This window comes from Anaerolineae bacterium, from assembly GCA_016931895.1.
Classification (GTDB): Bacteria; Chloroflexota; Anaerolineae; order 4572-78; family J111; genus JAFGNV01.
In genome coordinates, this window is the sequence record JAFGDY010000083.1 from 1 (window position 1) to 42782 (window position 42782).

General features: G+C 48.9%; 35 protein-coding genes. All 35 read left to right on the forward strand.

The window, feature by feature from the left end; all coding sequences use genetic code 11:
- A partial coding sequence (locus tag JW953_06495; protein MBN1992335.1) for a nucleotidyltransferase domain-containing protein occupies positions 1–245 on the forward strand: 245 nt, incomplete at its 5' end.
- The gene (locus tag JW953_06500) at positions 220–420 is read left to right on the forward strand and encodes a hypothetical protein (protein ID MBN1992336.1); all 201 of its coding nucleotides are present in this window, start codon (positions 220–222) and stop codon (positions 418–420) included. The genes JW953_06495 and JW953_06500, both read left to right, overlap by 26 nt.
- A gap of 91 nt (positions 421–511) precedes the next feature.
- Positions 512–2410: an asparagine synthase (glutamine-hydrolyzing) gene (asnB, locus tag JW953_06505; GenBank protein MBN1992337.1), complete on the forward strand. Its 1899-nt coding sequence runs from the start codon at positions 512–514 to the stop codon at positions 2408–2410.
- Positions 2411–2541: 131 nt separating this feature from the next.
- Positions 2542–4116, forward strand: a complete 1575-nt coding sequence (locus tag JW953_06510) for a carbohydrate binding domain-containing protein (GenBank protein ID MBN1992338.1) — start codon at positions 2542–2544, stop codon at positions 4114–4116.
- A 17-nt stretch (positions 4117–4133) separates the two neighbouring features.
- Complete coding sequence (locus JW953_06515; GenBank protein MBN1992339.1) at positions 4134–5324, forward strand: glycosyltransferase family 4 protein; 1191 nt, start codon at positions 4134–4136, stop codon at positions 5322–5324.
- The gene (locus JW953_06520; GenBank protein MBN1992340.1) at positions 5296–6114 is read left to right on the forward strand and encodes a methyltransferase domain-containing protein; all 819 of its coding nucleotides are present in this window, start codon (positions 5296–5298) and stop codon (positions 6112–6114) included. Before JW953_06515 ends, JW953_06520 begins: the two co-directional genes overlap by 29 nt.
- 15 nt (positions 6115–6129) lie before the next feature.
- Positions 6130–8034 (forward strand): asparagine synthase (glutamine-hydrolyzing), encoded by a 1905-nt coding sequence (gene asnB, locus JW953_06525; GenBank protein ID MBN1992341.1) that lies wholly within the window; start codon positions 6130–6132, stop codon positions 8032–8034.
- The gene (locus tag JW953_06530; GenBank protein ID MBN1992342.1) at positions 8024–8824 is read left to right on the forward strand and encodes a class I SAM-dependent methyltransferase; all 801 of its coding nucleotides are present in this window, start codon (positions 8024–8026) and stop codon (positions 8822–8824) included. Before asnB (JW953_06525) ends, JW953_06530 begins: the two co-directional genes overlap by 11 nt.
- A gap of 58 nt (positions 8825–8882) precedes the next feature.
- Positions 8883–10004, forward strand: a complete 1122-nt coding sequence (locus tag JW953_06535; protein ID MBN1992343.1) for a glycosyltransferase — start codon at positions 8883–8885, stop codon at positions 10002–10004.
- Positions 10004–10693 (forward strand): WbqC family protein, encoded by a 690-nt coding sequence (locus JW953_06540; protein ID MBN1992344.1) that lies wholly within the window; start codon positions 10004–10006, stop codon positions 10691–10693. The genes JW953_06535 and JW953_06540 overlap by 1 nt, the downstream gene beginning before the upstream one ends.
- Positions 10690–11889 (forward strand): DegT/DnrJ/EryC1/StrS family aminotransferase, encoded by a 1200-nt coding sequence (locus JW953_06545; GenBank protein ID MBN1992345.1) that lies wholly within the window; start codon positions 10690–10692, stop codon positions 11887–11889. Before JW953_06540 ends, JW953_06545 begins: the two co-directional genes overlap by 4 nt.
- The gene (locus JW953_06550) at positions 11886–12923 is read left to right on the forward strand and encodes a radical SAM protein (protein ID MBN1992346.1); all 1038 of its coding nucleotides are present in this window, start codon (positions 11886–11888) and stop codon (positions 12921–12923) included. Before JW953_06545 ends, JW953_06550 begins: the two co-directional genes overlap by 4 nt.
- A 140-nt stretch (positions 12924–13063) precedes the next feature.
- Complete coding sequence (locus JW953_06555) at positions 13064–13882, forward strand: methyltransferase domain-containing protein (protein ID MBN1992347.1); 819 nt, start codon at positions 13064–13066, stop codon at positions 13880–13882.
- A gap of 201 nt (positions 13883–14083) precedes the next feature.
- A complete protein-coding gene (locus JW953_06560) occupies positions 14084–14926 on the forward strand; it encodes a sulfotransferase (protein MBN1992348.1) in 843 nt (280 codons plus the stop codon).
- Entirely contained in the window at positions 14923–17550 is a 2628-nt protein-coding gene (locus JW953_06565) for a hypothetical protein (GenBank protein MBN1992349.1), read from the forward strand. Before JW953_06560 ends, JW953_06565 begins: the two co-directional genes overlap by 4 nt.
- 58 nt (positions 17551–17608) lie before the next feature.
- Complete coding sequence (locus JW953_06570; protein ID MBN1992350.1) at positions 17609–18670, forward strand: flippase-like domain-containing protein; 1062 nt, start codon at positions 17609–17611, stop codon at positions 18668–18670.
- 84 nt (positions 18671–18754) lie between these two features.
- Positions 18755–21409, forward strand: coding sequence for a hypothetical protein (locus JW953_06575; protein ID MBN1992351.1), 2655 nt, complete (start codon positions 18755–18757; stop codon positions 21407–21409).
- A 138-nt stretch (positions 21410–21547) separates the two neighbouring features.
- Positions 21548–23341, forward strand: coding sequence for a tetratricopeptide repeat protein (locus JW953_06580; protein MBN1992352.1), 1794 nt, complete (start codon positions 21548–21550; stop codon positions 23339–23341).
- 25 nt (positions 23342–23366) lie between these two features.
- Positions 23367–24125, forward strand: coding sequence for a class I SAM-dependent methyltransferase (locus tag JW953_06585; protein MBN1992353.1), 759 nt, complete (start codon positions 23367–23369; stop codon positions 24123–24125).
- A 3-nt stretch (positions 24126–24128) separates the two neighbouring features.
- Positions 24129–25418, forward strand: a complete 1290-nt coding sequence (locus JW953_06590) for a hypothetical protein (protein MBN1992354.1) — start codon at positions 24129–24131, stop codon at positions 25416–25418.
- 24 nt (positions 25419–25442) lie between these two features.
- Positions 25443–26822, forward strand: a complete 1380-nt coding sequence (locus JW953_06595) for a hypothetical protein (GenBank protein ID MBN1992355.1) — start codon at positions 25443–25445, stop codon at positions 26820–26822.
- The gene (locus tag JW953_06600; GenBank protein ID MBN1992356.1) at positions 26776–27861 is read left to right on the forward strand and encodes a glycosyltransferase; all 1086 of its coding nucleotides are present in this window, start codon (positions 26776–26778) and stop codon (positions 27859–27861) included. Before JW953_06595 ends, JW953_06600 begins: the two co-directional genes overlap by 47 nt.
- Before the next feature lie 178 nt (positions 27862–28039).
- Positions 28040–29290 (forward strand): glycosyltransferase family 4 protein, encoded by a 1251-nt coding sequence (locus JW953_06605; GenBank protein ID MBN1992357.1) that lies wholly within the window; start codon positions 28040–28042, stop codon positions 29288–29290.
- A 234-nt stretch (positions 29291–29524) separates the two neighbouring features.
- A complete protein-coding gene (locus tag JW953_06610; GenBank protein ID MBN1992358.1) occupies positions 29525–30427 on the forward strand; it encodes a methyltransferase domain-containing protein in 903 nt (300 codons plus the stop codon).
- A 37-nt stretch (positions 30428–30464) separates the two neighbouring features.
- Positions 30465–31241: a class I SAM-dependent methyltransferase gene (locus JW953_06615; GenBank protein ID MBN1992359.1), complete on the forward strand. Its 777-nt coding sequence runs from the start codon at positions 30465–30467 to the stop codon at positions 31239–31241.
- Between the two features lie 125 nt (positions 31242–31366).
- Complete coding sequence (locus JW953_06620) at positions 31367–32491, forward strand: DegT/DnrJ/EryC1/StrS family aminotransferase (GenBank protein ID MBN1992360.1); 1125 nt, start codon at positions 31367–31369, stop codon at positions 32489–32491.
- Positions 32492–32494: 3 nt separating this feature from the next.
- Positions 32495–33547, forward strand: a complete 1053-nt coding sequence (locus JW953_06625) for a thiamine pyrophosphate-dependent dehydrogenase E1 component subunit alpha (protein ID MBN1992361.1) — start codon at positions 32495–32497, stop codon at positions 33545–33547.
- The gene (locus JW953_06630; GenBank protein MBN1992362.1) at positions 33544–34533 is read left to right on the forward strand and encodes an alpha-ketoacid dehydrogenase subunit beta; all 990 of its coding nucleotides are present in this window, start codon (positions 33544–33546) and stop codon (positions 34531–34533) included. The genes JW953_06625 and JW953_06630 overlap by 4 nt, the downstream gene beginning before the upstream one ends.
- Positions 34534–34542: 9 nt before the next feature.
- The gene (locus tag JW953_06635) at positions 34543–37215 is read left to right on the forward strand and encodes a polysaccharide biosynthesis protein (GenBank protein MBN1992363.1); all 2673 of its coding nucleotides are present in this window, start codon (positions 34543–34545) and stop codon (positions 37213–37215) included.
- Positions 37216–37763: 548 nt separating this feature from the next.
- The gene (locus JW953_06640; GenBank protein MBN1992364.1) at positions 37764–38423 is read left to right on the forward strand and encodes a Uma2 family endonuclease; all 660 of its coding nucleotides are present in this window, start codon (positions 37764–37766) and stop codon (positions 38421–38423) included.
- 35 nt (positions 38424–38458) lie between these two features.
- Positions 38459–38815 (forward strand): nucleotidyltransferase domain-containing protein, encoded by a 357-nt coding sequence (locus tag JW953_06645; protein MBN1992365.1) that lies wholly within the window; start codon positions 38459–38461, stop codon positions 38813–38815.
- The gene (locus JW953_06650) at positions 38793–39209 is read left to right on the forward strand and encodes a HEPN domain-containing protein (protein ID MBN1992366.1); all 417 of its coding nucleotides are present in this window, start codon (positions 38793–38795) and stop codon (positions 39207–39209) included. Before JW953_06645 ends, JW953_06650 begins: the two co-directional genes overlap by 23 nt.
- Complete coding sequence (locus JW953_06655; protein ID MBN1992367.1) at positions 39206–40540, forward strand: hypothetical protein; 1335 nt, start codon at positions 39206–39208, stop codon at positions 40538–40540. The genes JW953_06650 and JW953_06655 overlap by 4 nt, the downstream gene beginning before the upstream one ends.
- Complete coding sequence (locus JW953_06660; GenBank protein ID MBN1992368.1) at positions 40537–41256, forward strand: hypothetical protein; 720 nt, start codon at positions 40537–40539, stop codon at positions 41254–41256. The genes JW953_06655 and JW953_06660 overlap by 4 nt, the downstream gene beginning before the upstream one ends.
- Before the next feature lie 39 nt (positions 41257–41295).
- Positions 41296–42687 carry a glycosyltransferase gene (locus JW953_06665; GenBank protein MBN1992369.1) on the forward strand — a complete coding sequence of 464 codons (1392 nt, stop codon included), beginning with the start codon at positions 41296–41298 and terminating at the stop codon, positions 42685–42687.
- Positions 42688–42782 lie beyond the last annotated feature (95 nt).

Sequence of the window (42782 nt, forward strand, 5' to 3'; positions counted from 1 at the left end):
CCGTCCGGCGGGTCTACCTGTTTGGTTCAGTCACCCGGCCGGGAGCATTCAGGCCCGACTCAGATGTGGACATCGGCCTTGAGGGGGCCAATATGGCGCTTTGCTTTGACGTTTGGCGCGAGCTGGAACGAGCCGCACCGGCCTGGAGGCTGGACGTCCGTTCGCTTGAGCCAGAAGATCTATTTACCGAACGCGTGCGCCAGAAAGGGGAGGTGGTTTATGAGCAGCCGGCTTCAGATCCTTAAGTCGGATATGCAAAGTCGTTTCCGCCATCTTTTTCGACATCTCTACCGTTACCATCTGGAAACGGAAGGGGTGCGACAGGCTCTAAAACAAGCGCAACGCCTGCAAGCAGTCTATCGTGAAAACCTGGGCCAATTTATCGCCTTTTTGGATCAGTTGAATCAGGCGGAAGGTTGAAGGTTGGAAGGTGAATTGGGTTCATAGCCTTGGCTCAGAAAATCAGCCTACCGGGGTGTATCAATCGCCTTACTCACAGGAATCAGCCTAAATGTGTGGCATCTGTGGCTTAATTTACACCGAGCGAGCCAGACCTATTGAGGCGAGTCTGGTTGAGGCGATGTGTCGTACAATTACGCATCGTGGCCCGGACGATCAAGGAATATATGTCCAGGGCAATGTGGGCCTGGGGTCGCGCCGTCTCTCCATTATTGACTTAGCGGGAGGAAAACAGCCAATCCATAACGAGGATGAGACGGTTTGGATTGTTTTCAACGGCGAAATCTATAATTACCCTGATCTGACCCGAATGCTGGAACGGCGAGGACACCATTTTTATACCCGCAGCGATACCGAAGCCATTGTTCATGCCTACGAAGAGTTTGGCGACGAATTTCTGCAACATCTGAACGGGATGTTTGCCTTTGCTTTGTGGGACACCAAAAACCAACGGTTGCTGTTGGCTCGTGATCGCACCGGCATTAAACCCCTCTACTATGCCAAATACGACGATGCTCTGATTTTTGGTTCTGAGTTAAAGGCCGTTTTGGCCTATCCCGGCCTGCCGCGGACAATTGACCTGGTTGCGCTCAACGAATATCTCAGCTTTGAGTACGTTCCCACCCCCCGGACAATTTTCCAGGGCATTGCCAAACTGCCGCCGGGACACGCCCTGTCTTTTGCCGAGGGTCAAACCCATATCTGGCAATACTGGGACTTTAATTTGGCCCGCAGTGAGAACATCCAACCGAAGCGACCGGCTGAGTATGAGGCCGAACTTCTGGAGGTATTGCGAGAGGCCGTTTGTAAGGAGATGATCAGCGATGTGCCCATTGGGGTGCTGCTGAGTGGCGGCATTGACTCCAGCGCTGTGGCCGCGCTAATGGCCGAGGCTGCCCCGGGAAAGGTTAAAAGCTTCTCCATTGCCTTTGACGATCCCTCCTTTGACGAATCTCACTATGCCCGCCAGGTGGCCCACCACTTGGGCACCGAGCATCATGAATTGACCCTGACCCCCAACACCATGCTAGACCTGGTGCCCCGCATGGCCGAGTTTCTGGATGAGCCGTTGGGCGATTCCTCAATCATTCCGACCTTTTTGCTGGCTCACTTTACCCGCCAACACGTAAAGGTGGCCCTGGGGGGCGATGGGGGGGACGAGCTCTTTGCCGGTTATTCTACCTTACAGGCGCATCGAGCAGTAGAATACTACGAGCGGCTATTGCCTGGCCCCATCCGCTATCAGTTGGCGCCATGGGTGGTTGACCGGTTGCCTGTTTCTTTTGACAATATTAGTTTCGACTTTAAGGCCCGGCGTTTCATCGCTGGCCGGGGAGTGCCTCCCATTGTGCGCCATCATTTTTGGTTAGGCTCCTTCATTCCGGCCCAAAAACGCCAACTCTTGCAACCCTGGGCCCAGGTGCGGGAGAAGGACACGTATCATATCGCCTTTGAGCACTTGCATAGTTGCCAGGCCAAAGCGTCCCTGAATCAACTGCTGTATTGCGATATGAAGCTATATATGGAAGGCGACATTTTGCCCAAGGTAGACCGGGCCAGCATGGCCAACTCGCTGGAGGTGCGGGTGCCGCTGCTGAACCATACCCTGGTAGAATACACGGCCGGGCTGCCGCACCACCTGAAACTGCACCGCCTGACCACCAAGTATATCCTGCGGCGAGCGCTGCGAGACCAACTGCCAAAAACTATCCTGGAACGGGGGAAAAAGGGTTTTAACATGCCGGTGGCCAAGTGGCTAACCGGCCCGTTGCGCCCCCTGGCCGAAGAGATGTTTTCGACCGAACGTTTACAGCGGCAGGGTTTTTTTGAGCCAACTTACGTGCGCGGCCTGCTAAACGAACACCTGGCTGGGCAGCATGATCATCGTAAGCTGTTATGGACCCTGTTAGTTTTTCAATTGTGGTATGATAGATGGGGAAAAGAATCATGACTCCACTGAAAAAAGTCGGACTTTTAGAAACAGCCACTATATCTGGGCATATAATCGGCCTTCACCTACTATATGCAGTATGGTAATGCGCAAAAGTCCGACTTTTCACCTTTTTTTCAGGAGAGTCAATCATGAAAAAGTCACAAAATGAGGAGCAGATGTTGTTTGTGACTATATACCAGGCCGTTCAGAAAGCAGGAATTAAACTGACAATCACTGTGACATCAATCATATTAACCTTTGTGCTTGTGACCATACCTTTGGAATTGCTGCTTCGGAGCGATTATTCAAAACTCTATTTATTTGGCGTTTATGGCAGTTTGCCTCAAAACCTCGTCTCCTCTTTGCGTAATTCCTTGGGATACCGAGATGTCGAACATGACCTTGAGAAATTGGAAGGCATGACCAGGATCCTGATCCTGGGGGACTCTCTTACTTATGGGGCAGGGGTAGCAGATAACGAGATATATCCTTTTCTCTTGGCTGAGTTAGCTGGCCCGCACGTGGAAATTATCAATATGTCGGTTGGTGGATGGAACACACGTGATGAGCTCAACGCCTTGTACCGGGATGGACTGGCCCTTGCGCCAGATATTGTGGTGGTTGGAGTGGTTACCAATGACCCGGAAACACCTCTCCCCAGATCAATCAGGCGGGGTCCAAAGGAGTGGAGATTTTTTACCCATATTCCTTCGCAGATTCCTCTACTGAGACTAGACACTTTCCGCTTCCTTGATTATCAAATCAATCGTCTTGGTGATCGTTGGGGGCTTAAGTATGGCTATTCTGATTGGGAAGCCGATTTGTACGATCCTGAGGGGCCTTATTGGCCTCGCTGGCAACAGACAGTACGTGAGTTTCGGGAGTTATTGAGATCCCATAACATATTAGCATATGCTTTTATATTGCCCAGTCCAGTTGACTTCAAAACGGCAGAAACTAAAGAGAGTTTCCACACGCTGCTGGCCCAGGAGTTGACCGCCGCCGGGTTCCAGACCGTAGATCTACAGCCCATTTATACACGCGAGTTTGGGGCAATTTCTTATAAGAAGTTGTGGGCGTTGCCCAATGATGGTCATCCAGGCCCGGTTTTGCATGAGTTTTATGCTCGTGAGATTTGGAAGGTTTTGCAGCCGCAAATTGGTACGCCAACACCTGAATTATACCTGCAACTTATTAACTCTTACACCAACGTCGGTCGCCAAGATGCAGCCCTTGATGCCTACCATCGATTATTGGAGTTGAAGCCTGACCTGGCCCAAGGGAAAAACCTGCTGAACAACGGCGGGTTTGAAGAAGGCGTTTGGAATGTTTATCCTATTTCTAAGGCGGCGACTTTTGGCCTCGATCCGAATGTCGGTTACAATGGACGATATAGCGCTTTGATTGAAGGATTGGCCGAGGGACAACACGGCCTGTGGTTTCAGTCGGTGTTGCTTGAGCCGGGCGTTGCCTACCATTTCAGTGCCTGGATCAAAACCCAGAACATTGATATGTTGCAGGTTGATCTGCTACAGTGGGAAGATAGAAGTACTGGTATAAGGGGAGGCAGTGAAAAGTCTTTAGAAAATCGAACGCTGGATTGGACTTATGTGGAAACAATTATCGTCGCACCTTCATCATCAGAGATCTACCTGGCCCCGATAGTCGTTTACAATGAGGGGAAAGTCTGGGTTGATGATGTCAAGCTCGTCAGGCTATCGTAAAGATTGTCTCCATAACTATGCGTATTTTACTGGTAAATTATGAATACCCCCCACTGGGCGGAGGGGCCGGTAATGCAACCGCTAATCTAGCCCAGGAATTGGCCGGCCTGGGCGTTGAAGTACGAGTATTGACCTCAGCTTTCCGGGAATTGCCCCATTATGAGCAACGCGATGGTTTCACTATTCAGCGCATACCCGTGATCCGCCGTTGGGCCGACCGGTGTACGCCGCCAGAGATGTTGACTTTTCTCATTAGCGCTGGATTGGCCGCCTGGCGGTTAGTTGGTGATTGGCGGCCAGAGGTTGCCATTACCTTTTTTGGTGTTCCCTCCGGGCCGGTCGGTTTGGCTCTCAAACTGAGATATGATATCCCCTACATTGTTTCTTTGCGCGGCGGCGATGTGCCGGGTTTTCAACCCTACGACTTAGCCTTATACCACCGGCTGGTTGGCCCGGTTATTCGCCTTTTGTGGCGGCAAGCCGGGGCCGTGGTGGCTAACAGCCGCGGCTTGCAGGTATTGGCTCAACATTCGGCCCCGCAGATACCAGTGCATGTGATTCCTAACGGCGTGGATGCGGCCCATTTCCATCCCCTTCCTCATATCCTCCATCAAGAGTCAACAATCCGGGTGCTCTTTGTGGGACGCCTGGTTTATCAGAAGGGTTTGGACATACTTCTACAGGCCCTGGCCCTGATACCGCCCCACATCCCGCTGTCATTAGAAATTGTCGGCGATGGCGACGCCCGGCCGGAGTTAGAACAAACAGCCAACAAACTGGATTATCCTATTCATTTCAGCGGTTGGCGCGCGCGGAGTGAACTACCTGCTCGTTACCAAACTGCCGACATCTTTGTTTTGCCTTCACGGGATGAAGGGATGCCCAACGTTGTTTTAGAAGCTATGGCTTGCGGCCTGCCAGTGGTGGCGACACAAATTGCAGGCAATGAAGAATTAGTCCAAGAAGGAGAAACCGGTTTGCTGGTTCCGCCTGAAACCCCAGCGGCTTTAGCCCAGGCCTTAATAAAATTAATCACGAATGATCGGTTACGACAACGAATGGGGCTGGCAGGCCGCCAACGGGTTGAGGAGCAGTACACCTGGCAAAGCGTGGCTAAAGCATATCTAACCTTGGCCGAGTCTTTGATTGAGAGAAATGATGAACTGGAAATACATCAGCATGCGGGTTTTACGACGCCAAATTCCTGACCGTTTGTTTTTTGCCATGATGAAACTGCAAGCAGCCGGGCTGGGTGATAACGCTTCTGAAGAATGTCCTGACGCAATTTTTGGGCAGTGGCGTGAGCGTTTAGAGGCGCTCAACCTGAATTTTCAGGGTAAACATATTGTTGAGTTTGGCAGCGGCCGCTACGCTCGAGCGGCGCTTCGCTGGCTGGCCGCAGGAGCCAGTCAAGTGACCCTGCTTGATCTTTATGCCGTACCGTTAGATGCTGAAGAACATCGGCTGATGCTGGCCAACGATTGCTCCAGGTTAGGGCTTGAGCTTGATGACGTGCTTGAACGCATCAAGGTTATCAGGGGAGACCTGATGACCTGGCCAATTCCACCTGCCCCTCAAAAAGCAGACCTATTGACCAGCGGGGCTGTGCTGGAACATGTGCAAAATCCGGAACTAGCACTGGTTAAATGCCGTGAGTGGCTTAAGCCTGGCGGCGTTACTTATCATGCCATTGATTTGCGCGATCATTATTTTGATTACCCGTTTGAAATGTTGACCTTCTCTGTGGAGGTATGGGAACGCTGGCTTAATCCCAAAGGAGGATTCTACCTCAACCGATGGCGTGTTCCAGATTATGTGCAAGCAATGCGACAGGCCGGCTTTGTGAATATCAGTTATGACGTCTTTCTGCAAGATGAACCGGGGTTAAGAGAAATCAGACCCAGGCTCAACCGTCAGTTTCAAGAAATAAGTGAAAAGGAGCTTTCAGTTTTGGGTATCTACCTGTATGGTGAGGCTCCTGCTGAAAATTCAGGCTGATATGAAAGTGTGTTTATGTGTGGTATCTGCGGCCAGATAAATAGTGACCCCGCCTGCCCGATAGACCGGCTGGTGTTGGAGCGCATGAATGCCGTCATTCGTCACCGGGGGCCAGATAGCGAGGGCTTCTATCTCAAAGGCGGGGTGGGGCTGGGGATGCGCCGGCTGGCTATTATTGACCTGGTATCCGGTGACCAACCACTTTCTAACGAGGATGGGACGATTTGGATTGTTTTTAACGGTGAAATCTACAACTATCCGCAGCTCCGCGCCCTTTTGGAGGCAAAAGGCCACATTTTCCACTCTAACAGCGATACCGAAGCGATTGTTCATTTATACGAAGAGCAAGGTGTGGCCTGCGTGGACCAATTGCGGGGGATGTTTGCTTTTGCCATTTGGGATGAGAATCAACGGCGGCTACTGCTGGCCCGAGACCGAACGGGACAAAAGCCGCTCTATTATACCGAACACAACGGGACGCTGTTGTTTGGCTCGGAGTTAAAATCCCTCCTCCAGTATCCCCATCTCCCGCTTGCCGTAGATGTCGAAGCTATTCATCATTACCTCACCTTACACTATGTACCCGATCCCTGGACAGCTTTCAAAAATATCCGCAAGCTGCCGCCAGCCCACCGGTTGGTGTGGCAAAACGGACGGATACAGCTTGAGCGTTACTGGGACCTGAGCTACGAACCAAAATGGAATCTCCCAGAAGCAGCACTCAAAATCCAACTGCGCGAAACTGTTACTGAGGCGGTACGCATACGCCTGATGAGCGATGTGCCCCTGGGGGCGCACCTCAGCGGCGGCATCGACTCCAGCATCATTGTTGGTTTGATGGCCGGGATGATGGATAGACCGGTTAAAACCTTTTCCATAGGCTTTAAGGAAGGCGGCTTCAATGAACTGCCTTATGCGCGCCAGATAGCCCAGAAATTTGGCACAGAGCATTATGAATTTATGGTTGAGCCAAATGCGCTGGATATTTTACCCAACCTTATTCAGCACTTTGATGAACCCTTTGCCGATCCCGCCGCGATTCCAACCTGGCACCTGGCCCAACTGACCCGGCAACATGTGACGGTAGCCCTCAATGGCGATGGCGGGGACGAAGCTTTTGCCGGTTACCAGCGTTACTACGCCGATGTAATTGCCGACGCTTATCGGTTCGCACCGGATTTTCTGCGGCAAGGTGTGTTCGACCGGCTGTTGCAGCTTCTGCCGGTACGCACCGATTTACCCATGGAACACAATTATGTAATGGCGCTGCGCCAACTGAGCCGGGCCGCCACCATGACCCGGGCCACCAGTTTGTTACGTTGGGGAACCTATTTTACCGAGACCGAAAAATTGGCGCTCTATACCGACGATATGCGCCAGGCCGTCAGCAACACGGTTTCGGCCGATTTATTGGCTCAAACCTTTCGAGAGGCCCCGGCCACCCATCCCTTGGACCGCACCTTATACACGGATGTGCATTATATGCTCGCCGGCGCTTTGCTCCCCAAAGTAGACCGAACGACAATGGCTCACTCCCTGGAAGCCCGTTCCCCCTTTCTGGATCATCAAGTATTGGAATTGACCGCCCGTTTGCCGGCAGGCTGGAAAGTGAGGGGACGGCAAACCAAATGGATTCTGCGAGAAGTATTTGCCGACCTGCTGCCGGCCGCGGTGGGAAAGCGAGGCAAATTGGGCTTTGGCGTGCCGCTAGGTCTCTGGCTGCGGGGGCCATTCTATCAGCCAGCCCGCGACCTGTTGTTGGCCCCAGATACCAAGCTCAGCCCTTATCTACGCCGCGCGGCTATTGCGCCTCTGATTGAGGAAAATAAACAGGGTCGAGCGGATAACGGGCGGCGCATCTGGGCCTTATTGGCTCTTGAAATCTGGCTGCGCCAATACGAGGTAAAAAATGTCGCTTGAGTTTGATTTTGGCCGTAACTGGCAAGATTTTTCCGCAGCTAAATTAGATAACCAACGTTTACAGGCTGCCGTACAATCGTTACAAGACTTGATTGGGGCCAAGAACATCGTCGGCCGGAGTTTTTTGGATATTGGCTGTGGCTCTGGCTTGTTTGCTATTGCGGCCGCGCAAAGTGGGGCCGCGCGAGTAGTGGGGTTTGACCTCAACCCAACGGCGATTGAGGTATCCACCCGCAACGCTTTACGCCTGAAAAAACAGGGGGACGCCCTGGCTGCACCGCATCTTTGTGTGGGTAATGTATTGGACCAGGCATTTCTGGCTCAACTGGGCACATTTGACCTGGTATATGCCTGGGGTTCTTTGCATCACACCGGGGCGATGTGGCAGGCCATTCGCAATGCTGCCTCGCTGGTGGAACCGGAGCGGGGGAGCTTGGTGATGGCGATTTATAATTATCACTGGAGCTCCCCAATTTGGCAACAGATCAAGTGGCTGTACAATCTGTCGCCCGGCCCTGGACGTTGGTTGCTCAATTATCTTTTTGGTGCTATTATCTACGCCGCTAAAGCGTTGGTTACCGGCCGTAACCCCCTGGCCAAGGAACGGGGAATGGACTTTTGGTACGATGTGATTGATTGGTTGGGCGGATATCCTTACGAATATGCTTCACCAACAGACATTGTAAATTTCATAGAAGCCGAAGGATTCCAAATCGAGCGAATTGTGGCACCAACAGTACCCACCGGCTGTAATGAATTTGTTTTTAGACGCGCCGATAGCGCTCAATGACAAACTTAATGAACCAACTGCCGCAAGACTGGAGATTTGGACATTCTGAACACATCCCATGACCAAACCGTTAAAAGTATTACACCTCATTGACAGTCTGGACGCCGGCGGCGCCCAAGAGATTGTAGCCAGTATTATTAAATATGCCCATTCAAAGACGTTTGTCCATCACTGTGCTGCTTTGCACGGGCCTGGAATTGTTGGTGAGGAATTGAAAGCAACAGGTACTCCAGTAGCCTACCTTTCTAACCATCGGTACCGTGTAATCACAAGTTTGGTTCACTCTTTCAAGGTAAAACGACAAATTCAACCTGATATCATTAATCTCCACCTGGAATTCTCAACCCTATTGGGACTTTTCTTAAAAAATAAATCTATCAGATCCAAATATGTAGTATCGATGCATGCTCTGAAAGAACAATTACCTGTTTGGTTCTATCCCTTGCTCAAACCAGTCATCAAGCGGGCCAATGGGATAGTGGTTGAAGACCAGATTGCCAAAAAACAGATCACACAGTTGGGGTACCATCCATCTAACATCAGTCACATTCCTATTGGCACGGACTATGCCGAACGGCTCAAAGCTCAAAAGGGATGCCTCACTGGTATCCGTAGGGAATTTGGGATTTCAGCAGATTCACCCATTATCCTAAATATTGCCCGTCTACACCCCGCCAAGGGCCAAACACAGCTACTGAGAGCATTTAGACAAGTTCAAGATCATTTACCTCAATCCCGGCTCATTATTGTTGGTCGCGGTCAGGAGGAGCGAATATTGCGCAACTTGGTCAGTCAACTAAACCTGGATAACAGTGTGATTTTTGCCGGCCTGCGCCGTGATCTAGAGAATTTTTATACTGATGCAGACTTGTTCGTTATGACTGCCCTTGATGAAAATATGGGAGTAGTCATCTATCAGGCAATGGCGATGGGTTTACCAGTTGTGGCTTATGACGCAGGTTCTATTGCAGAGATTGTTGAACATAATCAAACTGGCTTTTTGACACCATGCGGTGATGTGGATGCCCTGGCTGGTCAGTTGATAACTATCTCAAAAGACCTTGCATCATATCGGCAGATAATAGGTGCTGTAGCGCGAAAGCGAATTGAAACTGAGTTTTCAGCCGAAACGATGGTTCGCCGATACGAAAACTTTTATCTAGAACTTGTAAGACATTAATGATATCACTGGCTGACATTCAACCAACTTTCTTACCCTGGCGGGGTTACTTTGATATTATTCATAAAGTTGACATTTTTGTATTCTATGATGATGCTCAATACGACCGTAGATCTTGGCGCAATCGCAATCGTATCAAAACACCAAATGGTAGCCAATGGATTACAGTACCGGTTCTCACTAAAGGAAAATATTTTGCTCCTATCAATGAGATATTGATTGACAACCGACAGAACTGGCAACATAACCACCTTAAAACTATTCACCACTGCTACAGTAAAGCACCATACTTTGAACAATTTTTTCCTTTGCTGGTCCAAGTCTATGAACAGCCATGGGAACGGATATCTGATCTCGATATCTATCTGACTAAGATGTTAGCCGATATTCTAGGGATAAGGGTGCAGTGGGTCGTTTCTTCTGATCTTAAGTTGACATCTCGTAGCACAGACCGTCTGGTGGACATTTGTCTGGCCTTGGGAGCTGATCGCTACTTGTCTGGTCCCTCTGCGCAAGCCTACATTGAGCCAGAGAAATTTAAACAAGCAGGGATTACTTTGGAGTATCAAATTTACAACTATCCACCTTACCCTCAAATAAACGGAATTTTTGATCCACATATATCAGTAATTGATCTGCTCTTTAACTGCGGTCCAGATGCACCAAATTACATTTGGGGGACTAAATGAAACAAAAATTAGCTATTGAGGGGGGAACTCCCGTTCGAGATACGTTTTTGGTTTTCGGGGCACCTTGCCTGGGCGAGGAAGAGATTCAAGAGGTAGTAGTCACCCTTCGCTCCGGCTGGATTGGCACCGGGCCAAAGACGCAGCAGTTTGAACAAGCCTTTGCCGAATATGTGGGCGCGCCTTATGCGCTGGCCGTCAGCTCTTGCACGGCCGCTCTGCATCTATCTTTATTAGCAAAAGGTGTAGGGCCGGGAGATGAAGTCATTACCACCCCGCTAACCTTTGCGGCAACGGCGAACGTGATTGTTCATTGTGGGGCCAGACCCGTCTTTGTTGACATCCAACCGGATACTTTGAACATAAATCCCGAACTCATCCCGGCGGCTGTGTCGCCCCGCACCAAGGCTATTATTCCGGTCCATTTTGGCGGCCTGCCGGTTGAACTGAATGCAGTGCGCGCTGCGGTGGGTGACATCCCCATCATCGAAGATGCCGCCCATGCCATTGGCAGCCGTTACCAGGGCCAACGCATTGGCGCTCATGGGAACCTGACCTGCTTCAGCTTTTATGCAAACAAAAACTTGACCACAGCCGAAGGCGGAATAATTACCTTTAGCGAGGGTAATCTCTACAATCGTCTGATGGTTTTGCGGCTACACGGGCTTGATGTTGACGCCTGGAAACGCTATCAAAAAAAGGGGATCGCGCATAGTGAGTTACTGGAAGCAGGCTATAAATATAATCTAACCGACCTGCAGGCCTCGTTGGGACTGCACCAACTGGCCAAGGTAGAGGCTTTCTTGGCCCGCCGGGAAACCATCGCCCGATTTTATGACAGGTCGTTTGCCGATTTACCCGGTGTGACACGTCAATGGCGCCCTGATAACATTCAGAAACACCGGCATGGACTGCACTTGTATGTTTTAATCTTTGACCCCGTACAGTTTGCCGCCTCGCGCGATGAAATCGTCACTGCCCTGCGGGCAGAGAATATTGGGGCCGGTGTGCATTATACTGCTTTACACCAGGAGACTTTCTACAGGCATTTACTGCAACTGTCCGACGGCGCATATCCAATGGCCGAACATATTGGGGCCAATGTCCTTTCGCTTCCCTTAACCCCAGGCATGACGGACCAAGACGCGCAAGATGTGGTAGACGCTACTTATAAAGTTTTGGAGGCATATAGACGATGAATAGCACCAGCCCAACTCTGGGCAGCCGTTTATACGGAGCCTTTTACAATTTTATACGCAAAACCCCGGCGCTCAACCATCTGGCTCACAAGATGATGCAAAGTGAGGCCATTTACCACATGCCCCCTTACCGCAAAATTTACCAGGAACTGGTCGAGCGTAAAGCACGGCAATATATGCGGGTTCCGCCTTTTATTGAGATGACTATCACCGATGCCTGTAACGCCCGCTGCATTATGTGCCCACCCGAAGTTCACTTGGGCAAAACAATTATGGCCCAAGAGCTGTTTGAGCGCATTTGCCTGGAAGCCGAGGCGCTGGGCATCCGCAAGATGATTATTACCGGCGGTGAACCGCTTCTGGACAGAAATATCTTTGACAAGATCCGTTTTGCCAAAGCCCACGGTTTTACTTATGTCCACATGTTCACCAATGGCTCATTGATGAACGAGAAAATAGCCCGAAAGATTATTGCCACCGGCCTGGACAGCCTGACCTGGAGCATTGATTCGGCCCGTAAAGAAGAGTATGAGCAAATTAGGATCAATCTCAAGTTCGATCAGGTAATTGCAAATATCCGGCGCTTTATGGAAATTCGGCAAGAGATGGGCTGGCAAACGCCTCTGACCCGGGTCAATATGGTAACTTTATCAGAAAATCAAGATAGCCGACGGGAATTTCGAAAGTTTTTTGGCAAATTCGTAGATATCGTCGAAATCATCGATTCACACAACTTCGCTGGGAGTCAAACCAATCTAACCACTGATGCTGCTCATGAATACCATCAGACTACACGATACCCTTGCCATCTCCTGTTCAGTAAGGCAGTAGTATTTTCAAACGGCTTCCTAAAGAAGTGTAGCATTGATTATGCAACGCATGCCATTATTGGTGACCTCAAGAAACAATCTCTTCAAGAAATCTTACAATCAAAACGTATGCTCTCTTTAAAAGAGGCTCATCTAAAACAAGAATTCAATGAGCCAGGTTGTGATATTTGCACGTATAAAGAGTCATGGTGGGTGAATTACTAATGACTGATCCAATTACAAAAACAGCTGATATACTTTCGGAAAGAGTTGACATTGACACTTGCCCTGTGTGCGGCAATGGCCAATTCAAGTCGTGGCGCATACTCAGAGGTTGGAATCTTGACCAATGTCAAGTCTGTCAGATGATTTTCGCTAATCCCTGCCCGTCTGAGGCCGCCTTACAAGCCGCTTATGCCCTGCCCAAGGAAATATATGATCAATTCTTTCAAACTGCTTACCTGAACACAGAGTCGATTTTGAGTGGAAACGCAATCTGGCAACGCAATACAAGCCAGCAATATCTTGACCTGATTGAACAACAACTTGGCCACACCGGGCGCATCCTGGATTTGGGCTGTGGTCCGGGGGTCTTCCTGGAAATGGCTCAAAGCCGTGGTTGGGAGACAGCCGGGGTTGATCCTGGAGATTGGCGCCAGGGTTATGACAAAGACGAGCTGCTGAACATTCACCGCTGTTCCCTGTTTGAGGCCGGGTTAACAGAAGCCTCGTTTGATGCGGTATTTATGGGCAGCGTTCTTGAACATTTACACAACCCCCGTCGCTACCTGGACGTGCTGTACCGGCTGCTAAAGCCAGGTGGCGTTATTTACGTGGTTGGGTTGCCGAATATAAAGTCATGGACCATCCAACTCGGGCTTGACCGCTGGATTGGCAACCATCCTCCCCTGCATCTGCTGTACTTCTCGCGCCAGACTGCTCGCCTATTGTTCACCAATATGGGATACAGGCAAATATCCATAAAATGTTATGGCATGTCTGAAACAATGCTTGAAGCCGTTTTCAACCGGTGCGGCCAGGCTTATACTGGTGATTATGCCGGTTATGTAACCGAGTCGACATGGCGGGGGCAGTTATTGAGATCTATCCGCCGGCTCGTGTATGAATTTTTCAATTTCTCGGGGATAGGATCAGTGCTTGAAATTCTGGCTCGCAAACCATAAATAATGAACAAAACGATAACACGAAACCGGTATACACCTACCGGTTTCGTTTCACGGGCAAAAGGTTATATCCAACGTTTCTACCGGATAAACGGATTATTGTCTCCATTGGAGCCGCGCCTCTCGGAAAATCAAACCTCAGGAGTACCCCTAATCCGCCAACCGGTTATTATTATTGGGTGTGGGCGATCTGGCTCGACGATGTTATTTAATCTTCTCAGCGAACATCGTCGCCTGATACCAACGCGGGGCTTTCCCGACGGGGAAGATACCGAGATGTGGGTCAAAATTGGTGGGGCTTTTATAGCCGGTTTTGGCGGGGCCAGATTGCGCACGCCAATCGGCCACTGTTTTTGTCTACCGATGGACGATGCCGATATTGATCCGGCGCGGATCAACTTTATGCATAGTTATCTGGCCCAAAAATATCCCGCTCTGAAAAGGGATGGCTTTTATTTGCTAAACAAGAACGGACATCTCAGCAACAAACTCAAATACATCCACAAGATTTTTCCTGACGTTAAGTTGATTCATATCATCAGGCATCCTTATGCGATGATTGCCAGTTGGAAAATCATCCTCGCTCAGTTTGGCCATCTGCTGGTGGAGATTCCAAAAGAACCAACAACGTGCATGAACCTCTACCCCAACCAAGGCTGGCGCCGTCACTCCCACGTAATCAGCCGGTACAATACAAACATCTACGACCCGACCAGACCAGACTCGGTACGATTACTGGCCAGACATTGGGTCAACATTAACACCTACATTATGCAACAATTGAAGGAGAGGCCGGATATTAACTGCCATTTGGTCAAGTATGAAGACATGTGTCTGGATCAGGATAGGACCTTGACCGCTCTACTTGACTTTTGCGAACTGCCGGCCAAAACCGAGTGGGTGTTGAGAATGGATCAGGCTATTAACTACAAATGGCGAACTCAGCTTACCGAGGCAGAATGCACGATAATCAGAGAAGAGCTTGAAGCGGATATAGCGAAGTTGGGCTATGAACTGCCCCCATCTACAATAAAGACCCGATGAACCAGAATGAACTCGTCTTTCTTCTGTTGGTTGAACTACTGTTATTAGTCTATCTTCGTTGGACGCTCAAATCTCGGGGCGCGGCCCTTGCCCTGGCGATATTGTCTGTAATTCCGATATATTTATCCCTGGAAATGACCAGCCAATTTTTAACCGTGGATGAAGAGCAGATTAACGAGTCGCTTTACATATCTTTACCTGATTATAGCCCAAACCAATGGTTGCGAGGGTTATTCAGAACAACCGATGTTTTGTTTGGTCCCCTGGGAGCGATCCTGCTCAAATACTTCCCCCAGATGGCAACGACGCAAATCAAAATTCTATTCAAGAATCTCCATTGGCTGACCGGATTCATCATTTTACTCTGGATGTATCATTTGTTGAAGCGACACTTTGTTGTGGCCAGCCACAGCGCGTTCTATTTTATTATTTTTATATACACCGCTTTGCTCCTGCCAACCAATAACCTGGCCTTAAAGATTTTTTATCAAGATCCACTGGTTCTATTGCTGGGCGTTATGGCCATCTTATACCTCATTCTGGCAATCAAGAACAGAAACCGGATTTTTGCCCTGTTCAGCATTGTTCTTGCGTTTCTGGCCGCCCAAGAAAAATTGAACGCATTTCCGATTTTAATCCTTTCTTGGGCGGTATATGGCTACTTGAGTTACCTGCTTGCGGCCAGGTTTAAATATATCAAGTTGGTTTGGAGCCTTTTGCTGGCCATCGCCATTACCCTGCTTACAAGCGCCGTGTTTATGCTAATCATTGCCGGGCTGCGAAATTGGAATGTTCCGGAGGAATTTTGGCAGAGCACCCATTACCCCTTGACCGCCTGGGGGGGAACACTTCGGTTTATAACTGAAAAAATCAACTTTGGCAATTACTATCCTTTGCAAACATTGGCGCTTACCCTGCTCATAACCTGTCTGCTGGCCGCTGCTCTTTTATTGGCAAACAGGTTTCTGACTAAAAATTCAAGCTTGTTGATGAAGTTTGGCCGCTCAATCAATAACGCGAATATCGGTCTGGCGATTTTGGTTCTTGTTATAGGAATTGTAAGCACCTATTATGTTCAAGCGTATTTAGCCCCGCATTTCCCCATCGAATCCGGCCAGTATCAACCTTCCGGCAAAATGAATGATACCATTGTTCACTTTGCGGCTACTTCGCGGCGCCAACATATAGCTTTATACATTGGTCATAGTTATGCCGCGTTTGTGAATTCAATGCCATCAGTCTATTGGCTTGGTTTAGCCGGCGCATTTATTGTTTCCAAGATCCTTCACCGGGAACAGAAAACAAGTTGGGATCTCGAATTACTATTAACTTTGGCTCTGCTCATGCCACTGGCCTTTGCCCTGGCCCAAATGCCGGTTGGAGGTAGATATTTCAACATCGGCTTGTTCTTGACAGCCCTGGTCATTTCGTTCAAGGTAACGGAGGCGATGACCAACCTGTCGCCAATGAAAAACGCCCTTTTTTGCGCCCTGTTTGTAACAGCTTTAATTCTTGAGGTTCTGCCTTTCCGCCCCTTGTATGCCCCTTTTAGACCGATTTGGTCAAATCATTACAGTAATACCCCCGAAGCCGGAAAGCCAATCCGGCCATGGCCGGGTTGGGGAGAGGAGGTAATGCTGGCCGGTAAAATTCTTGAGAAACAGTGTCATGCGTCGGATGATCACACTCTCGATGGGGTTCCTTGTGTGTCACTAACTTTAGCCACTCTGTATGGAGGCGACTGGTTAGATCTAAACCAGCAGATCAGCACTATTCAAGGTGTTCGAACTTCATTGTCAAAGTTGCCCCTCACAGCAGCCAATTATTATATTATTAACCGCGCCTGCGTTGTTCAGAAAACCTGTCCATTTCCGGCTGAAGTAGACCCTGCCTTTGTCATCAATTTTCGGGGATTTATTCAGGCCTGGATATTCAGGGGCGACCAACTTAGAGCAGCCGGATACGAGTTCATCCGTCACTGCCCAACCGACCAAAGAGCATTGACGAAATTACCAAGCTTAAACAATCGCCTACAGGCGATACCATTAAATAGCCTACCTGCTGAATTACCGCCTGTATCCTGTAATATGGAACCTGCGGGAGAATTTCGAGACCTGTGGCATAGCGCCAAAGCGCTTATAGGATGCCCGCAACACATTGAACCGTTGGCCGGCGAATTCATTGAAACATCTTTTGAAAAGGGACGTATGTTTTGGCCAGACAAGCTTGACCCTTATGGTGACTTTAGATTGGTTATCGCTACTTATGGCGGGCAGGAGTTAGGGGCATGCGGCAATTGGGAATATTACCCGGAGGATTGGCAGCCGGAACTACCCGAATTCTCCTGCTCTCCCGGCGACCCACCCCCGGGAAAATTTCAACCGAAATTTGGCATAGGGCAGGTATGGTGCATGCCCGGAGTATTCGATAGAATCGGCTGGGCCATAACCCCAGAATATAAACCTGAGCCTAAAGTAAGCCTGCTTCAGAACTTTGAGAAAGCAGTAATTCTGCGTGATAGCGAGGGTTACGAGGAGGGACTGGTCTACGTTCTCTTTCACGCAACGGGAGAATATATCAGGCTGCCATATCAGGGCGTCGTCACAACAGACCGGCAAAAGTAACCAAATATTCGCCCTACAATATACTGAATTTGCCAGAAACAAGAGGGGAACTGAAACAATGACTTTGAAACTGACCAGCCAGCAGCGCATGTGGGTGAGTTGGATAGCCCGGCTGGCCTTTGCCGCCCTGATTTTGGCATTGCTATTCACCCAGGTCGATTTTGCCGCCGTACCGCATACCTTAAGCCGTCTTGACCTGCGCTTATTTATAATCGCCTTGGCCAGTTTTTTTCTCCTCCGGTATATCTACGCCTACCAACTATCGTTGGGCCTGGATTTACTCCAGATGCGCTTCAGCATCTTTGAACTGTTCAAGATCAAGCTCATTGCGGGTTTTTATAGCTTGCTGCTGCCTGGTGAGTTAGCGGGAGGGGGCGCAACCTGGTACAAACTCTCGCGTCCTGAACGCAAAGGTATCCAGGCCGGGGCGCTGTTGATTTATTTCCGATTGGTGGACACTCTCGTTTTGCTCGGCGTCGGCTTAATTGGTATGTGGTTTGATGCGCGCCTGGCCTCACCCTACTTCCGAACCATCGTGGGGATGATGTTTGGCGGGGTGATGTTGTTATGGCTGCCCTTTTGTTCGGCAACGGTGACCAGCCTGATAGCTCACCTGAGCCGGCCGCTGTTATCTCGCCTTCCGCTTCCAACCTGGTTATACGCCAAAGGTTGCGCCGCCTGGGAAGCCTTGATTGCTTTCCAGGGGTTAGCCAATGGCCGCACCATTGGATTGGTGCTGGGCCTGTCGTTATTAGCCCGGAGTTTGGGGGTATTCAACGTATATCTATTAGCCTTGGCTCTGGACATCCATCAACCTATATTCGTCATAGGTTGGTTGACTGCCCTAACAGCCATCATCAACATGATGCCGGTTTCGGTTGCCGGGCTGGGGGTACGTGAAGCCAGTTTTGTCTTGCTTTTAAATGATTACGGTATATCCGAAGCGCGGGCCTTGAGCCTATCCCTGATAATTTTTGGCGCAGCGGTGGTGGGCGGATTGGCAGGAGGCCTATTTGAAGCCGGCGACTGGCTGCAAGGTGGACGACGAATCCACCAGGCTGTTTCAGGGCCAGAGAATGGTGTTACGGGGTCTATAACAACAATTATCCAAGAAGAGTAACTACTTAGGCCACTCCCAACCTCGTTCCCAAACTCCAGTTTGGAAACGAGAGGCTGGGTAGTTACCAAGAAGATACAAACTACTATGAATCGGTATGAACTTGTTTTTCTGTTTTTGGCCGAACTCTCACTCCTGCTCTATCTCCGTTGGCAATGCAAGTCGTGGCGCGCAGCCTTGCTTCTAGCTGCCTTATCCCTCCCCCCCTTATACCTCTCTCTGGAACGAGTCAGTCAATTTCTAACCTACGATGCGCTCGTGTACGGCATTATCTTGGAATCGCTCCACCTGGCCTCCGCTGACCTGGGGCAGTGGCTTCTGGTTGCCGCCAGAACGACGACCACCTCGCTAGGTTTACTGGCGGCCGCAGCGCAATATTACGCGCCGGAAATGACCGAGATCCAGGGCAAAATCATCCTCAAAAATCTGCATTGGTTGACCGGATTTATTCTCTTACTCTGGCTCCATTACCGCTTGCGCCGGGACTTCATCTCAGAGTCAAATAAAAAATTCTTCTTTGTTATTTTTATCTATACCGCCTTACTCCTGCCAACCAACAACATTGCTCTGAAAGTTTTCAATTACGATCTGCTCTCGATGCTGTTAGGCATCTTGGCTCTGTTGCACCTGGTAACAGCCATCAAAGAAAAAAGTTCCAGGGATGGGTTGATTGGGATTGTCTTGGCCTGGTTGGCCGCCCAGGAGAAGTTGATCGCCTCTCCAATCTTAATCTTTGCTTTAGCCGTATATGGCTACCTGGTTAGCCAACCAGCCTCAAAGTCTGGTTATGCCAGGTTGTTTCGGGGTGTTCTGGTGGGTTCTATTGTGGCGGCGGCCATAGGTATTATTTTTACGTTGGTCGTTGCCGTCATACGACATTTTAATGTGCCGACCGGTTTCTGGGTAGGCGCTGTGCGTCCTTTGACAGCATGGGCCGGGCCAATTATGCTATACAATTTTGGCATTTTCGGCAGTGATAATTTTAGATATTACTTCTTACCCCTGCTGGGGCTATCTTTCCTGATTAGCTGCCTGGCGGCCCTGGGCATTTTGTTGGCAGACAAATTTTTCACACTTCGACCCCATTTATTGGCCATAATCGGCCGCCAACTCGATCGGGCCAATATTCTGCTGGCTATTTTGGCGCTGTTGGTTGGAATTGCCGGCACCTATGTCGTAGATGTTTACTATGCCCCGTATTTTCCCATTGCGCCGGGGAATTATGACCCTCCGGTCCCAATATTCGCCGGCACTGAGATCGATTTGCACTTCAACGCGGCCTCGGCCTGGCAGCATCGTGTTTCGTTCATAGCTTATGCTTACGCCATTTTTGTGAATGCAATGCCCACGGTTTACTGGCTTAGCATGCTGGCGGCCCTGCTCGTGACCAGGCTTACCCAACAGCGGCAGAAAATAGACCTGGGATTGGAACTGCTATGGACCGGGGCCTTGCTCATGCCGCTGGTTTTTGGGCTGTTCCAGATCCGGGTATGGAACAGATACTTCAACATCGGCCTATTTTTGTTTGTTATGGTGGTTTCGCTGAAAGTGACAGAAGCGCTCACCACCCTGCCCGCAAAGAAGAAAGCCGCCTTTGGGGGGATATTTGCGGTACTCCTGCTGGCAGAGATTCTGCCTTTCCGCCCTTTATATGGCGCTTTCAGACCGATCTGGGCGCATTACGACGACAGTACCCCCATCAAGGGCAAACTCAATCCGGCCTGGCTGGGCTGGGGTGAAGATATTATGCTGGCCGGCCAGGCGCTAGAAAATCAATGTCACCTGTCGGGTAATAATACCTTAAACGGCATCCCATGTAACTCCATTACCCTCTACTGGGCTTATCCAGGCGAGTGGCTGGATGAGAACAAAGAGATTACGGTGCTACCTTACCAAAAAATATATGACAAACTGGCCAGCGGGGAACCGGTATATACGGCTGCTAATTATTATCTCATCAATCGTTCAAACATTATCCAGGAGGACACTTTTCCGGCTGAAGTGCCACCCGATGTTCTGATCAGTTTCAGGAGGTATCCCCAAACCTGGGTCTACCGGCTTGACCGGCTGAAAGAAGCCGGTTACGAGTTCATCCGGCCCAACGAACCCTTTCGCCTGGCCCGTTGGCAAACTGAAGAGGATTACTGCCGGGAATTGGTCACAAACAGCCCTCCCGCTGCGCCGGTTTTATGTGAGGTTGAACCGCGCGGAGAATTTTATGAGTTATGGCAGCGCGAAAAATGGCGGCTGGGCTGTCCTTTGCACCCTGAACCGGTAACTACTGAGGCGATTGAGGTTCCGTTTGAACGGGGCCGGATGTTCTGGTTGGGCAACCTCAGTGCTGCCGGCGAACGGCTGGTGATAACAATTTACGGGGGGCAGGAATTAGGGGAACAGGGCACTTTTCTCCACACCTGGCAACATGACCAACCTGGTTACGAACGAGGACAACCGGAATATGGCTGCTCTGCCGATGACCCCCCGCCGGGCAAATTTCAACCAACTTTTGGCATAGGCCAGGTGTGGTGCCAACCCGAGGTTTTTGATAAAATCGGCTGGGCCACAGGGCCAGAAGAACACCCTTCACTGGGCGTCATTCTGGTGCAAGATTTTGAAAAAGCAGTGCTTCTACGAGATAACCAGGGTTACACCCAAGGGCTGGTTTATGTTCTGGGCCGGGCCGATGGACAATATATCAGGCTGCCTTACGCAGCCTGGGTATGTGAAGAGACCTCCCATTAAAATTCAACCAGAAGAACCAGGGCTTGAGTTCCTCAGATAACCAATAGGCCACCATCGCTGTAAATTTGTGTTTTGCCTGGGCTTGGTGTATGATGGCTGAATTGTCAAAAAACGGTTACTTTATTGAGGCGTACACAAGTGTTTTCCAGGATTTGGGGTGGCCTGGCAGGTATAACCTTCTTGGGCTTACTTTGGTTAAGCGGGCCTTATCTGGTTGGCGCTTATTATCTGGATAGAGGGGCCGCCCTCATGGCCGAGGGGGATAATCAGGCGGCGGTCGGCTACCTGGAAATCGCCCTGCATTTTGAACCAGATAATGAGCAAACCTACCGCAAGTTGGCCAAAGCCTATCTGCAATTGGATAAACCCAAACAGGCCCTGGCAGCCGCACAACAAGCCCTATCCTTATCACCCAACAACCCCCTCCTGCTGTTGGAGCTAGGGGATGCATACGATGACTTGGGCAATGTGGAACAGGCGATTGCTCATTACCAAGCCGGGCTGATAGGCGACCGGCAACCCCAACTGGCTGTCAATTATCTGAAACTGGCCGAGCAATTATGGCTAAAAAATGACCGGGAAGCAGCGGTTTCTATCTGGCGCGATAAACTCCTGGGCCAAAATGATTACGCCGACTTATATGCTAAATGGCGTTTGTATCAATATTACGCACACAACGTTGAACAAGCTGATTTTTACCGCAACCAGGCAAAGCATTTTCCTGAAGAAAGCTTTTTGCCAACAGCCGAACCCCGGTTAGCCAGTTACCAAATTGAGGCCATCGCCGGCGCGCTTAGAGATGATTTGTGGGCCACCGCCACCAAGCGGGGTGTGTTGGCTTACTATGCCTGGTACAATGATCTTCAACCAACCGAATTCTGGTTGCAGCGTTTGATAGAAGCGGCCCCGGAAGAGGCGGAATTATGGTATTACCTGGGCGAATATTATCGCCGCCAGGGACAATCACCCCAGGCCGAAAACGCCTACAAGCAAACCATCGCCCTGGCCCCCGATTATGCCCGGGCCTATCTGCGTTTAGGTATGCTGAACGAGGCCAGGTTCAAAAACGGTGAAAATCAACAGTGGCTGCGCCAGGCCCAAACCTGGTACCAACAATACCGCCAACTGGCTCCTGAAGACCCCCTCAGTTTAAAGAAGTTGGCCGATGGATGTGAATTGAGCCAATGCTCTGAAAATATCTGGCTGGCGCAGTTAAAGGAGGAGTTGGCCCATCGGGAGCCAGAATTTCCCGTTGGTGGTTACTATACTCAAATCAATGACTGGCAGTTACTCGGTTATGACGCCAACGAAGCCATGTTGGTGGGGGGCGAGCCAACGGCCTTATGGCTTTACTGGTGGGCGCCGGCCAATGGTGTTCCTATAACCGACGAGGCCAACTTTTATCATATTGGCGAGCGTTGGGCGCAGGTGATAGAAGAGGCGCGGAACCTGGTTCCGAATGGCGGGTTTGAATTGGGCCGGACTCCTTTTGGTTTTCCTGAAGATATCTATGACATCTCTGCCCAAACACGCACTTTTGTCGCTGAGCGCCGTTATGGGCAAGATACCCGAGCCGCCTTACTCAACAACGTCGGCGAGATGGATCATACCAGTTTTGTTACCAATTATTTTCCGGTAAACCCACAGCACGTTTATTTGCAAGCGGCCTGGGCCAAAGGCAAAGAGGGGACCGGTTTCCTGGGCTGGCGCTGGCTGGGCAACCTCAAAAGAGGGCAACAGGTGTATGATTACTACAACCTTATTCGGGAACCCAATGAGCCGGCTCATTGGGTTCACCATGCTCACCTCATGAAACCTGCCCAGGGCGCAACCGCAGCCCAGGTATGGTTACTTAACGCTGGAGTTGAAAATCAATTTTATTTTGATAACGTGCTGTTGGTAGATATTGGCCAATTTGGGCCGGCTGAATAATCAACTTACCCCTGGATGTAAATGTATGACAGACTTTGCAACTTTATATGACGAGCTGGAAGAATATGTTCGGCGGAGAGACCCGGCCTCCTATAATGCGCAGCGGATTGCGCTAGAGGTGGCGCACTATAAAATTCCTAATTTACTGGCTGTTTTACCCCAAAACTTTTCCTATCGTTCAATAGCCGAAATAGGCTGCGCCACCGGAGAAATCATCGGCGCGTTTCCCGGCACTGATGTTGAACGTAGAGTTGGATTTGATATATCTCCTAACAACGTGCAGATAGCCCAACAGAGATTCCCTGAAGTTACGTTTATTGCCGGCGATTTTCAAAGGTCTACTGAAAAGTTTGACCTGGTGATCTTGAGTGATATTTTAGAGCACGTGCCCAATGATGTTGAGTTTTTACGGGCTGCGGCCGGGCTGAGCCAGGTTGTGTTGGTGAATCTGCCCCTGGAAAAATGCTTATTGTTTGCTCTTAGAAAATATGGTCCAGAAGATTCCTCCGGCCACTTAAGAAATTACTCGCTGGCTGATGGTTTAAAGCTGTTTGAAGCGGCAGGATTAACAATCATAAATTACCAGCAAAAATGGTCTTTTGAAAGTGAGTATGAATTATACAGGCAAGAATTAAATAAACGGGTATGGGGCACAAGATTTTCGGGAAATATACTAAAGCGGACGGTCAAAACAATCTTATATCAACTTTTTTCATCCTCCAGGTGGTTTAGGCGGATAACCCTGTCCAGCAACTTGTTTGCTGCTGCTTGCCTAAAAGAGTAATCAATGAACCTCAGAAATAAACTGGGCATCACGATATTTGCTCAACTCTTTGGAGTCGGCAGCACGGTTTTGACCAATATTATTATCGCCCAAAGATATGGGCCAGAAGGGCAGGGGTTTCTTACGACCTATCGCTCTGGGGTAGATTTTCTCACCAATATTGGCCTCTTTGGATTTCCACAAGCCTTTGTATTTATGATAAACTCCAAAATGATAAAAACTAACTGGGCGGTGAAATTCTCTGCCTCCTATAGTCTCTTGTTTGGGGGGGTGGTTTTAGGCCTGGGCAGCCTTTTATACGCTTTGGGCGTGAGGGAGTTGAGCGGCTTTAATGTGCTGACCATTCTGGCCATCATTGTGGCCGCCACCGGCATGTTGCTGCACGGCATGTACCGAGCTATAAGTTTATCAGTCAAACCAATTCAAGTTTACAACTTGGTTTCGGTTATGCCGGCTGTTTTTGCCCTCTTGATATATTTCTTGTGGTACGCCGAGAATTACCAGATTTTGGTGCTGGGCCTGGTGTTTGCCGGCGCTATTTCTGCCTGCTTGTCGGCCTTTGTCTTAAAGGAGCATTTATTCTTCAAACAAAGAGATGGCCATAATTTATCTAAAGTGATTGAGGCGACCCGGTATGGTTTCTGGTCATTTATTCCCGGTATTGCTTTTTCCTTTGTGGCTATGGCCACATACACCTTGTTGCGCCAGGGCGGCAAGGCTGACGAAATAGCCGGTTACTTTAGTATTTCATATTTGTTGGTTTCCACAGTCATTTTGCCCCTTAATATGATTATCCCGGTGCTGTTTGATACCTGGTCAAAGGAGACAGACCAAAAATACAATCTGCAATCCTATCTCAAACTCTCACACCTGGGCACAGTTATGGCTGTTGCCGGTTCTACGATAGGCATGCTTCTGGTTAAACCAATGACAATTCTGGTCTTTGGACTGGAGTTTTCACCATCGGCGCTATCAACTCAAATCTTGCTATTGAGTGTTTATGCTCTGTATCAAAACCGGCTCCTATCGGCTATGCTGTTGGCCCTGGGCCAACCGGCAGTGGTGGGGATTGGGGCTTTAATTCGAGCGGCCATCATTCTGCCGCTTCTATTTTGGGGAGAATTCAATTCTCACCTGGGGGCGGCCTCGCTCTGGACTATTGGGGAGTTTATCAATATGATTTATATGTTGATTCTCGTATGCCGCCGAACCGGTTGGGTGTCGTCCCAGGTAGCCGGCCTATCCTTACCCTGGATTTTCGAAAACTTGAAACATCCCCCTATCCGAACATAGTAATCAATACTAAAATAAACAGTTATGGAAAACATTTCCTTCTATCTCTTATATACCCTAAACACATTATTGTTGGTTACAGGCTTGCTTTTTAGCCTGAAACGACAAAGAGTTTACAGTCTAATCTGGGCCGCTTTAGCCATACTGCAAATCATATCAATTTTTAGTTTCAAGAGTTTTTTAGCCGATTTTGGCCTGGATACGCTTGTATACGGACAAGCGTTAATGGTACCGGCCAACCTGCTGTTTTTAATTATGACGGCCGGCCTTGACATGATTCTGCTGCAAAATAGGCGATTGAATTCAGGTAGGGTTGAGGTCACTGAGGGTATTTCAAATCGATATTTTTTTATCGCCCTGGCGATTGTTATCTTCTCCATTATGCTGCGTTTCAGACATGGCGTGGCCCTGGCTCTATCCGACTGGGAAAGCGCCAGAGCTTCCTTGGGCCTGGTAGACTCCTTGGGGACGCTATTAGGGTTCATCTATTTTCCCAGTATCTGGTTGGCGCTGAAAGCAAAAAGGTTTTTACTCTTTATTCTGTTGAGTTTGTTTGGTTTTATCTTTTTTCAAATCACTGGTTCAAGGGCCATGTTGCTCACCCTTTTGTGTGTTATGTATATTGATCTGCTGCGCTCGTCAATGCCTTATTTGCAGAAGCTTTTCCTATTGATAGTCTTGGGCGCGGCGGGGTTTAGTTTACATACCTTTACCCGGCTGGTGCGTGGATTAGGGTTGGCTGCTTTTCTGGCTTTGGTTACATCCGGAGGCTTGCTGGCACATCTGGCCAGCTATGATTTTGATCTTTCTGGAGGAGAAAGTGAAATTTATCAGTATTATTATTATTTAATTGATAAAGATTATACTCAATATCCCTATAAATCTGGCGTAACCCTAACCAGACTGGCGCTGATATATATTCCTGGCAGCATGTTTCCCGAGTTAAAACCAGCTGATATCACCTACCAAATCTGGCTAGATGCCCTACAAGACGGCCTTTTTAACAGGAGTCCTTATCTTCACGCATGGATAGCGATGGTCGAGTCAGGATCGCTTGGTTCGCTTCACCCTACCTTGTGGGGCGACGCTTACGCCAATTTAGGCATATTGGGTATGTTTTTTTATCCGGCTTTCTTTGGTTTTATATTGGTGATGGTTGAATATCATCTCATGCGCCTGTCTTATGTAAGCCTATATACCATTGCCTCAATTATTGGCACGGGTTACTTGATGGTTGGTCGGGGTAATCTTGTTATTGGATTGGGCTATATTGCCTATATTATTCCCTTGGCTTTGTCTATTTTCTGGCTAACCAAAATCCCCATTATTAGAAAAAAAAATTATAAGAAGGTCAACAATGCCACGTATTCTCTTCTTGGCCGGCGCAACCTCTATACATACTAATCGTTGGGTAAACGCAATCACCAACAGGGGTTATGAAGTTCATCTATTGTCTTTACATCCCCTCCGTGATGTACTCGACCCAAAGGTTTTTTTCTACCAGGCGCCTTTTACCCCCAATTTGGGATACTTTACCAGTTTTTTATGGGTGCGCAGATTGATTGCAGCAATCAAACCTGATCTTGTCCATGCCCACTACGCAGCCGGTTATGGCACGGTGGCAGCGCTGGCCGGTTTCCACCCTACCATCCTATCCGTATGGGGTTATGACGTCTATGAATTTCCTAATAAGTCATGGCTGCATAAAAACCTGCTAAAATTCAATCTGGCCAGAGCAGATAAAATTCTTTCAACCAGCTATGTTATGGCTAAAGAAACCAATAAATATACTCATAAACCTATTGAAGTAACCCCGTTTGGCATTGATTTGAGTCAATTCAAACCGCAAAAGACGATTACTGATAATTTGTTTGCCCCCCAAGATATTGTAATTGGTACCATAAAAACCTTAGACGAAAAATATGGCCTCAAATATCTGATCCAAGCCTTTAGGTTGCTGAAGGATAAATATCCTGGCCTGCCGTTAAAACTCCTCATCGTAGGGGGCGGCCCGCAAGAGGCTCTTCTAAAGAATTTAGTGAAAGAACTGAAGCTGACTGAATGGACTGTATTCACCGGACATATTTTGCACGCAGATATCCCTAAATATCATAATGCCCTTTCGGTATACGTCGCCCCTTCGGTCTTAGATAGTGAGAGTTTTGGGGTAGCTGTTATTGAAGCCAGCGCCTGTGAAAAGCCGGTGGTCGTTTCAAATATTGGCGGGTTGCCGGAAGTGGTTGAGGACAGCGTTTCTGGATTTGTTGTTCCCCCCAGAAATCCGCCACAACTTGCGGCCGCAGTCGAGAGATTGGTTTTAGATGAAGCCCTACGAACTAAAATGGGACGAGCTGGCCGTGAAAGAGTGGCAAACCTTTATAATTGGGAAGACAATGTAACCCAAATGACCAAAATTTACAACCAATTGTTGAAGGCTAGATAGAGACGCGCATAGATTTCGATATCATCCAGAATGAACTTTTCCTGCTGAAAGCAGCAAATATACTATACTAACTGTAATGTTAAAGTCGGCACAAAACAGGAATTTGGCTATTAGCAATCATTCAAGCCATTCAGGAACATTATAAGGTACAACTATTGGCTAGATAAATGATGTTAAAATGAGAGTCTGGATCATTGAAATAGGTGAACCCCTACCAGATATAGACGGTAATTTTCGCTATTTCCGATGTGGGTTGCTATCAAAAGCCCTGGTTACTGATGGACACCAAGTTATCTGGTGGACATCTACTTTCAATTACCTGGAAAGAAAACATCGCTTTAATGGTCCGCGCACCATTGAGATTCAGCCAGGTTTGATACTAAAACTACTACACGGTCCTGGATATAACCGGAGCAACTCGCTTAAACGTTTTTGGTATCATCGGGTGATGGCCAAAGCATTTGCCCAAGAAGCATTTAATGTTTCAGATCAACCAGATGTTGTTTTTTGTTGTCTACCCACATTGGAACTGGCCGAAGAAGCGGTAAATTTTGGCCAAAAAACCGGAACGCCGGTCATCATTGATATCCGAGATTTGTGGCCCGACCATTACTTAACGCTGGCACCAACCCGGTTTCGCAACCTATTTAAGGTGGCGTTATTCACTGAATTTCAGCGGGTACGTCGCATTCTCAAAGGCGCAACAGGGATAACTGCCATTTCCAACACATTTCTAAACTGGGCCTTGAGATATGCTGGCCGGGAAAAAAGTTCTCCTGACGGTGTTTTCCCGATGGGATATCCGGCTCAATCATCATTCTCAAATCAAGATATTCAAGACAAACAAGCTCAATTAATTTCTAATTATCAAATCAATCCAGATAATTTATTGATAACCTTTGTGGGTACCTTCACCCCTTCCTATGCTCTTGACACAGTCATTGAGGCTGCCCGCCTACTTTATCAAACCACCCCATCCCAAGTTCAGTTTATTATAATTGGAGATGGAGATGAAGGCTATAAATTACATACCCAAGCTCAGGGATTAAATAACATCATTTTTACCGGCTGGCTTGACCAACTCTCCATTGTATCAATATTGGGTCTTTCATCAGTAGGATTAGCTCCTTATCGCCATGATGCCTCAATGTCTTTGCCAAATAAACCGTTTGAATATATGGCCAGAGAATTACCCGTGCTTTCTTCACTGCGCGGCGAACTTGAAATTCTCATTCGTCAAGAGAAAATTGGTCTCCAATATCAGGCAAATAATGTCGCCTCGTTGGTTGAGAGCATCCATTGGTTCTTGAATCATCCAGATGAAAAGAAAGCTATGGGTATGAGAGCAAGAAAACTGCTAGAAGAAAAATTCAGTGTGGAAGTTGTCTATCCTAGGTTAATTGAACACCTTGAGAATATAGCTACTTAAAGTAGTAGGCTTATGTTAAATACAAGCGCAAATGTTTACAAACAAATGTAAAAAACAGGTACGCCCCCCTTTCCCCTACCCCCCTCTTCCAAGACAAGAGGTAGAAGTTTCCCCTCCTACATGGAAAAGGGTTAGGGTGAGGGATAAAGCCCGCATTTGTTCTAAACTTGAGTCACTGGTTTTACTCTAATAAATGAGGTACACCCACTGAATTTGTAAAAAAAGAGGTTATAAATGGAAAAAAGAAAACTAGAAGAAATAGAATTTCATAACAAAATACGTGATATGGCTCTAAAGGAAGATCAGGAATCATATCAATACTATTGGTCCAACAGAAAATTCTATTCAATCACCCGAAAGAGCATTCAATTTTATGAGAATTGGCTAATCGAACGAGGTCAAGATAAAAAAGTTCTTGATTATTGCTGTGGTGATGGAGATACCTCGATAACCCTAGCAAAACAAGGATTTCAAGTTGTTGGGATTGATATTTCAAATGTCTCCATAGAGAACTGTCGCCAGCGTGCAATTCAAGAAGGATTAGCGGATCAGACTACTTTTTACGTGATGGATGCCGAAAAAATGGAGTTTGACTCCGACGATTTCGACCTCATTATCTGCAACGGTGTTCTTCATCACCTCGACTTAAATTGCGCCTTTCCCGAATTAGCCAGAGTTCTCAAACCAGAAGGGGAAATTATTTGTATAGAGCCGCTGGCTTACAATCCATTTATTCAGCTCTACCGAAAGCGCACCCCCCATTTGCGCACCGAATGGGAAGCAGAGCACATTTTGACTCTTGAAGATTTAGACCTGGCTCAGAAGTTCTTTGGCCAAGTTGAGGTCAAATTCTTCCACCTGGCTACCCTGGCCGCAGTCCCGTTCCGAAATATGCCCTGGTTTGACACGCTGCTAAGCTGGCTGGAAGCTATAGATGAAATAATTCTTAAGTTGCCACTTATCCAAATGCAGGCCTGGCAAATGATTTTTACGCTATCCCAACCCGGCCAACCGTCTACCCAAGGTTCTTTCACAGCGTCGAAAAAACGGGCAGAAAAGAAGTTATTGGTTGGAGTATTAGCTCTTGCCGCTTTCATTGGAGCCATTTGGATATGGCGTTCACGTGCGTTAACATAAATGTTGGATACACAATGCAAATCAAGGTAGATTTAATATGACCATAGACTACTCAACCGTCACCGAACTGGCCGGCGATGAAATTAGCCAGGAACAATTAGAGCGACTCTGCCACCGCTATTACTGGGCCGGAACCTACTGCGCCGGCAAGGATGTATTGGAGGCTGCCTGCGGCACCGGGCCGGGGCTGGGCTATTTATCTAAACTGGCTGCAAGCATCAAGGCCGGCGATTATGATGAAAACATTCTAAAGATTGCCCAAAACCACTACGGCAATCGCATTGAACTTAAATCATTTGACGCTCAGGATACGCCCTATGCAGACCACTCGCTGGATGTGGTGATTCTTTTCGAAGCCATCTACTACTTGCCTTCAGCCGAGCAATTTATTAACGAGTGCAAGCGGGTTTTAAAAAAAGGCGGCAAAATTTTGATAGTTACGGCCAACAAAGATTTATACGACTTTAACCCCAGTCCTTACAGCCATACCTATTATGGGGTGGTTGAGTTGAATGAATTATTGACAAAACATGGCTTTGCAGTAGAATGTTTTGGTTATTTATCGGTTGAGGAAATATCGTGGCGGCAAAAAATTCTGCGCCCAATCAAAAAATTTGTGGTTGATCTAGGCTTGATGCCCAAAAGCATGACGGGCAAAAAACTCTTAAAGAGGCTTGTTTTTGGGAACATGGTTAAAATGCCGGCCGAAATAGAGGCAGAAACGGTTCCTTATGCGGCCCCAACGCCCCTGCCCCTGTCTGAGCCTGATGACCGAAACCATAAGGTCATTTACTGCGCTGCAACGCTATTATAAGTGGTTACGGGAATCTGGACATCACCCACAATGAAACCAGGAGTCGGGAATTAGGAGTCAGGAATCAGGAATCAGGCAAATTGACCCCAATCCCTAATCTCTAAATTACAGGAGAAATCTAATCTATGAGTACCAATCGTTCCGTACCCTTTTTTAACTACTCCGCTCTGGGCACGGCTCGCGGTGAAGAACTGCTGGCCGTAATTCAGGATGTTCTATCGTGGGGCGGTTTTATTTTACAAAAGGATTTAGAGGAGTTTGAGCAAAACCTGGCCCAATTTTTGCAGGTAAAACATGCCATTGGCGTGGCCAACGGCACCGATGCCTTGATCCTGGCTCTGCGCGCGGCCGGTATTAAAGAAGGGGACGAGGTGATTCTACCTTCTCATACCTACGTGGCTACGGCCGCCTCGGTTCACTTTGTCAATGCCACGCCGGTGCTGGTGGAATGTGGGCGGGACCATCTGATTGATCCGGCTTCGGTGGAAGCGGCCATTACGCCAAAAACCCGGGCCATTATGCCGGTGCAGTTAAACGGGCGCACGGCCAACATGGACGCGCTCCAAGAAATAGCCGATAAACATAACCTACTCATTATTGAAGACGCCGCCCAGGGACTGGGTTCAAAATACAAAGGACGCGGCGCGGGCACGTTTGGCCTGGCCGGCACCTTCAGCTTTTACCCGGCTAAAGTGCTGGGCTGCTTTGGCGACGGCGGAGCGGTGGTGACCAACAACGACGACATAGCCCGCACAATCTTTTTGCTGCGCGACCACGGCCGGGATGAAACCGGCGAAGTGGTAACCTGGGGGCTTAATTCCAGGTTAGACAACCTGCAAGCCGCCATCCTCAATTTTAAACTTAAAACTTTTCCCCAAGAAATCAAACGCCGCCGAGAAATTGCGGCGCGGTATCACGCGGCTTTACGCCAAATTGACGACCTGATTTTACCGCCTGCCCCGGATGAAAACCCCGATCATTTTGACGCTTACCAAAATTACGAAATTGAATCCGGCCGGCGTGACGAACTACAGCGGCATCTTGACAAAGCGGGCATCCGGGCCATTGTGCAGTGGGCCGGTAAAGCGGTGCATCAATTCAAAGGGTTGGGTTTTAAAGATGTAAAATTGCCTTTTACCGACAGGCTGTTTACCCGTTGCCTGATGCTGCCCATGCATACCTTTCTCTCCGATGAAGATATTGATCACGTGTGCCGTTCAATCCGGCAGTTTTACGGCTACGGAGCGTAAAGAATGACCTATTCTAATTTGGATAGATTGGCTGACCCCACGCAGTTTCATCACCCCCTTGACATCTCCGGCTGCGACCCGGCCTTATTGGCCGAACAACTCAAGATGATGCTCGTCATTCGTTTGGCCGAAGAAAAAATTGGCGATATGGTGACGGCAGGCGAGATCAACTGCCCCTGTCACCTGGGGATCGGCCAGGAAGCGATTGCTGTCGGTTTATCCACCCACCTGCAAGCCACCGACCGTGTTTTTGGCGCGCATCGTTCTCACTCCCATTATCTGGCTCTGGGGGGGGATGTGTTTGAGTTGTTTGCCGAGGTTTTGGGGCGGGTTGGCGGTTGCGCCAAGGGAATGGGAGGCTCGATGCACCTGTATGATGGCAACATTGGCTTTGCCGGCTCGGTGCCCATTGTAGGCGCCACCATCCCCATTGCCGTTGGCGCGGCGTTAGCGGCAAAAATGGATAACCAACATCAAATTGCGGTAAGTTATTTTGGCGATGGCGCCACCGAAGAGGGAGTTTTTCACGAATCTCTCAATCTGGCGGCCATGCTTAAATTACCTATTGTTTTTGTTTGTGAAAATAATCTGTTTGCCAGTCACATGCATATCCGGCTGCGCCAACCCGGCAACTCAACGGCTCGCTTTGCCCAGGCCCATCATATTCCGGCGGAAATTGTTGATGGCAACGACGTGGTTAAGATGACCGCAGTGGCCCAAAAAGCCGTTGAGCATGCCCGCAGTGGAGCAGGCCCTTTTTTCCTGGAAACAGTTACCTATCGCTGGCGAGGCCACGTTGGCCCGCGTGAAGACACCGACGTGGGCCTCAAACGGAGCGATGACCTGGTTCTCTGGAAAGGTCGCGACCCGGTGCAGCGACTGGCCGCGGCTATGGAAAATGCGGGGATAATGTCCCCTGACAATCTGGTAAACCTGCACACAACCGTAAAAAGTTCCATTGAAGACGCCTGGCAACGCGCCGCCGAAACGGCTTTTCCTCCCCAAACCGCCTTGCTGGACCTGGTCTATTTTTCCAATCAAGAGGCTTTGTTATGACAACATCACGCCTGGCTTACAGCGCCGCTATCCTGGCGGGGTTTCGTTACCTACTTTCCAACTACTCGGAAGTGTTTATCATTGGCCAGGGCTTGTGGAGTCCCTGGTATGTGGGCACCTCAATGACCGATCTGGATAAGGAATTTGGCCCGGAACGGGTTATTGACAGCCCGGTGTCAGAATTGGCCGTAACCGGCGCGGCCATTGGCGCTTCGATGTGTGGCTACCGGCCCGTGGTTGTTCATCCACGTATGGATTTTATGATCCTGGCCATGGATCAAATCGTCAACCAGGCGGCCAAATGGTCGCACATGTTCGGGGGAAACGCCCGGGCCGCAGTAACCATCCGGAGCATCATCAATCGGGGCGGCGAGCAGGGCGCGCAACATTCGCAAGCCCTGCATGCCTGGTTTGCTCACGTGCCCGGCTTGAGAGTAGTCACCCCGGCCACGCCCGCCGACGCCCGCGACCTGTTGATAGCCAGCGTACTGTCGGATGACCCGGTGCTGTATATTGACGATAGATGGCTCTACGAGGTAGAACAAGATGCGCCGCCAATCACGGAAAAAAACCTGCGTTCGATACGGCCCCAGATTTTGCGGCCAGGCAGCGATTTTACGCTGGTTGGAAACAGTTATTCAACCCAGTTATGCCTGAACGCCGCACATGCGTTAGCCCAACAGGGAATATCGTGCGAAGTGATTGACCTGCGCGTGATCAACCCTTTGATTTTTGATGAAGTTGTTACGTCGGTGAATAAAACCGGGCATCTGGCCGTGATTGACGGCGGCTGGCGCGCCTGCGGGTTAGCCGGTGAGGTAATAGCCGGCCTGGCAGAAAGGATAAGTCCAAATACGTTAAAAGCTGCCCCCGTTCGTATCACCTTGCCGGATGCGCCGGCGCCGACCAGCAAAACATTGGAAGAAATCTATTACCCGCAAACAGAAAATATAATTGACGCTGTTGTCCAGGTTGTAAAAAAATGAGGCGTATTTATGCTTAAACGGTTATTTGATATAGTGATGTCGTTGTCAGGTTTATTATTGACCAGCCCGCTCTTGCTGCCGGTGATGCTACTGGTCTGGCTACAAGATTATCACTCGCCCTTCTACATTGCGTCTCGTGTTGGCAGGGACGGCCGCACATTCATGATGATCAAACTGCGCTCAATGGTTACCGGAGCGGATAAGTCAAAAGTTGACTCTACCTCAGCCAGTGACCCCCGGATTACGCCCATTGGCAAGTTCATCAGGGCTTACAAACTGGACGAATTGACCCAGTTGTTGAATGTCCTCAAGGGAGACATGAGCCTGGTTGGGCCTCGGCCCAATGTAAAAAGAGAAACCGACCTTTATACCCAAGCCGAACGAGAATTATTGAGCGTAAGACCCGGCATTACCGACATTGCCTCTATTGTTTTTTCCGATGAAGGCGACATCTTAAAAGATAGCGCAGACCCCGACCTTGATTATAACCAATTGATCAGACCCTGGAAAAGCCGGTTAGGGTTGATATACGTGCAACACAGTTCTTTTTTATTGGACCTTAAACTGATTTTCTTAACCGCAGTGGCCATTGTTTCTCAGGAAAAGGCGCTGAACGGGGTACAGAAAATTCTCAACAACCTGAACGCGGATGCAATGTTAAAACGGGTAGCCCAGAGAAAAGAGCCGCTCAAACCTTATCCTCCACCGGGGGCCAAGGAGATTGTGACCAAACGGAGCTATTCTTTATTCCAACAGCCCTCAGTTCGTCCCTTTCGCAACCGTTACTACCTAACCGCCGACCTTATTTTGATCCCCCTGGCCGTGGTGATTAGTTTTGCCTTGCGTTTTCTTGAGGCAGAGTGGGCTGAACATTTTCAGGTGGTGCTGATCTACGCCGGGATGGCTATTTTGCTTAAACCCTTGATTTTCTACTTCTTTGGCATGTATCGCCGTCATTGGCGCTACGCCAGCGCGCATGATTTGCTTAACATCACCTTTGTTACGTTTGTGGCCGCTGCCGTGGTGATGGTGGTGGTAACCTCCCTGGTCACGTTATTGGTTCCGCTTAGTCGCGGCATCCCCCGTTCTATCCCTCTTCTTGACTGGCTGATTAGCACAGCCTTTATTGGCGGCGTACGTTTTTTGCCACGTTTAACCTGGGAACGGCCCCTCGGCGAATTAGTCCGCCATACGCTTGGCGTTAAACCTGATAGCCGATCACTCCGCAAACGAATTTTGATTGTGGGAGCGGGCGACGCGGGGGCAATGGTAGCGCGAGAAATGAGGAGCAACCCTCACCTGGGTTTGGAGCCGGTTGGTTTTGTGGATGATAACCCGGCTAAAATAGGCATCTTGTTGCGCAATCTGCCCGTTCTGGGCACGTCTGTTGACCTGCCCCGGTTGGTGAAAACTCACCATATTGAGGTCATATTGATTGCTATGCCCACAGCCCCGGGCAGAGCTATCCGGCAGATAGTGAGCTTGTGCAATGAAGCGGGCGTAGAATATAAAACCATTCCCGGCATCTACGAGTTGATCTCAGGAAAGGTTAACGTCAATTACCTGCGCGACATCCAGATTGACGATTTACTTCGCCGGGACCCCATTAAAGTGGATGAACCCGGCATTAGCTCTTATCTTACCGGCAAACGGGTGTTGATCACAGGCGCCGGCGGTTCAATTGGCTCGGAATTGACCCGGCAAGTAGCTCGTTACAACCCGGCTATGCTAATTTTAGTGGGGCATGGGGAAAATAGTATCTACGCCATTACCCAAGAAGTGCAAGGCGCTTTTTTTGATCTGGAGGTCCAAACACAAATTGCCGATATTCGGGATGCGGAACGCATCGCGTGGATTTTCCAACGCTATCGGCCGCAGGTTGTTTTCCATGCCGCAGCACACAAACACGTTCCGTTGATGGAAACCAATATCTGCGAAGCAGTGTCAAATAATGTTTTGGGTACCCAGATAGTTCTGCAATCAGCCCACCAAACGCGGGTTGAACGTTTTGTATTGATTTCCTCGGATAAGGCAGTCCAACCAATCAATATTATGGGCGCCACCAAACGAGTAGCCGAACTGCTTATCCAGGATTTAGCGCAACGCCGCCAGGTAAATTTTGTAGCAGTCAGGTTTGGCAATGTTCTGGGAAGCCGGGGCAGCGTGGTGCCCCTATTTCAGCAGCAAATCACGCTGGGCGGGCCAATTACGCTCACTCACCCTGACATGGAGCGCTTTTTTATGACAATCCCCGAAGCCGTTCACTTGGTTATCCAGGCCGGCGCGTTGGGGCAAGGTGGTGAAATTTTCGTGCTGGATATGGGCCAACCGATCAAAATTGTTGATTTAGCGCGCGATATGATTGAGTTATCTGGTCTAAAGCCTGACGAGGATATTGACCTTATCTTTACCGGCCTGCGTCCCGGAGAACGGTTATCAGAACACCTATTTTCACCTACTGAGACTATCCGGCCAACCACACATTCGAAAATATTGACCATCAACGCTTTAGCCGATAATGACCACCTTTCTTTGCAGCAGGCTATAGAGGAACTGAAAAACGCCGTGACAAAACAAGATGAGGCGCAAATTTATGCCATTCTAAACGATCTCCTGCCTGAAGCCGAACTTCAAGGAATAGCGTTGAGCGATAAGAGTGTAGATCGGGTGGTTAATTTGTAAAAACCAAGGCCATAGTTATACTGTAATCATCCCAGGTTTGCGCAGGCAGGAGGTGGGATAATGTTGACCACAGAAGAACGGGTAGATCAGTTGGAAGTGTTGTTTGGGCAATTTATGACCCAAATGACGCGAGGCAAGTGCTGAATCTGGAGCAAGTCCGGGGTCAGTTAGGTTTTTAGTAAGATATGGTCTTTTGAGAGGTGGTGTTAAACAGTAAGTGAGGGCATGTCATTCATTCGCTACGTTCAGGACAGGTTTCGAGGAACGAAGTGATGAGAAATCTCCTTGAAATGTTCGTTTTAAGCAGAGTCTAAGGAGATTTCTCGCTCCTATTGTCGCTCGAAATGACATGCTGAAAATCCTCATCACTTACCACTTTACCGTTACCCTTTTGAGAGAGATTGGGAACAATGGGATAGACAGAGAAGAGAAATGAAAGAGAAAGGACGCCAGAAAAAAGCGGTAAGAAGGTACAGGTAATGGCCATAGCGATTAAAAATAAGGAAAAAGGAAGAGCACGGCCAAAACGTGAAACAAAGTTACCGGCGATGGATCCGCTACCGTTGGAGAATGGGGCCCGGTTGAGCCGGGCGGAATTTGAGCGGCGCTACAAAGCGATGCCTCAGCTTAAAAAAGCGGAATTGGTTGAAGGAGTGGTTTATATGCCACCACCGATACGAAGTAGGCACAGCGAGGCGCACGGGGATATTATGATTTGGTTGGGGACTTATCGCGTAGCTGTTTCCGGTGTTCATTTGAATGACAATACTACGCTGCGTTTGGATATGGACAACGAAGTGCAGCCAGACGCGCTGCTACGATTGGATTCGGCCCTGGGAGGGACATCACGGATCAGCGATGACGACTACATTGAAGGGCCGCCGGAGTTGATTGTGGAAATTGCCGCCAGCAGCGCCTCGTATGATTTGCACGATAAGTTGAACGTGTACCGACGCAATGGAGTGCAGGAGTACGTTGTATGGCGGGTCTATGAAGAAGCATTAGATTGGTTTCAATTAAGAGAGGGGATTTACCATCCTTTGGAGGCCGGGGAAGACGGCGTTATTCGTAGCCAGGTCTTTCCGGGTTTACAGTTGGCCGTAGAAGCATTGTTGGCGGGCGATATGGCAACCGTGCTGGCAGTGGCCAAAGAGGGAACGGAAACAGAAGCGCGCGCTGCCTTTGCGGAACGTTTATCCCAAAAGTGAGGAGATTTGCCAGGTTCTGTTGACATTTACCCATAATGACATCAACATTATCCATCGCACGCGATCGTTACACCAAAACATTGGCTCAAGATTTAAACAGCCTGGTACGGCAACTGAGCGGCATGCCAACCGTACAAATGGTCATGCTGTTCGGGTCCTATGCCGCCGGACGGCGAGATTTGTTTACAGACCTGGATTTATTGGTGGTCATGCATTCTTCGTTGGATTTTGTGACCCGCTGCGCGGAATTGGCTCGCTGTTTACGGGCCAGGGTGGCGGTAGACCTGCTGGTGTATACACCGCAAGAGATGGAGCGAATGCAAAACCGTCCCTTTATGCGCCATATCTTACACACGGGTAAAGTGCTATATGAGAGAAAACCCACGAAATGAAGGAAACCGGTGGCTGGAGCAGGCGCAAGCCGATTTAAAGTGGACCCAACACCTCAATATTGAAGGGGCATACTATCTTGTCTGTTTTCTGGCTCAACAAACGGCAGAGAAAGCATTAAAAGCTTTTCTCTACGCCCAGGGAGAAGAGTTGGTGGTAGGCCATTCGGTGCGACAGCTTTGCCAACGAGTGGCTAAATATGAGGAACGGTTTCAACAACACCTTGATGATTGGGCCATACTCGATAGTTATTACATTCCAACCCGCTATCCTAATGGATTGCCAGGTGATATACCGGCTCATGTGTATAATAAAACAGCCGCCGCCACAGCTTTGGTTTTGGCAGAAGCCGTGGTGGCCCAGGTAGAAGCCTGGTTTTTAGAAACAACTTCATGAAAAAACAGAGCCTTACCCCCACGTTGCTGCTGCTGCTGGTATCTATAACCCTCATCCGAGGGTTAATTTATGCCTCGGTGACGCCGCCCTGGTGGCAAAGTCACGACGAAGAGTTTCACTTTGCCCAGATCAGGCTATTGGTTGGACAATGGACAACAGCCAGCCCCTTGACTCAAGACTGGCCCCAAGAAATGGCAGCTAATTTTGCCGCCTTCCCGGCCTCACGGTGGACCAGCGCTTCAACGCACCAACCCAATTTAGTCAATATTTCAGACAGATATGCCAGCTTTGTTCGCCCCTCTCTGTCGTATTACCTCTACGCCTGGCCGGGGAATTTTTTAATCCACCAAGATATATTGCTGCAACTTTTGACCTTACGCCTGGTATCGGTTTTTATTACCGGTGGCGTTATCATTTTTGCCTTTTTAAGCGCCAGGCAGATTTTTCCAGAAGCATTACTAACGCAAATTATGGTACCGTGGCTGGTTTTATTCACTCCCTCTTTTATGATCATCAATTCGGCCATCAATGACGGTAATCTGACCGTGCTGTTAGCCACAGTTATTTTTTATCTGCTGTTACTGGAAACAAGCCAATCGCGGATCGGCCGGCGGACGGGACTGGCCCTGGTGCTCACGGTATTGGCTTTTTGGTCAAAGTCTACGGCTTACTTTTTGATCATTGGGTGGGGTTTTTTGTTGTTATGGTATGTTTGGAAATTTGGCCCAAAATACTGGTTAGGGATTGGAGTGGCAGGAATAGCCTTATTCTTATCCTTTTTTCTCTTGCCGGAATACCACCAAAATAAGTTGACCAGCGTGGGGTGGTATGCCACCGGATTGAGCTTAAAAACAATAGAGGGTGCTTTTTTAATTGAGAACTTCAGAGATATGTTTGCCGGCTACTGGGGGATTTTGGGCTATTTTATTTACCGGCTCGACCAAATCTGGTACACTCTCTTGTTCCTATTTTCAGCCGTAGCCGCCATTGGCCTGCTTTTTCATTTATGGCTTTGGATCAAAAAAAAGGACCCGGACATCAACAAGCAGAAAGGATTGCCGATAACTCTATTATTTGCCGGCACGGCGATGGTTATATGGTTTGGGGTTGCCGTTTTCTACCACAACAAAGGGTTTAGCGTGTCGTTGGCGCGTTACCTTTTTCCGGCAATAGTGCCTTTTTCTATTTTAATGATTGCCGGCTGGCAGACTTTGCTGCCAAAAAACTGGCGCAATATCTGTTTTCTTTTCATTGCCGGCGCTTTCTTTTTATTCGATACCCTGGTTTGGCTCAATTATGCCCTGCCCTGGTACTATCCTTTTTGGCCATGATTTTTATAAAACAACAACTCCCCCTGTTTAAGAAACAAATTTATATCCTGATCTTCATCATGCTACTCGGCGGCGGCCTGGCCTTAATATTGGCTAAAGGCTTGGATTTACTGGGTTATGAGGGCCAAATTGTGAACGCCGAAATATTGAATTTGGATGAATTAGAGATTCAAGGGGATTTTATTATTGGTCAAACCTTTGTAGCCCCACGGGATAATTTACAACGGATTGATGTAGTGTTACGCAACTACGGCCGTAAAAATACCCACGACGTCACCTTCTATTTGAAACCATCCCCAGACTCAGCAGAAGTTCTCTACCAGGAAACATTCAATGCCTCCACTGTGGGGAATAACCAATGGCGCACGTTTGAATTTCCCCCTCTACCCGATTCGGCCGGCAAAACTTTCTTCTTCTATTTTGCTTCGCCCGACTCTATAGGCGGTGACGCCATTTCCGTAGGCGGCGCAACAGGGGATTTTTATGACGAAGGCAACGCCTATCTTATCCTGGGGCCGGCCGAAGGGGATCTGGCTTTTCGCACTCATTATGGCCTCTCACCGGCGGAAAAACTGACGATCCTGGGGCAACGGATCGTGGAGGATAAACCCTCCATCTGGGGCGATATTCGCTTTTACATCTTGCTGCTGATACTGTACGGCCTGTTCATGATCCGGGTTTTTGCCCAACTCTGCAAACTTGTCCAGAGTGAATAAACCTTGCGCTCATAACCTTAAACTAAAGGAGATGTCTGCTTGACCGCCATCAACAAATCACGCCGCGTTCTGCTTATCTGCAACGACACCATCGGCCATAATATGGCCGGGCCGGGGATTCGGTATTGGGAATTTGCCCGGGTTTTGAGCAACTATTTTACGGTTACGCTGGCTATTCCTCCCTCTGTAGCTCAAAAAACAGTTCCCACCGCAGCCTTTACCGTTAAACTATGCCAAACCGATACGGAACTCTATGCCCTGACAGAAGAAAGCGATGTGGTAGTCACCGTTGGGGCGGTGCTGTCGGCCCATCCTATTTTACTAAAACTTAAAAAACCCTTACTGCTGGACATCTACATCCCCTCGCTGATGGAAACCTTACACGTTTACTCCCTGGCCGGTTTGGCCCATAAGAGTTTATTCTATAATGAACGGGAACGCAACGCGCATAATACGCAACTCAGAATAGCCGACTTTATGATCTGCGCCAGCGAAAAACAGCGAGATTATTGGCTGGGCATGTTGACCGCGCTGGGACGGGTCAACCCGCACAGTCATCAAGACGACAAAACGCTGCGGGGTCTCATTGATGTAGTGCCCTTTGGCCTGCCCAAAGAGAAAGCGGTTCACAGCCGGCCGGTTTTAAAAGGGGTTTATAAAAACATTCAAAAAGATGATGACGTTTTGATCTGGACCGGGGGTATCTGGGAGTGGCTGGATGCGCCAACCCTGATAAAGGCGATGCCGCTGGTCGTCCAAAAACAGCCGCAGGTTAAATTGTTTTTTATGGGGATCAAACGCCCCAACCGGTCTGAAACAAAGATGTTTGCCGTTGACGAGGCTATTGCCCTTAGCCAAACGTTAGGGCTTTACGATACTCACATATTTTTTAACGAGTGGGTGCCTTATGAAGAACGGCAAAATTACTTATTGGAGGCCAACCTGGGGGTTAGCCTGCACTTAAATCATGTAGAAAATCGGTTTTCGTTCCGCACCCGTTTTTTGGATCACCTGTGGACGGGCTTGCCTTTGTTGGCCACTGAAGGCGATGTGATGAGCGCAGAACTGGTGAGACTCAATTTGGGGCGAACCGTCAAACCCGGGGACGTTTCAGGCGTGGCCGAAGCTATTTTGGAAATGTTGACCGACAAAACAACCCGCCAGGATTACCTGGCCCAACTGGAAAACGTGGTGGCCCAATATCAATGGGAAACCGTTACCCAACCCCTGGTTGAGTTTTGCGCCAAACCGCATTTTGCGCCCGATAAGGCTTATTTGCAAACTATTCCTGTGTTTGAAGTGGGAGCCACGCCTTATTGGAAACTGCCGCAAAAAGCCTGGCGCGCCCTAAAAAACAACGGCCTGCCAGGGTTATGGTGGCAGATAAAAAGGTACCTGGCCTGGAAACAACACAAGTGGGATGTAGATTAAAAAGTTACAGGTTCTTCCAGAATTTCCGTGGTGTAGGGGCAGGTCTTGTGCCTGCCCAGGGCGACCACAAGGATTCGCCCCTACATATTGGGGTA

Excerpts from the sequence above, each read along its gene's own strand:
- JW953_06500 (MBN1992336.1), top strand. The coding sequence starts at position 220 with ATGAGCAGCCGGCTTCAGATCCTTAAGTCGGATATGCAAAGTCGTTTC.
- asnB (MBN1992337.1), top strand. The coding sequence starts at position 512 with ATGTGTGGCATCTGTGGCTTAATTTACACCGAGCGAGCCAGACCTATT.
- JW953_06510 (MBN1992338.1), top strand. The coding sequence starts at position 2,542 with ATGAAAAAGTCACAAAATGAGGAGCAGATGTTGTTTGTGACTATATAC.
- JW953_06515 (MBN1992339.1), top strand. The coding sequence starts at position 4,134 with ATGCGTATTTTACTGGTAAATTATGAATACCCCCCACTGGGCGGAGGG.
- JW953_06520 (MBN1992340.1), top strand. The coding sequence starts at position 5,296 with ATGCGGGTTTTACGACGCCAAATTCCTGACCGTTTGTTTTTTGCCATG.
- asnB (MBN1992341.1), top strand. The coding sequence starts at position 6,130 with ATGTGTGGTATCTGCGGCCAGATAAATAGTGACCCCGCCTGCCCGATA.
- JW953_06530 (MBN1992342.1), top strand. The coding sequence starts at position 8,024 with ATGTCGCTTGAGTTTGATTTTGGCCGTAACTGGCAAGATTTTTCCGCA.
- JW953_06535 (MBN1992343.1), top strand. The coding sequence starts at position 8,883 with ATGACCAAACCGTTAAAAGTATTACACCTCATTGACAGTCTGGACGCC.
- JW953_06540 (MBN1992344.1), top strand. The coding sequence starts at position 10,004 with ATGATATCACTGGCTGACATTCAACCAACTTTCTTACCCTGGCGGGGT.
- JW953_06545 (MBN1992345.1), top strand. The coding sequence starts at position 10,690 with ATGAAACAAAAATTAGCTATTGAGGGGGGAACTCCCGTTCGAGATACG.
- JW953_06550 (MBN1992346.1), top strand. The coding sequence starts at position 11,886 with ATGAATAGCACCAGCCCAACTCTGGGCAGCCGTTTATACGGAGCCTTT.
- JW953_06555 (MBN1992347.1), top strand. The coding sequence starts at position 13,064 with ATGATTTTCGCTAATCCCTGCCCGTCTGAGGCCGCCTTACAAGCCGCT.
- JW953_06560 (MBN1992348.1), top strand. The coding sequence starts at position 14,084 with ATGTTATTTAATCTTCTCAGCGAACATCGTCGCCTGATACCAACGCGG.
- JW953_06565 (MBN1992349.1), top strand. The coding sequence starts at position 14,923 with ATGAACCAGAATGAACTCGTCTTTCTTCTGTTGGTTGAACTACTGTTA.
- JW953_06570 (MBN1992350.1), top strand. The coding sequence starts at position 17,609 with ATGACTTTGAAACTGACCAGCCAGCAGCGCATGTGGGTGAGTTGGATA.
- JW953_06575 (MBN1992351.1), top strand. The coding sequence starts at position 18,755 with ATGAATCGGTATGAACTTGTTTTTCTGTTTTTGGCCGAACTCTCACTC.
- JW953_06585 (MBN1992353.1), top strand. The coding sequence starts at position 23,367 with ATGACAGACTTTGCAACTTTATATGACGAGCTGGAAGAATATGTTCGG.
- JW953_06590 (MBN1992354.1), top strand. The coding sequence starts at position 24,129 with ATGAACCTCAGAAATAAACTGGGCATCACGATATTTGCTCAACTCTTT.
- JW953_06595 (MBN1992355.1), top strand. The coding sequence starts at position 25,443 with ATGGAAAACATTTCCTTCTATCTCTTATATACCCTAAACACATTATTG.
- JW953_06600 (MBN1992356.1), top strand. The coding sequence starts at position 26,776 with ATGCCACGTATTCTCTTCTTGGCCGGCGCAACCTCTATACATACTAAT.
- JW953_06605 (MBN1992357.1), top strand. The coding sequence starts at position 28,040 with ATGAGAGTCTGGATCATTGAAATAGGTGAACCCCTACCAGATATAGAC.
- JW953_06610 (MBN1992358.1), top strand. The coding sequence starts at position 29,525 with ATGGAAAAAAGAAAACTAGAAGAAATAGAATTTCATAACAAAATACGT.
- JW953_06615 (MBN1992359.1), top strand. The coding sequence starts at position 30,465 with ATGACCATAGACTACTCAACCGTCACCGAACTGGCCGGCGATGAAATT.
- JW953_06620 (MBN1992360.1), top strand. The coding sequence starts at position 31,367 with ATGAGTACCAATCGTTCCGTACCCTTTTTTAACTACTCCGCTCTGGGC.
- JW953_06625 (MBN1992361.1), top strand. The coding sequence starts at position 32,495 with ATGACCTATTCTAATTTGGATAGATTGGCTGACCCCACGCAGTTTCAT.
- JW953_06630 (MBN1992362.1), top strand. The coding sequence starts at position 33,544 with ATGACAACATCACGCCTGGCTTACAGCGCCGCTATCCTGGCGGGGTTT.
- JW953_06635 (MBN1992363.1), top strand. The coding sequence starts at position 34,543 with ATGCTTAAACGGTTATTTGATATAGTGATGTCGTTGTCAGGTTTATTA.
- JW953_06640 (MBN1992364.1), top strand. The coding sequence starts at position 37,764 with ATGGATCCGCTACCGTTGGAGAATGGGGCCCGGTTGAGCCGGGCGGAA.
- JW953_06645 (MBN1992365.1), top strand. The coding sequence starts at position 38,459 with ATGACATCAACATTATCCATCGCACGCGATCGTTACACCAAAACATTG.
- JW953_06650 (MBN1992366.1), top strand. The coding sequence starts at position 38,793 with ATGAGAGAAAACCCACGAAATGAAGGAAACCGGTGGCTGGAGCAGGCG.
- JW953_06655 (MBN1992367.1), top strand. The coding sequence starts at position 39,206 with ATGAAAAAACAGAGCCTTACCCCCACGTTGCTGCTGCTGCTGGTATCT.
- JW953_06660 (MBN1992368.1), top strand. The coding sequence starts at position 40,537 with ATGATTTTTATAAAACAACAACTCCCCCTGTTTAAGAAACAAATTTAT.